At 42.9% G+C, this 57,671-nt stretch carries 56 protein-coding genes and 1 other RNA gene (1 of these 57 running past the window's edge); 22 read left to right on the forward strand and 35 right to left on the reverse strand.

The window, feature by feature from the left end; translation table 11 throughout:
- Positions 1–48: 48 nt before the first annotated feature.
- Entirely contained in the window at positions 49–939 is an 891-nt protein-coding gene (locus CVP04_RS07505; RefSeq protein ID WP_100296903.1) for a Dyp-type peroxidase, read from the reverse strand.
- 288 nt (positions 940–1,227) lie between these two features.
- Here CVP04_RS07505 and CVP04_RS07510 point away from each other — a divergent pair, with 288 nt between their 5' ends.
- The 8 genes from CVP04_RS07510 (at position 1,228) to CVP04_RS07545 (ending at position 9,125) form a co-directional block, all read left to right on the forward strand.
- Positions 1,228–3,114, forward strand: a complete 1,887-nt coding sequence (locus CVP04_RS07510) for an FTR1 family iron permease (protein ID WP_243385190.1) — start codon at positions 1,228–1,230, stop codon at positions 3,112–3,114.
- Positions 3,115–3,153: 39 nt separating this feature from the next.
- Positions 3,154–3,675: an iron transporter gene (locus tag CVP04_RS07515; RefSeq protein WP_100296905.1), complete on the forward strand. Its 522-nt coding sequence runs from the start codon at positions 3,154–3,156 to the stop codon at positions 3,673–3,675.
- A gap of 120 nt (positions 3,676–3,795) precedes the next feature.
- Positions 3,796–5,196 carry a Fe-S-containing protein gene (locus tag CVP04_RS07520; protein ID WP_100296906.1) on the forward strand — a complete coding sequence of 467 codons (1,401 nt, stop codon included), beginning with the start codon at positions 3,796–3,798 and terminating at the stop codon, positions 5,194–5,196.
- On the forward strand, positions 5,196–6,518 hold the full coding sequence (locus tag CVP04_RS07525; protein ID WP_100296907.1) for an ABC transporter permease: 1,323 nt from the start codon (positions 5,196–5,198) through the stop codon (positions 6,516–6,518). The genes CVP04_RS07520 and CVP04_RS07525 overlap by 1 nt, the downstream gene beginning before the upstream one ends.
- Complete coding sequence (locus CVP04_RS07530) at positions 6,505–7,656, forward strand: ABC transporter permease (protein ID WP_207761625.1); 1,152 nt, start codon at positions 6,505–6,507, stop codon at positions 7,654–7,656. The genes CVP04_RS07525 and CVP04_RS07530 overlap by 14 nt, the downstream gene beginning before the upstream one ends.
- 1 nt (position 7,657) lies before the next feature.
- Positions 7,658–8,332: an ABC transporter ATP-binding protein gene (locus tag CVP04_RS07535; RefSeq protein ID WP_100296908.1), complete on the forward strand. Its 675-nt coding sequence runs from the start codon at positions 7,658–7,660 to the stop codon at positions 8,330–8,332.
- On the forward strand, positions 8,329–8,817 hold the full coding sequence (locus tag CVP04_RS07540) for a TlpA family protein disulfide reductase (RefSeq protein ID WP_100296909.1): 489 nt from the start codon (positions 8,329–8,331) through the stop codon (positions 8,815–8,817). Before CVP04_RS07535 ends, CVP04_RS07540 begins: the two co-directional genes overlap by 4 nt.
- Positions 8,817–9,125 carry a c-type cytochrome gene (locus CVP04_RS07545; RefSeq protein WP_100296910.1) on the forward strand — a complete coding sequence of 103 codons (309 nt, stop codon included), beginning with the start codon at positions 8,817–8,819 and terminating at the stop codon, positions 9,123–9,125. Before CVP04_RS07540 ends, CVP04_RS07545 begins: the two co-directional genes overlap by 1 nt.
- A gap of 97 nt (positions 9,126–9,222) precedes the next feature.
- Here CVP04_RS07545 and grxD read toward each other — a convergent pair whose 3' ends face one another.
- The 5 genes from grxD to ompA all read right to left on the reverse strand — a co-directional run bounded on the left by grxD (position 9,223) and on the right by ompA (position 12,599).
- On the reverse strand, positions 9,223–9,552 hold the full coding sequence (grxD, locus tag CVP04_RS07550; protein ID WP_100296911.1) for a Grx4 family monothiol glutaredoxin: 330 nt from the start codon (positions 9,550–9,552) through the stop codon (positions 9,223–9,225).
- Between the two features lie 84 nt (positions 9,553–9,636).
- On the reverse strand, positions 9,637–10,422 hold the full coding sequence (locus CVP04_RS07555; RefSeq protein ID WP_100296912.1) for a TPM domain-containing protein: 786 nt from the start codon (positions 10,420–10,422) through the stop codon (positions 9,637–9,639).
- Positions 10,415–10,864: a TPM domain-containing protein gene (locus CVP04_RS07560; protein ID WP_100296913.1), complete on the reverse strand. Its 450-nt coding sequence runs from the start codon at positions 10,862–10,864 to the stop codon at positions 10,415–10,417. The genes CVP04_RS07555 and CVP04_RS07560 overlap by 8 nt, the downstream gene beginning before the upstream one ends.
- Before the next feature lie 9 nt (positions 10,865–10,873).
- Entirely contained in the window at positions 10,874–11,455 is a 582-nt protein-coding gene (locus tag CVP04_RS07565; RefSeq protein ID WP_100296914.1) for a LemA family protein, read from the reverse strand.
- A 100-nt stretch (positions 11,456–11,555) separates the two neighbouring features.
- Positions 11,556–12,599: a porin OmpA gene (ompA, locus tag CVP04_RS07570; RefSeq protein WP_100296915.1), complete on the reverse strand. Its 1,044-nt coding sequence runs from the start codon at positions 12,597–12,599 to the stop codon at positions 11,556–11,558.
- Between the two features lie 542 nt (positions 12,600–13,141).
- Between ompA and ydiJ the strand changes: the two genes are divergently transcribed.
- The 3 genes from ydiJ to hemH are packed head-to-tail and all read left to right on the forward strand — an operon-like array spanning position 13,142 to position 17,640.
- The gene (gene ydiJ, locus CVP04_RS07575) at positions 13,142–16,231 is read left to right on the forward strand and encodes a D-2-hydroxyglutarate dehydrogenase YdiJ (protein WP_100296916.1); all 3,090 of its coding nucleotides are present in this window, start codon (positions 13,142–13,144) and stop codon (positions 16,229–16,231) included.
- Positions 16,232–16,252: 21 nt separating this feature from the next.
- A complete protein-coding gene (locus CVP04_RS07580) occupies positions 16,253–16,672 on the forward strand; it encodes a hotdog fold thioesterase (RefSeq protein ID WP_100296917.1) in 420 nt (139 codons plus the stop codon).
- A complete protein-coding gene (gene hemH / locus CVP04_RS07585) occupies positions 16,669–17,640 on the forward strand; it encodes a ferrochelatase (RefSeq protein WP_100296918.1) in 972 nt (323 codons plus the stop codon). The genes CVP04_RS07580 and hemH overlap by 4 nt, the downstream gene beginning before the upstream one ends.
- A gap of 186 nt (positions 17,641–17,826) precedes the next feature.
- Here the strand turns inward: hemH and selD are convergent, their stop codons facing one another.
- Positions 17,827–18,918, reverse strand: coding sequence for a selenide, water dikinase SelD (selD, locus tag CVP04_RS07590; protein ID WP_100296919.1), 1,092 nt, complete (start codon positions 18,916–18,918; stop codon positions 17,827–17,829).
- Between the two features lie 135 nt (positions 18,919–19,053).
- Here selD and gntR point away from each other — a divergent pair, with 135 nt between their 5' ends.
- Positions 19,054–20,052 (forward strand): gluconate operon transcriptional repressor GntR, encoded by a 999-nt coding sequence (gene gntR, locus CVP04_RS07595; RefSeq protein WP_100296920.1) that lies wholly within the window; start codon positions 19,054–19,056, stop codon positions 20,050–20,052.
- 41 nt (positions 20,053–20,093) lie between these two features.
- Here gntR and nhaA read toward each other — a convergent pair whose 3' ends face one another.
- From nhaA to CVP04_RS07620, 4 genes are all read right to left on the reverse strand, one after another.
- Positions 20,094–21,269: a Na+/H+ antiporter NhaA gene (gene nhaA / locus CVP04_RS07600; protein WP_100296921.1), complete on the reverse strand. Its 1,176-nt coding sequence runs from the start codon at positions 21,267–21,269 to the stop codon at positions 20,094–20,096.
- Positions 21,270–21,430: 161 nt separating this feature from the next.
- On the reverse strand, positions 21,431–22,783 hold the full coding sequence (locus CVP04_RS07610) for an anti-phage deoxyguanosine triphosphatase (protein ID WP_100296923.1): 1,353 nt from the start codon (positions 22,781–22,783) through the stop codon (positions 21,431–21,433).
- Between the two features lies 1 nt (position 22,784).
- A complete protein-coding gene (locus tag CVP04_RS07615) occupies positions 22,785–23,468 on the reverse strand; it encodes a CidB/LrgB family autolysis modulator (RefSeq protein WP_100296924.1) in 684 nt (227 codons plus the stop codon).
- Positions 23,465–23,878, reverse strand: a complete 414-nt coding sequence (locus CVP04_RS07620; protein WP_100296925.1) for a CidA/LrgA family protein — start codon at positions 23,876–23,878, stop codon at positions 23,465–23,467. Before CVP04_RS07620 ends, CVP04_RS07615 begins: the two co-directional genes overlap by 4 nt.
- Positions 23,879–23,996: 118 nt before the next feature.
- Here CVP04_RS07620 and CVP04_RS07625 point away from each other — a divergent pair, with 118 nt between their 5' ends.
- From CVP04_RS07625 to CVP04_RS07635, 3 genes are read left to right on the forward strand one after another with little or no spacing between them, the layout of a single operon-like run.
- Positions 23,997–24,497, forward strand: a complete 501-nt coding sequence (locus CVP04_RS07625) for a thermonuclease family protein (RefSeq protein ID WP_100296926.1) — start codon at positions 23,997–23,999, stop codon at positions 24,495–24,497.
- Positions 24,498–25,703 carry a cysteine desulfurase gene (locus CVP04_RS07630; protein WP_100296927.1) on the forward strand — a complete coding sequence of 402 codons (1,206 nt, stop codon included), beginning with the start codon at positions 24,498–24,500 and terminating at the stop codon, positions 25,701–25,703.
- Complete coding sequence (locus tag CVP04_RS07635; protein ID WP_100296928.1) at positions 25,700–26,074, forward strand: SufE family protein; 375 nt, start codon at positions 25,700–25,702, stop codon at positions 26,072–26,074. Before CVP04_RS07630 ends, CVP04_RS07635 begins: the two co-directional genes overlap by 4 nt.
- A 46-nt stretch (positions 26,075–26,120) precedes the next feature.
- On the opposite strand, the gene CVP04_RS07640 is transcribed toward CVP04_RS07635, so the two are convergent.
- The 3 genes from CVP04_RS07640 to CVP04_RS07650 form a co-directional block, all read right to left on the reverse strand.
- Positions 26,121–27,794 carry a solute:sodium symporter family transporter gene (locus CVP04_RS07640; protein ID WP_100296929.1) on the reverse strand — a complete coding sequence of 558 codons (1,674 nt, stop codon included), beginning with the start codon at positions 27,792–27,794 and terminating at the stop codon, positions 26,121–26,123.
- Between the two features lie 291 nt (positions 27,795–28,085).
- Positions 28,086–28,295 carry a cold shock domain-containing protein CspD gene (gene cspD / locus CVP04_RS07645; RefSeq protein WP_100296930.1) on the reverse strand — a complete coding sequence of 70 codons (210 nt, stop codon included), beginning with the start codon at positions 28,293–28,295 and terminating at the stop codon, positions 28,086–28,088.
- Between the two features lie 195 nt (positions 28,296–28,490).
- Complete coding sequence (locus CVP04_RS07650; RefSeq protein ID WP_100296931.1) at positions 28,491–28,658, reverse strand: YoaH family protein; 168 nt, start codon at positions 28,656–28,658, stop codon at positions 28,491–28,493.
- 80 nt (positions 28,659–28,738) lie between these two features.
- On the opposite strand from CVP04_RS07650, the gene CVP04_RS07655 reads away from it, so the two are divergent.
- The gene (locus CVP04_RS07655; RefSeq protein ID WP_100296932.1) at positions 28,739–29,743 is read left to right on the forward strand and encodes an ornithine carbamoyltransferase; all 1,005 of its coding nucleotides are present in this window, start codon (positions 28,739–28,741) and stop codon (positions 29,741–29,743) included.
- A 48-nt stretch (positions 29,744–29,791) separates the two neighbouring features.
- Here the strand turns inward: CVP04_RS07655 and truC are convergent, their stop codons facing one another.
- Positions 29,792–30,511 carry a tRNA pseudouridine(65) synthase TruC gene (gene truC / locus CVP04_RS07660; protein WP_100296933.1) on the reverse strand — a complete coding sequence of 240 codons (720 nt, stop codon included), beginning with the start codon at positions 30,509–30,511 and terminating at the stop codon, positions 29,792–29,794.
- A 1-nt stretch (position 30,512) separates the two neighbouring features.
- On the reverse strand, positions 30,513–30,827 hold the full coding sequence (locus tag CVP04_RS07665) for a YqcC family protein (RefSeq protein ID WP_100296934.1): 315 nt from the start codon (positions 30,825–30,827) through the stop codon (positions 30,513–30,515).
- Positions 30,828–30,932: 105 nt separating this feature from the next.
- On the opposite strand from CVP04_RS07665, the gene CVP04_RS07670 reads away from it, so the two are divergent.
- The 3 genes from CVP04_RS07670 to ppnN are packed head-to-tail and all read left to right on the forward strand — an operon-like array spanning position 30,933 to position 33,951.
- A complete protein-coding gene (locus tag CVP04_RS07670; RefSeq protein WP_100296935.1) occupies positions 30,933–31,718 on the forward strand; it encodes a Zn-ribbon-containing protein in 786 nt (261 codons plus the stop codon).
- Between the two features lie 12 nt (positions 31,719–31,730).
- Positions 31,731–32,570 carry an NADPH-dependent 7-cyano-7-deazaguanine reductase QueF gene (queF, locus tag CVP04_RS07675; protein WP_100296936.1) on the forward strand — a complete coding sequence of 280 codons (840 nt, stop codon included), beginning with the start codon at positions 31,731–31,733 and terminating at the stop codon, positions 32,568–32,570.
- Positions 32,571–32,586: 16 nt separating this feature from the next.
- Positions 32,587–33,951, forward strand: coding sequence for a nucleotide 5'-monophosphate nucleosidase PpnN (gene ppnN, locus CVP04_RS07680; RefSeq protein WP_100296937.1), 1,365 nt, complete (start codon positions 32,587–32,589; stop codon positions 33,949–33,951).
- Positions 33,952–34,001: 50 nt separating this feature from the next.
- On the opposite strand, the gene CVP04_RS07685 is transcribed toward ppnN, so the two are convergent.
- The 6 genes from CVP04_RS07685 to CVP04_RS07710 all read right to left on the reverse strand — a co-directional run bounded on the left by CVP04_RS07685 (position 34,002) and on the right by CVP04_RS07710 (position 40,092).
- A complete protein-coding gene (locus tag CVP04_RS07685; RefSeq protein WP_100296938.1) occupies positions 34,002–34,769 on the reverse strand; it encodes an ABC transporter permease in 768 nt (255 codons plus the stop codon).
- Positions 34,766–35,701, reverse strand: coding sequence for an ABC transporter ATP-binding protein (locus CVP04_RS07690; RefSeq protein WP_100296939.1), 936 nt, complete (start codon positions 35,699–35,701; stop codon positions 34,766–34,768). The genes CVP04_RS07685 and CVP04_RS07690 overlap by 4 nt, the downstream gene beginning before the upstream one ends.
- 12 nt (positions 35,702–35,713) lie before the next feature.
- Complete coding sequence (locus tag CVP04_RS07695; RefSeq protein ID WP_100296940.1) at positions 35,714–36,250, reverse strand: elongation factor P hydroxylase; 537 nt, start codon at positions 36,248–36,250, stop codon at positions 35,714–35,716.
- Between the two features lie 157 nt (positions 36,251–36,407).
- Complete coding sequence (gene htpX, locus CVP04_RS07700; protein WP_100296941.1) at positions 36,408–37,268, reverse strand: protease HtpX; 861 nt, start codon at positions 37,266–37,268, stop codon at positions 36,408–36,410.
- A 115-nt stretch (positions 37,269–37,383) separates the two neighbouring features.
- Complete coding sequence (gene dinB, locus CVP04_RS07705) at positions 37,384–38,460, reverse strand: DNA polymerase IV (RefSeq protein ID WP_100296942.1); 1,077 nt, start codon at positions 38,458–38,460, stop codon at positions 37,384–37,386.
- A gap of 69 nt (positions 38,461–38,529) precedes the next feature.
- Positions 38,530–40,092, reverse strand: coding sequence for a DUF2813 domain-containing protein (locus CVP04_RS07710; protein WP_100296943.1), 1,563 nt, complete (start codon positions 40,090–40,092; stop codon positions 38,530–38,532).
- A 79-nt stretch (positions 40,093–40,171) separates the two neighbouring features.
- Between CVP04_RS07710 and CVP04_RS07715 the strand changes: the two genes are divergently transcribed.
- Together CVP04_RS07715 and CVP04_RS07720 are read left to right on the forward strand one after the other, a co-directional pair.
- The gene (locus tag CVP04_RS07715; RefSeq protein ID WP_100296944.1) at positions 40,172–41,080 is read left to right on the forward strand and encodes a LysO family transporter; all 909 of its coding nucleotides are present in this window, start codon (positions 40,172–40,174) and stop codon (positions 41,078–41,080) included.
- A 131-nt stretch (positions 41,081–41,211) separates the two neighbouring features.
- Positions 41,212–41,517 (forward strand): HigA family addiction module antitoxin, encoded by a 306-nt coding sequence (locus tag CVP04_RS07720; RefSeq protein WP_207761626.1) that lies wholly within the window; start codon positions 41,212–41,214, stop codon positions 41,515–41,517.
- Positions 41,518–41,847: 330 nt separating this feature from the next.
- Here CVP04_RS07720 and CVP04_RS07725 read toward each other — a convergent pair whose 3' ends face one another.
- The 6 genes from CVP04_RS07725 to CVP04_RS07750 form a co-directional block, all read right to left on the reverse strand.
- Positions 41,848–42,279: a hypothetical protein gene (locus tag CVP04_RS07725; RefSeq protein WP_100296945.1), complete on the reverse strand. Its 432-nt coding sequence runs from the start codon at positions 42,277–42,279 to the stop codon at positions 41,848–41,850.
- Entirely contained in the window at positions 42,263–42,967 is a 705-nt protein-coding gene (locus CVP04_RS07730; RefSeq protein ID WP_100296946.1) for an adenine nucleotide alpha hydrolase family protein, read from the reverse strand. The genes CVP04_RS07725 and CVP04_RS07730 overlap by 17 nt, the downstream gene beginning before the upstream one ends.
- A gap of 208 nt (positions 42,968–43,175) precedes the next feature.
- Positions 43,176–43,541: a transfer-messenger RNA gene (gene ssrA / locus CVP04_RS07735) on the reverse strand.
- Positions 43,542–43,654: 113 nt separating this feature from the next.
- A complete protein-coding gene (locus CVP04_RS07740) occupies positions 43,655–44,245 on the reverse strand; it encodes a prolipoprotein diacylglyceryl transferase (protein WP_100296947.1) in 591 nt (196 codons plus the stop codon).
- A 320-nt stretch (positions 44,246–44,565) separates the two neighbouring features.
- A complete protein-coding gene (bioD, locus tag CVP04_RS07745; RefSeq protein ID WP_100296948.1) occupies positions 44,566–45,294 on the reverse strand; it encodes a dethiobiotin synthase in 729 nt (242 codons plus the stop codon).
- A gap of 82 nt (positions 45,295–45,376) precedes the next feature.
- Positions 45,377–46,606 (reverse strand): ROK family protein, encoded by a 1,230-nt coding sequence (locus tag CVP04_RS07750; RefSeq protein ID WP_100296949.1) that lies wholly within the window; start codon positions 46,604–46,606, stop codon positions 45,377–45,379.
- 193 nt (positions 46,607–46,799) lie between these two features.
- Between CVP04_RS07750 and asnS the strand changes: the two genes are divergently transcribed.
- Entirely contained in the window at positions 46,800–48,203 is a 1,404-nt protein-coding gene (gene asnS / locus CVP04_RS07755) for an asparagine--tRNA ligase (RefSeq protein ID WP_100297014.1), read from the forward strand.
- Between the two features lie 159 nt (positions 48,204–48,362).
- Here asnS and CVP04_RS07760 read toward each other — a convergent pair whose 3' ends face one another.
- From CVP04_RS07760 to recB, 7 genes are all read right to left on the reverse strand, one after another.
- Complete coding sequence (locus tag CVP04_RS07760; protein ID WP_100296950.1) at positions 48,363–48,836, reverse strand: ClpXP protease specificity-enhancing factor; 474 nt, start codon at positions 48,834–48,836, stop codon at positions 48,363–48,365.
- Between the two features lie 14 nt (positions 48,837–48,850).
- The gene (gene sspA / locus CVP04_RS07765) at positions 48,851–49,489 is read right to left on the reverse strand and encodes a stringent starvation protein SspA (protein ID WP_100296951.1); all 639 of its coding nucleotides are present in this window, start codon (positions 49,487–49,489) and stop codon (positions 48,851–48,853) included.
- Between the two features lie 246 nt (positions 49,490–49,735).
- Positions 49,736–51,475: a group II intron reverse transcriptase/maturase gene (gene ltrA / locus CVP04_RS07770; protein ID WP_100296952.1), complete on the reverse strand. Its 1,740-nt coding sequence runs from the start codon at positions 51,473–51,475 to the stop codon at positions 49,736–49,738.
- 1,743 nt (positions 51,476–53,218) lie between these two features.
- A complete protein-coding gene (rpsI, locus tag CVP04_RS07775) occupies positions 53,219–53,611 on the reverse strand; it encodes a 30S ribosomal protein S9 (RefSeq protein WP_017806615.1) in 393 nt (130 codons plus the stop codon).
- A 16-nt stretch (positions 53,612–53,627) separates the two neighbouring features.
- On the reverse strand, positions 53,628–54,056 hold the full coding sequence (gene rplM, locus CVP04_RS07780; RefSeq protein ID WP_100296953.1) for a 50S ribosomal protein L13: 429 nt from the start codon (positions 54,054–54,056) through the stop codon (positions 53,628–53,630).
- Between the two features lie 209 nt (positions 54,057–54,265).
- Positions 54,266–56,266, reverse strand: a complete 2,001-nt coding sequence (gene recD / locus CVP04_RS07785; RefSeq protein ID WP_100296954.1) for an exodeoxyribonuclease V subunit alpha — start codon at positions 56,264–56,266, stop codon at positions 54,266–54,268.
- On the reverse strand, positions 56,266–57,671 hold the 3' portion of the coding sequence (recB, locus tag CVP04_RS07790) for an exodeoxyribonuclease V subunit beta (protein WP_100296955.1). The gene runs 2,233 nt beyond the window's last position; the window shows 1,406 of its 3,639 coding nt (coding positions 2,234–3,639); its start codon lies off the right edge, out of view — the gene reads right to left on this strand; the stop codon is at positions 56,266–56,268. Before recB ends, recD begins: the two co-directional genes overlap by 1 nt.

Raw genomic sequence — 57,671 nt, forward strand, 5'->3', positions numbered from 1 at the left:
CATCGGTCCGCCCCTACAATATACCCCTTTGTCAATAAACTGAGGATTTTATAAATTTTTCAATTTTTCCAACGACGGCGCAAAGTAATAACTGCCGGTCACGGCTTTGGTAAAACCTAACAGACGATCGGTTTTGCCGTCGCGTTCGCCGAACATACTGAGTAATTGTTGTTCGATATTATACAAGGTTGCACAATATGCGATAAAAAACAGTCCGTTCGTGCCACTTGCCAAGCCGTAAGGCAAGCTTTGACGTAAAATTTTCAAGCCTTTGCCGTTTTCTTTTACATCTACCCGACCGACGTGCGAAGTTTCCGGTACGTCTTCCAATTCAACGCTATCCGGTTTGGTGCGACCGATAACGTTTTCTTGTTTTTCATCACTGAGTTTCGCCCATTTCGGCAAATTATGTTCATAACGTTGCGTGAAAACATAGCTGCCGCCCGCATCTTCGCCTTCGGCAATCGTACCGACCGTAGCGCGCGCGTCGCCTTGCGGATTTTCCGTACCGTCGATAAAACCGGTTAAATCCCGATCTTCAATCCAACGGAAACCGTGAATTTCCTGTTTTACTTCAATCGCGGCGCCGAATGCTGCAAGCGCGGCCTGCGCGACGGAAAAATTTACATCCGGACGTAAAGATTGAATATGAATTAACAAATCGTTTTGTGTTGCCGGTGCAGATAAATCGCCTTTACCTAGCGTAGAAAAAGGTTTTAATTCCACCGCACTTTGCGCGCCAGCTAATTGCTTCCATACACGATCACCGAATGCCACCACGGCACCTAAATTCGCCTCGGCATATTGCGCCTGAAACGCCGCCAATTTTTCGCAAAAAGTTTTACAAGCTTGCGCAATCGCAGATAAATCCGTAATGTCGGCTTCCAAATAAATCGCCGCTTTGGTATGTTCCAATAAAACACCGCTTTGAATTGTCATTGTTAACTCCTATCCAGTTCAAATTTCTGCGTTTATCATAAACGCTTTACCCTTGCGTTTCAAGGCAACAGCTTGATTATCCAATTAAATTTCCCTTGCCCTAAATTACAAAAACATAACAAAACAAATGCAGGAAAATAACAAAAACCTGTTTTTGATCAAAAACTGATAACAATTCTCATATTCTTCTTGAAAAATAAAATAATAAGCGGATAATTCCGTTGCAGATAAGAATGACTTTTATTTAGATATTGAGGTGATATGTTTTTATTCCGTTGTTATCGCGCAATGTTATATTGTGCCGCTGCTTTTTTCTGTGTTGTCGCCAATGCGGAAAATAATTTTCAACAATGGGTCGCGGATATTGAAAATCGGTTGGATAAAACCGCATCATTATACGAACAACGTCAAATCGACGACGCCCGCACCGAAGTGCAAATGGCTTATTTCGAAGTGTTCGAAAACCTAGAAGGCCCGATTCGCATTAATTTCTCCGCACAGAAAAGTTATCAAATGGAAGCGACTTTCGGTGAAATTCGTAAAATGATCGGTGAAGAAAAACCGCTTGCCGAGGTAAAAGCAAAAATCGACGGACTCAAAGCCGAATTGCAAGAAGTGTTACCTTCTTTAGCGGACGGTCATCAATTAAACGCTTCCGGACAACACGACGTTTATGAACATCCGGAAATCGCCTTACATTGGCAGAAAAGTTTCAAACAAATCGACGATTTATTAGCGCAATCCATTAGCGCCTATGAAAAAGGCGATTTTGCCGGCGCTAAAAAATTGGTACAACAAGCGCAATACGACGGCTATAAAAATTCCGAAATGGAAATGTCCATTCGCCAAAATCGTTCCGCTGCCATTTCTTCCGGTATCAATCAACAATTCTACGATCTGATTAAACTGAGCGAACAACCGGATCAACTGAATAATTTAGGCTATCAAACCACCGTTTTATTGCAAGATATCGAAGAACAATTACCGAACTTACCGACCACGCGGGAAAGCCAAGCGGTCAGCGAACAAAGTGCGGTGGAAAATTCAACGGATAATGCGACGGAACAAGATTGGGCAAGCGTAAGCGCCGAAGTTAATCAACGTATTCAGCAAGCTATTGCGATTTTTGAAAAAGGTGACAATAAAAAAGCAATGCTTGCGGTGCAAGACGCTTACTTCGACGTCTTCGAAAACAGCGGAATGGAAAATAAAGTCGGCTCGCGCGACAGTAATTTCAAAACCCAACTTGAAGGCTATTTCACTCGTTTAGTCAGCTTGATGAAAGCCGGCGCAGAAACTGAAAAGTTACAACAACAAGCCAGCGGATTAAGCCAAGATTTAGCGAAAGCGGTCGAAATGTTACAGGGTGGAAAACAAAGCGATTGGGCAATGTTTTTATACAGCTTGTTAATCATTTTACGCGAAGGCTTGGAAGCGTTATTAATCGTCGCGGCGATTGTGGCTTATTTGGTGAAAAATAATCATCAGGATAAATTGCCGGTGATTCGCCAATCCGTTTATGTGGCACTGGTTGCCAGCGTGATTACCGCCGCAATTTTCCAATTAGTGTTCTCCAATTCCGGCGCTAGCCGAGAATTATTGGAAGGCTTTACGATGATGATCGCCGTGGTAATGCTATTTATGATGAGCTATTGGCTGTTATCCAAAGTCGAAGCGCAAAACTGGAAACGTTATTTGGAAGGCAAACTTTCCGCCGCATTGACCACCGGTTCGTTGATCGGCTTATGGCTCACCAGTTTCTTAGCGGTCTATCGCGAAGGCGCGGAAACCGTTTTATTCTATTACGCCCTCGCCGGCGACGCCTCAAGTGCGGTCAGTTATTTTTATCTTTTCGCCGGATTTATCGTCGGTGCGCTGATTTTAGCAGTTTGCTATTTCGTTATGCGCTATACCGTGGTGAAACTCCCGCTTAAACCGTTTTTTATGTTTACCGGTTCCTTTATGTATTTAATGGCGTTCGTATTTGCCGGTAAATCGGTGTTGGAATTGATCGAAGGGAAGTTATTCGAGCCGACAATCGTTTCCAACGTACCGGAAATTTCCTGGTTAGGAATCTACCCTTATGCGGAAACCTTAATTCCGCAAGCGATTTTACTCGTTGCCGCTGTTTTTGCCCTTTTCTATATGAAATATCAAAGCAAAAAATCAGCTTAATTATTGACTATCATATCCCTAAAGAGGAGACATTCGACAATGAAAAAAACATTATTAGCCGCTACCCTATTGGCAAGTATTTTAGCCGCGCCTTCGGCTTTGGCATTTAAAGAATATCCGATCGGCGAAGCCGTGACGATGAACGAAATGGAAATCGCCGCCGTTTATTTACAACCGGTAGATATGGAACCGCGTGGTATGGGATTATCGGCGAAAGATTCCGATATTCACTTAGAAGCCGACATTCACGCCACGAAAGGCAATAAAAACGGTTTCGGCGAAGGCGAATGGATGCCGTATTTGACTATTTCTTATACTTTAGTCAACACCGATACCGGTGAAAAACAAGAAGGTACTTTTATGCCGATGGTTGCCGGCGACGGCCCGCACTATGGTGCAAACATCAAAATGATGGGCGTGGGTAACTATAAAGTGACTTACCATATCGATCCGCCGCCGAAAGCCGGTATGCACCGTCATACTGATGAAGAAACCGGTGTCGGTCGCTGGTGGAAACCTTTTGATGTCAGCTATGAATTTAAATTCACCGGCTTAAATTAAATCTTATTTTGCTTGGCACGGAAATTTTCCGTGCCTTTGTGCTATATTCGACACCTGTTTTATAAGGTGTTTTGTCGTTTTAACACTACAACGAAAAATGCGTTTTTGCCCTAACAAATTATGAATTACTACTTTGTCTTTCTCTTACAATCTATTTTGCCGCTTGCCTTGCTGCTCGGTTGCTATCGGGTGAATTATCCCGAAACAAGCATTAAAAAACTGTTTTGGCTAACCTTTTTCGGTTTGGCTTTCGGTATTGTTATCAGTCTCAATTATCCTACCGGGCAAAAAGCCGCATTAGTCCAAAATGCCGGCTTATTATTTACATTCGTTTTGTTTTATGTCTGCCAATTCTTTTCTTCGCGTTTTTTGGCAAATGCGTGGCAATTTATTTTAAGCCTCATCGCCGGTCTGCTTTGGGCAAAAGATCCGAATATTGCCGCCATTACTAACACCGACGTCATCAATACAGAATTTATTTTGCACCTAAGTGCGGTGATTTTAGGGCTATTTTTCTGCATTTTTATCGCGGTTTATTTGGTATTATTGTTCGGTCAAAGCAAAAAATTACAAAAACTGACCGCACTTCGCCTGATAATCATCACCGTGATTACCGCACTTTTAATTATTCCGACAGCGGGCGAATTACTATTAAATTTAATGAAATTACAAGTATTGGATTTAACCAAAGCCCGTTTAAGTTTTGTTGCAAAAGCCGGCAATATCACGACATATTTTAACTATATCAATGCAGGATTGCTGCTTTTCATTATTGCGGCTTTTGCCTTAAAGGTTTATTCGCCTTATAAAACGCAGGCTCAAAATGAAACCCAACCGATTGAAAAACGCAAAAAAACCGCGTTAATGCGCAACGCTTATAAAACCCTATTGTGGGGCGTTTTCGCCGTGTTCACCTTAATCGGCAGCCAGCTTTATTGGGATCTCGTTGCCTCCCAACCGCCGCGACTTTCCGAAGCCTTGCCGGTGAATTTAGATCAAAATAACAATGTGCGTATTCCGATTGAACAAGTCAAAGACGGCAAATTGCACCGTTTTGTCTGGATTGCGGGCGACGGCAAAGCGGTTCGTTTTTTCATCATCAACCGCTCAAGCAAAAATCTCAGTCTTGCTGCAGTATTTGATGCCTGTATTCTATGCGGCGATCAAGGCTATGTAATGGAAGGCGATCAAGTGGTTTGCGTCGGTTGCGGCGTGCGAATGTTCATCCCGTCCATCGGCAAACCGGGCGGGTGTAATCCTGTACCTATCGAAAATTGGCAACAAGAAAACGGTGAAGTGGTCATCAGCCGGAAAAGCTTGGAAGACGGGCTGAATTATTTCTCGACCATTGTGGAATTGGATGTGCAAGATCCCGTTGACGGCACGAAATTAAAAAATACAACCGCCGAACATAAATACAATTACGACGGAATCACCTACTTTTTTGCGAACGAACAAAATTTAAACGCGTTCCGCGATGATCCCGTTCGTTACATTGAAAAAACGGGAGGCGCACGGTAATGCTGGCAAGAATGTTATTTCAATCTTGGCGACACGGCTTAAAACGTAAGCTGTTAGCCATTATTACGATTTTTCTGGCGGCGGGATTGGTTTCCGCCCTACTTGCGGTTTCCATTGATATCGGCGACAAAATGGCGCGCGAATTAAAATCTTACGGTGCGAATATTCTTGTCGAACCCGCGGGTAGCGCCGTGTTGCCACAAGATATTAGCGGAAACAGCGCGCTTTCCACCCAAGATTTTTTAGACGAAAAAGAACTGCCGAATGTTAAAGACATTTTCTGGCGCAATAATATCGTCGGTTTTGCACCGCTCTTATCCGCCGAAGTGGACGCCGTTTCCGCGCGCGATAATCAGCCGCAACGCGTCAGTGTTTTAGGCACGTTTTTCGATCGCCCGATTGCCGTACCCGACGAGGACGATTATCACACCGGACAACGCATTATCAGCCCTTATTGGAAAGTTGAAGGCGATTGGGTGGATGACAGTGCCGAGCAAATCAATACGCCGATTCCGTCGCTTATCGGCGAGCAACTTGCCAAAACAACCGGCTGGAAAAAAGGCGATCACTTAACTTTAACCTATCAAGAGGATGAGTTTACCGGCTCGATTCAAGTTGAAATTAAAGGCGTTTTATCCACCGGCGGCACGGAAGAACAACAGCTGGTAATTCCCTTAAGTGCGGTGCAAAATTTGCTTGATTTAGACGGTAAAATTCAGGCGATTAAAGTTTCCGCGCTTACCGTTCCTGAAAACGAATTATCGCGCAAAGCCCGTGCCAATGCGGATGCACTGGCGGCGGAAGAATACGATCGTTGGTATTGCACGGCTTATGTTTCTTCGATTTCTCACCAGCTGGAAGAAGCTATCTCCGGCGCGATTGTTCGTCCGATTTGGCAAGTTGCGGCATCCGAAGGCGTCGTGATTGAAAAAATTCAACTCTTACTGGCAGTTGTGACGATTGCCGCGTTAATTGCGGCGGCAATGGGAATCGCCTCTTTAATGACCACCGGCATTATCGAACGCAGCAAAGAAATCGGTTTGATGAAAGCCTTAGGAGCTTATCAATGGCAAATCGTGTTGTTATTTTATTGCGAAGCCGTAATCAGTGCCTTAATCGGCGGCGCGCTCGGCTGTATCGCCGGTTGGGGCTTAGCAAAATTTATCGGCACAGCCCTATTCGGATCGCCGTTAAGTTTTGCTTGGATCGTGATTCCTTGCGTGCTGGTGCTATCCGTTTTGATCGCATTAATCGGCACTTGGTTCCCGGCGCACCGTATTGCGCGTTTATATCCTGTCGAGGTGTTGTATGGACGTCAATAAACCGTTAAAAACCTCAAATGAAATGTTTTGGCGCTTAATATTTCGCTCTCTGCGCTTACGCTTGCAACGAGTCGCCATTATTTTTGCCGCCCTTACCGTCGGTGCGAGCATTGTCACCGCAATGGCGGCGGTTTATTTTGATATAAACACCAAAATGAGCCAAGAATTGCGTACTTTCGGCGCCAATTTTTATATCGGTCCGAGCCACGGTACGCTTTTAAAAGAAAGCGAACTTAAGCGCATTTTACATCATTCGCCGCCGGGCTTGATTACCGCAGCCAGCCCGTATCTTTACGGCATTGCACGTTCCGATTTAGAAAAAATCGTCATAATGGGCGTGTGGTTTGAAGATATGCCGACTCTTGCCCCTTATTGGCAAATTACCGGCAGCGCTATCGGCGTGAATTTTGACGATCGTAATGCGATGATCGGCAAAACCCTTGCCGAACGCTTACATTTAAAAGTCGGCGATCAGATAAAATTAAGTAAAAATGCCGTGGAAAAACATAGCTTTAAAATCAAAGCCATTGTAGAAAGCGGCGATGCAACGGACAATATGTTAATCGTCAATTTGGAATTCGCCCAAGATTGGTTGGAAAAAGACGGTTTGGCGACAAATGCATTTCTAAACGTCAAAAACGATCAAGGTCAAGTAGAACAATTCGCTGCGGATTTACAACAGCGCTATCCCGATTTGGAAATTCGTCCGATTCGAAAAGTATCCGCCTCCGAAGGACAAATTTTAGATAAAATCAAAGGGTTAATGGGATTGATTTCTTTAGTAATTTTGATCCTCGCCACCCTTTGCGTAAATACAACTTTAATCGCGATTGTCGGCGAACGCGCCAAAGAATTTGCTTTACAAAAAGCCTTGGGCGCTAAACGAAGCGACATTGTGAAACAAATCGCAACGGAGATTTTGATCATTGCCGTCTGCGCAATTATTTCGGGCTTAATTATCGGCTATTTCCTTGCCCAAGTGCTCGGCTTAACCGTTTTCAAAGCCTATATCGATATGCGCTTGCCGGTGATTCCGATTACCATTCTACTTTCGTTAATCGTGGCGTTTATCGCCGTTATTGTGCCAACCCGCCGCGCGTTGGACATTCAAACTGCCAACGTGTTAAAAGGGGAATAAAATGAAAAATTACGTTATTGAAACACAACATTTATATAAAAGATTCGATCAAGTGACCGCACTTGAAGATATTAATATTCAAATTGCTACGGGCGAATTCGTGGCGATTATGGGCGCATCGGGTTCCGGCAAAACCACATTAATGAATATTTTAACCGGCTTGGACACCGCAACGGAAGGTAAAGTGATTTTAGACGGCGTGGATGCTGCTCAGCTTGACGAAACCGGACGCCAGCGTTTTCGCGCAGAAAAAATCGGTTTGGTCTTCCAACAATTTCACCTTATTCCCTATTTAACCGCGTTGGAAAACGTGATGCTTGCGCAACATTATCACAGCATTATTGACGAACAAGCGGCAAAAGAGGTATTAGAACAAGTGGGTTTGGGTCATCGAATTGATCACCGCCCGAGCCAACTTTCCGGCGGCGAACAGCAACGCGTGTGTATCGCACGCGCGTTGGTCAATCAACCTCCGGTGATTTTCGCCGACGAACCGACCGGTAACTTAGACGAAAAAAATGAAAAATTGGTGTTGGATTTGCTGCAAGATCTCAATAAACAAGGACGCACCATCGTGATGGTGACGCACAATCCGGAATTAGGTAAATTAACCGATCGCACGATATTTTTACAACACGGTAAATTTTTACGAGAAGAAAAGAATATTCGTCTATGAAATTCAATAATTTAATAAAATGGTTACTGATAAGTGCGGTCGGTTTTTGCTTAATTTCCTGTAAGGAGGAAACGGCAACCGTCGGCGGACAAGCACCGGAAATAGCCGTATTCGATTTACAAGGTCAGCCGGTTAATTTACAAGATTACCAAGGAAAAACCACGCTACTGAATTTTTGGTCGGAAACTTGCGGAATCTGTATCGCCGAACTCAAAGAACTGGCACAACTTGAGCAAGAAAATCCGAATAAGATTCATATCTTAGCCATTAATATCGACGGTGCGAACGCCGACACGCAGAAAACGGTGGAAAAACGTCAAATTCATTTACCTGTGGTAAAAGATCAAATGAAAATTAGTGCGGAGCGCTATCAATTAATCGGTACGCCGACCTCATTTATTATTGACCCGCAAGGCAAAATACTTTATAAATTCGAGGGCTTGATTCCCCAAGATATACTGACAAATTTATTTAAAGGTAACTAATGAAAACATCCTACTCTACACTGGCGATCGCCGCATTAACCTTATGTACCGCCACTGCCGGCTATGCGGATCTTGAGCGCGGGAAACGTTTATTTAACCAATCTTGCGCAATGTGTCACGGTAAACAAGGCGAAAAATCGGCACTCGACCAATCCGCGTTGTTAAATACATTAAAAACCGATGAAATTATCACCGCACTTCAAGCGCGCAAAGCGGGTGAAATCGTCGGTGCCGGCAATGCGGCGAAAAACCGCCTTAGCGAAGAAGATATGAAAAGTCTTGCCGAATATATCGAAACCTTGAAATAACTAGGTTTTACATTGGAAAAGACGAAAGGGATACCGCTTGGTATCCCTTTTCTTTGACATAAATTCAATACAGATTTTATCCTGGCAGTGTCGATAGTTAGGCTTGCGGGTGTCTTTCCGCAACTTCTTTCAACAAGGTTTGTAACTCGCCTTGTTGAAACATTTCCAACACAATATCACAGCCACCGATCAGCTCGCCTTCCACCCATAATTGTGGGAAAGTCGGCCAATTTGCATAAGCGGGCAATTCTGCGCGAATATCCGGATGTTGTAAAATATCCACATAGCCGAAAGGCACTTGGCAATTAATCAATGCTTCTACCGCTCGTGCGGAAAATCCGCAAGACGGAAATTTCGGCGAGCCTTTCATATAAATAAGGATCGGGTTTTCGCTAATTTGTTTTTTAATTTTTTCTAAGGTTTCCATAATTTTCCTCAACTGGCATAAAGTGGCTAGATTGTAGCATAGGCGCAATCAGATACCAATAAGCCGAGAGAAATAATCAACTATTTACCAACTTCCGCCGGCGCCACCGCCACCAAAGCCGCCTCCGCCGAATCCACCGCCGGAGCCGCCTCCGAAGCCACCGCTACCAAATCCGCCGCCAAAACCACCGCCGTTTCCGCGACGACGTGAAAGCGTGGATTGCCGGCGTAAAATTTCGCTAGGATGATTATTGGTCGGGCTGATATAAGGTGTTCGGCGCCAATTCAATTCGCCAAAAAGCACGAACAGCACAAAAATAGTGATCATTATGAAAGGAATATATTGTTCCCAACTGTCATCTTCCTCTTGTTGTGCATCAAATTCGCCTTTGCTGGCGGCAATGATATAATCCAAGCCGTTGCGAATACCTTTGGCGTAAAATCCTTGTTTAAATTGCGGCGTAATCGCATTTCGAATCACTTGTGACAAAAAGGCGTCCGGTAACACACCTTCCAAGCCCTGCCCCGTTGCAATAAAGATCTTTCGATCATCTACGGCAATCAACATCAACACGCCGTTATTCAACTGTTTACGACCTATGCCCCATTTATCGCCCAAAGCAAAGGTATATTGCGCGATTTCGTATTCTCCGGTCGTCGGAACCAACACCACGGCAATTTGCGAACTGGTTTCCTTTGAATAATCGATAAGCTTTTGTTCAAGCTGCGCTTTTTCGCCTGTCGTGAGCGTGTTTGTATAATCATTGACATAACGAAACGGATTCGGACTTGCAGGAAAATTAACCGCCCACAAGCTCGAACAACAAAAAACAAACAGAAAAACCACCGCACTTTCCATTAATTTAATCATTAATGATCACCTCGTTATCCAGTTCGTTTTTATCATCCGGTTGAACGGGAAAATGCTCGGCAAGTTTTTTTCCGCTTTGTTCAATCGCGGCAATAACACCTTGCGTATATTGATTTTGTTTGAAATGATCGATCATCAGTTCGCATTGGCTACGCCAAAATTCATCGCCGACATATTGGTGAATGCCTTGATCGCCGATAATCGCACATTGATGATCTTTATAAGCAATGTAAATCAACACGCCGTTACGCGCTTGCGTCACCGTCATTTCTAATTCGTCGAACACTTGCAATGCACGCTCTACCGCCGAATAAGTGCGGTCGGTTTTCGGCATATTTCGCTCGATATAAACGCGCAATTCCGCCGAACTCAACAATTCAAGGCGGTATATTGCCGCCTCGATTTGTTGTTTATCAAAAGGTATTCCGGAAAATAGCCCCATAGCAATACTCTAATTAAAGTTTACGACAGGTGCGTTTTCCGAACCGGCTGTCGATTTAAAATAAGGTTTTTCTTTAAACCCTAAAATCATCGCCGCTAATTTTGTCGGGAATTGGCGAACTTTTTGGTTATATTCACGCGCCGCTTCATTAAAGGTATTACGCGCCACATTAATTCTGTTTTCCGTACCTTCAAGCTGCGCTTGTAAATTCATAAAGCCTTCGTGTGCTTTTAATTCCGGATATTTTTCGACCGTAACAAGTAAACGTGATAACGCGGAACCCACATTATTTTGTTCTTGTTGGAACTGCGCTAATTGTTCCTCGCTCATATTTGCCGGATCGATTTTCGTTTGGCTGGCTTTTGCACGCGCTTCAATCACTTGCGTTAAGGTTTCTTGTTCGAAATTCGCTTGACCTTTTACCGTATTGACTAAATTCGGAATTAAATCGGCACGACGTTGATATTGCGATTCTACATTTGCCCAAACCGAATCGATTTTTTCTTCTGCTTGAACCAAACCGTTGTAGCTACTCATTAGCGTAAAACCCGCAATAATCGCAACAATAATTACTAAAAGCCATTTTTTCATAGGTGTGTCCTTATAAGGATAATTTTTTCTAAATATAACAAAAGACCTAAACATAGGTTTAGGTCTTTTTTAGGAAATTCATTAAAGAATTAACAAATAATTATTTGTTACCTTTAACAGAAATTTCTACGCGACGGTCGTCAGCTAAACAAGCGATTAATGCTTTACGCGCTTTAACTGAGTCACATTTGTTACCTGTTACAGGGTTAGTTTTACCATAACCTGTTGCAGAGATAGCTTCTTGAGCAACACCTTTAGATACTAAGTAGTTAGCTACTGTATCAGCACGACGTTGAGATAATTTTAAGTTAGAAGCTTCTGAACCGATACGGTCAGTATAACCGGCAACTGCAACTTGTGGACCGCTTAATTGAGCGATTTCACCGTAGATACCGTCTAATACGCCTTGCGCTTCAGGTTTTAAGTTTGCTTTACCGAATGCGAAAGTAACGTCAGAGCTTAATGCGAAAGTTTTGCTTACAACTTCAGGAGCAACAACCGGAGCACCTTGACCGAAACGGTAAGATAAACCTGCAGTTACAGAACCGATGCTTGGAGTGTAGTCAGCACGTGTACCGTCAGCATTTTTCAATTTACCAACTTTGTTGATCCATTGATATTCTAAGCGTAATGCCAATTCAGGTAATGAAGGTAAGTTGTATTCAACACCAGCTGCGAATACCGGAGACACTTTTAAGCTGTGTTCACGTTCCCAAACGCCTTCGGAACCTTTTTTGTTTTTGTAGTCAGAACGGATTAAAGCTGCACCAACACGGCCGTAAACATCTAAACCGTCTAATACTTGGTAGCTACCTTTTAAGCTTAAGTGCGCACCGTGGTTAGTGTGTTTAGAAATAGTCACACCTTCTTCACGGATTTTAGCACGACCGAAATCGTCATAACCTAATTCAACGGCTAAACCTAAGTTATCTTGGTTAAGAACTTGGTAACCACCGAATACACCGTAAGTAAGGGAGTTACGTAAATAACCGTAACCTTCTTCTTCAAATTGTGTGTAACCATCGTGGAAAGATGCCCAACCAGCTTTTGCACCAGCATAGAAAGTATTTGCTTGTGGAGCTGCTTGTGCTACTGAAGCTGCTGCTAAACCAGCGATTGCTAATGCGATTGCAGTTTTTTTCATTTGGATGATCCTCTATTTAGTCATCAATAAAATTAAAAATTAAAGTTCCATCTAACTCTAGCTGAAACCTAAACACGATTTAGTGTTATAGTGATCTTAAACTTTTTTTATAAAAAAACAAACTTTTTTTTATAAAAACGAACTTTTTCTTCGCTCGATAGTTTAAAATGCGTATCCGTTAGGGTATCGAATTTGCCCTATCTCTCCTTTTGACAAATTCATTTTCTTCAGTTTCCTAAAGAATTGTTCAAAAGTATGCATATTATCATCTTGAAAAAATAGAAAATCAAACACTTTTTGCATATTTAGCTCAAAAAACAAACAGTCAACATCCTAAATCTGCTATTTTTTGAACTTTTTTTGAAGCCAATAACACTCCATAAGAAGTAATGCCTTATTCGGTTAATTTCATTGAGAAGATTTATCCCTATATATAAAGCAGAAAATTTTTCTAACTAAACACGGCAGATATGCTAGAATTTCCGACTAAATTCGCTGTTTTAAACTTATTTACTTAACCGATGTCAATGAGAGTAATATAAATGCTGCCACGTTTAAATGATATTCCCCAATTAAATGAACTTGTTTCCGATTATTTACAAGAACTCGCTCGTCAACATTTTGACGGCGATATTGCCTCTGGTTACGGCGAACGGCTCAGTCTGGCAACGGATAACAGCGTTTATCAACAAATTCCGCAAGCAATTTTGTTTCCGAAGAATACGGCGGATGTGGTACGAATCACTAAGCTCGCCCAACAAGAAAAATATCTTTCTTTAACTTTTACACCGCGCGGCGGCGGCACGGGCACCAACGGGCAAGCCGTGAATAACAATATTATCGTCGATTTATCCCGCTATATGACGCAGATTTTAGAATTTAACGCGGAAGAACGTTGGGTGCGCGTCCAAGCGGGCGTGGTGAAAGACCAATTAAATCAATTTCTCAAACCTTACGGCTTATTTTTTTCACCGGAATTATCCACCAGCAACCGCGCGACCTTAGGCGGAATGATCAATACCGACGCCTCCGGACAAGGTTCGCTAAAATACGGCAAAACTTCCAACCACGTTTTAGGCTTACGCGCCGTTTTAATTAACGGCGAAATATTAGATACAAGTGCGGTCAAAACCGAAGGTTTTTTGGAAAATTTGGCGCAACAAAAATTACCTGCATTGAGTAAAACGCTACATCAAGAAATTTTTCAACGTTGTCGAGATAAACGACAAACCATTTTGTGCGATTTACCGCAGCTCAATCGTTTTTTAACCGGCTATGATTTAAAAAACGTCTTTAACGACGACGAAAGCGAATTTAATTTAACCCGTATATTAACCGGCTCGGAAGGATCATTGGCATTTATTTGCGAAGCGACCTTAAATCTAACGCCGATTCCGCAATATCGCACCTTGATCAATATTAAATACCGTTCTTTTGATGCGGCGTTGCGCAATGCACCTTTTATGGTCAAAGCCGAAGCGCTTTCGGTGGAAACCATCGATTCAAAAGTACTGAATTTGGCGAAACAAGATATTATTTGGCATTCCGTTAATGAATTATTGACCGAAGATCCGAATAATCCGATTTTAGGGTTAAATATTGTCGAATATGCCGGCAATAATCAAACCTTGATCGAAAAACAAGTCCGTCACCTATGTGAACAGCTTGATGAAAAAATTCAACGTAAACAAGATGATATTATCGGCTATCAAATTTGCTCCGATTTAACTTCGATCGAACGGATTTATGCAATGCGCAAAAAAGCGGTGGGCTTATTAGGCAATGCCAAAGGCAACGCGAAACCGATTCCTTTTGTGGAAGATACTTGCGTACCACCCGAACATCTTGCCGATTATATCGGTGAATTCCGCGCCTTATTGGATAAACATCAGTTGCAATACGGAATGTTCGGTCACGTTGATGCCGGCGTTTTACACGTTCGTCCCGCCTTAGATTTATGTGATAAACAACAGGTTCTGCTTTTTAAAGAAATATCCGATCGCGTGGTTGAATTAACCCATAAATATGGCGGCTTAATTTGGGGTGAACACGGTAAAGGAATGCGCTCCCATTACGGCGAAACCTTCTTCACGCCGGAACTGTGGCAAGAATTGCGTTATATAAAATCTTTGTTCGATCCGCATAATCGCTTGAATCCGGGGAAAATTTGCACGCCGTTAAATAATGACGCGTCACTCTACTCCATTCTTTCGCCGATGCGTGCCGATCAAGATCGCCAAATTCCGATTCAAATGCGCGAAGAATTTTCCGGCGCAATGAATTGTAACGGGAACGGCTTGTGCTTTAATTTTGACGTTAACAGCACAATGTGCCCGTCAATGAAAGTCAGCAAAAATCGCCTTTATTCGCCGAAAGGGCGCGCAGCGATGATTCGAGAATGGCTGCGTTTAATGGCGAACGAACAGGTTCAGCCGGCGCAGTTGGACTTCCGCCAAACGGAAATTAAGCTCACCGATTTGCTTGCACGCATTGGTAATACTATCAAAAAACGTCGCGGCGAATACGATTTTTCGCACGAAGTGAAAGCGGCGATGGATACTTGTTTAGCCTGTAAAGCTTGCGCCAGCCAGTGCCCGATTAAAATCGACGTGGCAAGTTTCCGCTCGAAATTCGTTTATTTTTATCACAGTCGCTATTTGCGCCCGTTAAAAGATTATGTCGTCTCCAATGTGGAAACCGTCGCGCCGTTAATGGCGAAAGCGCCGACATTCTTTAATTTCTTTACTGCGGCGAAATTAACCAAACCGCTTGCGGAAAAAATATTGGGAATGACGGATTTGCCGTTGCTCAGCGTGCCTTCGTTGCAACAACAATTAGTGGAAATCGGCTATCAAGGTTATTCGCTCGAACAATTAGAAACACTGAATGCACAAGAAAAACAGGATATGCTGCTCATCGTGCAAGATCCGTTTACCTCTTATTATGATGCCAAAGTGGTTGCCGATTTCGTTCGTTTAACCCAAAAACTCGGTTATAAACCGGTGGTTTTACCTTTTAATCCGAACGGCAAAGCACAGCATATTAAAGGCTTTTTGAACCGCTTTGCCAAAACCGCAAAAAACCAAGCGGAATTTTTAAATCGAATGACGAAGTTATCCCTGCCGTTGGTTGGCGTTGATCCGGCGATTGTGTTGTCTTATCGCGATGAATATAAAGAAGTGCTTGGGCAAAATCGCGGTGATTTCCAAGTGATTACCGCGCACGAATGGTTAAAAGTTCAACTTCAATCGGAAGCACGCCAAAGTGCGGTGAAAAATTTGCTTAAAAATGACCGCACTTCTGACGAAATATGGCATTTATATCCGCATTGCACCGAATCCACCGCGATGCCGAACAGCCCGAAAGAATGGCAAGGCATTTTTGCCGCATTCGGTCAACAACTAGCCGTTGAAAACGTCGGTTGCTGCGGAATGGCGGGCACGTTCGGACACGAAACTCAACATATTGCGATGTCAAAAGAAATTTATGCGTCTTCTTGGGCGAAAAAATTAGCCGGAAAAAATCCGGAATATTGCTTGGCAACCGGCTATTCTTGCCGTAGTCAGGTAAAACGTTTGGAGCATTGGCAGCCGAAACATCCGGTTCAAGCCTTATTAACCTTGCTTAAATAAATCCTTGGTTGAGATCACAAGATGAACATTTGGAAAAAACAATTCAGCCTTAAACAACTCAATCGTCTTAATGAAGGCTGCGCGGTCGATCATTTAGGCATTGAATTCACCGCACAAGGCGATGATTGGCTGGAAGCTACGATGACGGTAAACCATAAAACCACGCAACCGATGGGCTTGTTACACGGCGGCATTTCCGCCGCCCTTGCCGAAACGGTCGGTTCCCTCGCCGGTTTTTGTTGCGTCGAACAACATCAGGCGGTGGTCGGCATTGAATTAAACGCCAGCCATTTGCGCCCTGTCAGCGGCGGAAATATGATCGCCAAAGCTTCTCCCGTACGTTTGGGAAAAACCTTGCACGTTTGGCAAATCGATATCCGCGATCAACAAGATAAACTCTGTTGTAGTGCACGTTTAACGCTTTCGGTAATCAATCAATGAAAAAGATCGGTATTATTCTCTCCAATTTAGGCACGCCGGACAGCCCAACGCCGCAAGCCGTCGCCCGTTATTTATGGCAATTTTTAACGGATCCGCGCGTGGTGGATTTGCCTCGTTGGCGCTGGCTACCCTTATTGAAATGGATTATTCTGCCGCGTCGCGCCAAACGAATCGCCAAAACTTATCAATCGGTTTGGCAAGCCGAAGGATCACCGTTGCTGGCGATTACCCGTCGGCAGCAAGCCGCGCTGCAACAATATCTGGAAAACCAAGGGTTGGATTGTATCGTGGAAATCGGAATGACTTACGGCAATCCTTCGATGGCAAGTGCGGTGCAAAATTTAATTGAAAAACAAACGGATGAAATTATCGTACTGCCGCTTTATCCGCAATACAGCAGCACCACGACCGGCGCCGCATTGGATAGTTTTACCGCCGTCTTAAAAAATCACCGCGCCATTCCGCCGTTTAAATTCATTCATTCTTATCATTTGGATGAAAATTATATTCAAGCTTTGGCGGAATCGATCAAAGTGCGGTTTAAATCCGATGAGTTTTTACTTTTTTCTTTTCACGGTATTCCGTTGCGTTATGAAGAAAACGGCGATTATTACCGCGAACACTGCAAACAAACGGTGTTAGCCGTGGTGGATCAGCTAGGTTTAAGCGAGAATCAATGGGGTTTATCCTTCCAATCTCGTTTCGGGCGAGAAGAATGGTTGCAACCTTATACGGATCAAGAAATGAAAAACATTACCGCTCGCCAAGGCGTGCAAAAAATCGCCCTGATTTGTCCGGGATTTGCCGCCGATTGCCTGGAAACCCTTGAAGAAATCGAGCAGGAAAATCGCGCGCTTTTCCTACAACACGGCGGCACGGAGTTTCAATATATTCCGGCGCTGAATGCCGATAAATCGCACATTGAAATGTTAGCAAAACTCATTTTAAACGAAGTGCGAGAACGATAAAAAAGCGGGCAATGCAATCCCAAAGTCGGGCTAACCGTTCAGCTAATTAAAATACCCTCTTAATCCAAGCGCGGTCAGACAGATTTAGTTACATCCACTGACCTCTAAATTAACCTGACCGCGCTGTGAGAGTGGCAAAGCCACTCAACTATGCGTAACCGATTGCGACCGCAGGTCGCTGTCGGACTATATCACCGTGACAATCGGTTTATCCTTACGTTCCAGCAAGCGTCCTATTTCGATTAATTCGATACCCTGTTCGCGCGCCACGTTTTTCACTTGTTCTTCGCTTTCCGCTTTCACCGCGATCAATAAACCGCCGGAGGTTTGCGGATCACATAATACGGATTTTTGCAGATCGGTCATCGGACCGACTTTGTGGCCGTAACTTTCGAAATTGCGTCCGGTTCCGCCCGGAATACAGCCTTTTTCAATATAGCGAATGACACCGTCTAAAGTTTTGATTTTGTCGAAAAAAACCTCCGTACTTAACTCGGATCCTTCGCAAATTTCGATAAGATGCCCTAATAATCCGAATCCTGTGACATCGGTCATTGCGGTAATGTCGTCAATTTCGGCAAATAAACTGCCGATATCGTTCATTTTACACATTGTTTCCGTCGCCAATCCTTTGTGTTCGGCTTTCAGCTTGCCTTTTTTCTCCGCCGTGGTTAACACGCCGATACCGAGCGGTTTGGTTAAATAAAGGTTACAACCTGCTTGCGCCGAGGCGTTTTTCTTCACTTTTTCGGTGTTGATGATACCGGTGACCGCCAACCCGAAAATCGGTTCCGGCGCGTCGATAGAATGTCCGCCGGCAAGGGCGATACCCGCTTGTCGGCAGGCAAAACGTCCGCCGTCCACAATTTTTTGCGCCACGGACGCCGGCAATAATTTAATCGGAAAACCTAAAATCGCAATCGCCATAATCGGTTTACCGCCCATTGCAAAAATATCGCTGATAGCATTGGTAGCGGCGATTCGCCCGAAATCAAAAGGATCATCGACAATCGGCATAAAAAAATCCGTGGTGCTGATAATCCCGATACCATTGCCAATATCATACACCGCCGCGTCGTCTTTCGTTTCGTTGCCCACCAATAAATGCGGGTCAACGAATTTTTCCATTTCCGAATGTAAAATACTTTCCAGCACTTTCGGTGAAATCTTACAACCGCAACCCGCACCGTGACTATATTGGGTTAATCTGACGGTTTGCGTAACGGTTTCGTTTAATTCGTGCTGAATATCGTTCAATTTTGTGTTTTCCGCTTGCATTTTCAACTCCTTTGAAGGTCGATTTTGTTGAATTATACCGCCGTTTGCACGAAAGTGTCTAAAAGTGCGGTGAAATTTTTGTGATTTTCTCAGGTTCTTTATACAATAAGCGCAAGAAAATAAAAAAGGAAGATTATGACAAAAAATAAACGCCCAACATTGCAAGATATTGCCAATCATCTCGGCGTAACAAAAATGACGGTCAGTCGTTATTTGCGCAATCCTGATTCCGTCGCCCAAGATACAAGAATAAAAATCGCCGCGGCGGTGGAGGAATTCGGCTATATTCCCAATCGTGCGCCGGATATTTTATCCAATGCGAAAAGTCGCGCTATCGGTGTGTTGCTCCCCTCACTCACCAACCAAGTGTTTGCCGATGTGTTGAAAGGCATTGAACAAATTACCGATCAAGCGGGTTATCAAACGATGCTCGCCCACTACGGCTATAGCGAACAAAAAGAAGAACAACGAATCGAAAGTTTGCTTTCCTATCACGTTGACGGTTTGATTTTATCGGAAAATCATCACACGCCGCGCACGCTTAAAATGCTGGAAGTCGCCAATGTACCGGTGATTGAAATTATGGACAGTGGCGAGGTCGGTATTCAACAAGTGGTCGGGTTCGATAATATCGCGTCGGCGCAGTTAATGGTGGAAACGATGATCAATCGCGGCTATAAAAATATCGTTTATTTCACCGCGCGAATGGATAAACGTACAAAACTGAAAATGATCGGCTATGAACAGGCAATGCGAAAACACGGCTTGGAACCGCATAGTTTGATTACCGAAGAACCTTCTTCTTTCACTTTGGGCGCGGATTTATTACAAAAAGCCTTAAGCCAATATCCGGATATGGACGGTATTTTTTGTACTAACGACGACTTAGCGATCGGCGCGCTGTTCGAATGCCAACGTTTAGGCATTAAAATTCCGCAACAAATCGCCGTCGCCGGATTTCACGGTCACGATGTCGGACAATCAATGACGCCGCAACTCGCCACGGTAATTACACCGCGTTTGGAGATCGGCAGAGTCGCCGCACAAGAACTGTTAAACCGTTTAAACGGCATACCGGCGCAAAGTAATATCATCAACTTAGGTTATCAAATTAATTTGGGCGAAAGTATTTAAACGAAAGGCGATGAAATTCATCGCCTTTGTATTGTTCGTTTTTAAACGCTGTTTGACTTGGTGAATTGACGTAATAATCCGTATCCGACCACGGCAGAAACACCGGATCCCAGCAAAATCCCCAAACGGGCAAAAGCGGTTAATTCACTCGCGCCTTCACCGCCGAACGCCAATCCGGAGAGGAACATCGACATCGTAAACCCGATACCGCACAACACGGCGACGGCAAAAATCTGCTTAAAATTAATCCCTTCCGGTAGTTGCGCAAGGCGTAATTTCACCGCCAAAAAGCTAAACAAGAAAACGCCGATCGGTTTGCCCAGCAATAACCCTAAACTCACGCCTAAGGTTAGCGGCGAAAGTAGCGCCTCCGCGCCGATTCCCGATAAAGATACGCCGGCATTGGAAAAAGCAAATAGCGGTAAGATCATAAAAGAACACCAAGGTGCTAAGGCGTGTTCCATTTCATATAACGGTTTTTTGCCGTGTTTTCCTTTCAACGGCACGCAGAAACCGATAATCACACCGGCTAAGGTGGCGTGTACTCCGGATTTTAACACCGAAACCCATAAGACCAATCCGACAATAACGTAAGCGACTAAATTCGATACTTTCAAGCGATTTAATAAAATTAAGCCGATAATGGCGATACTCGCTAAAATTAACGCGCGCGTACTTAACTCGTGCGAGAAAAATAACGCAATGACAATAATCGCACCTAGGTCGTCAATAATCGCCAGCGCCAATAAAAAGATCTTTAAGGCGAAAGGTACGCGGCTGCCCAATAAGCCTAATACGCCTAAGGCGAAGGCAATATCCGTCGCCATAGGAATCGCCCAGCCGTCTTGATATTGCGGAATATCTTTATTAATCCACCAATAAACCAACGCCGGCACAATCATTCCGCCTAATGCGCCGACGGCGGGAAAAACCGCCCGTTGATAACTGGAGATCGCGCCCACCAGCATTTCCCGCTTCACTTCCAAACCGACCAAAACAAAAAACACCGCCATAAATCCGTCGTTCACCCACATCAATAAGGGCTTATTAATTTCTACAATCGAACCGAATTGAATAATGACGGGCGCATCCAGAAAACTAAAATAATAATCGCGCAAAGGTGTGTTTGCCAATAACACGGCAAAGGCGGCGGCAAATAATAAAATCATTCCGCCCGCAGCTTCTAATTTCATAAAATAGCGAATATACCTAACCATTTACTCTCCTTAACTTAACAATAAAAAACCATAACGTCGTTTTTTGTAACATAAAAGTTAAATTCGGATCAAGGCGAATCGGCAACATTTTGTTTTTTATGAAAAAAATGCGGACAATTTCACAAAAATCGACCGCACTTTTTATTATTTCGGATTGAATGTTAAAGCTGATGATATACTTTAAGCGCATAGGCATCGGACATTCCGGCGATATAATCGCAAATCACTCGCCGTTTTTTATCGTCCGGCGCATTCGCCCAACGATTTGCCGTATTGCGCGGCAATAGGCGCTCCGGATCGCTGTCAAAAATGCGGAACATTTCGGTTAAAATACGCTGCCCTTTATATTCGATACGCTGCGTTTCCACATCACGAATCACATATTTCCACACGAAACGTTTAAAAATATTCAACACGGCAATTACTTCTTCCGGCAATTCCGCGTTATAGCGCAATAAAGGTTCGTTAAAATCGCCGGTTAATTTCCAGCGAACGCCGGTAATAAAATAATTTACCAAGGCGCCAATGGCATTTTTACGTTCGTAATGTTGGTCGGAAAATAATTTCGCACTAATCGTTGCTATATTTTTTCGAATCCATTCTGATTCACAACGGCTTAATTCCTCCAAGGCTTCTTGCCATTGCTGCAAATGTACCACACCGACCACAATAGCATCTTCCAAATCGTGTACGCCGTATGCAATGTCATCCGCCAGTTCCATAATACTGCAATCTAATGATTTATAACGAGTTTTTAAGGTTTCTTGCGGTGTAGTGCGGGTTTGTTTAAATTGTCCGAATAATAGCCGGTCATCCGCGCATAGCGGTTCAAGCAGCCAATCGAACATTGCCGAATCATCTCGAAACAAACCTTTACCGGGACGCCAATCGGCAAGTTTAACGTAGTCGGAATGTACTGCGCTCAATTCCGACAAGCTTGCGTATTGCGGTGAAGATTCGTCTAAAATCGCTGGATATTTCACGATACCTAACAGCGTTCGACGGGTTAAATTCATTCCGGCGTTCGGCGTGTAAGGTTCCAGCTTGGTTAACAAACGAAAAGTTTGCGCATTGCCTTCAAAGCCGCTGTGATGACGCATCATATAATTTAGTGCGACTTCACCGCCGTGTCCGAAAGGCGGATGACCGATATCGTGCGCAAAACACAGGCTTTCGATTAAATCGTTCGGCGGTAATAAGGATTTCAGTTGTTTTTGCAATTCCGTTTTATCAACGCCGCATTGCGCAGATAAATAAACAAAAGCGTCGGTAAATTTAAGTTGCGCGGTTAAACTGCTGCCGATTTGCGCCACTTCCAAGGAATGCGTCAAACGCGTGCGATAAAAATCATTTTCGCCCACGGCGTGAATTTGGGTTTTCGCCTGCAAACAACGAAAGGCGGCGCTATGCAAAATACGTCCGCGATCGCGACGAAACGGCGGTCGGTGATCTCGTTCGCGCGGTTTATCCGACAGAAATCGGGCTTGCCAAGCCATATCAATGTGATTTTTCATATTAAACGATCAAATAGATGATTTTAAACACCAAAGGAGCCAAAATTGAACTGATTATGCCGCATAATACTAAAGAAATCGAACTATAACCACCCGCTTTCGGATCAATATCCATACAACTGACCGTGCCCAGCGCGTGCGACACCGAACCGACGGATAATCCGATAGCTTGCGAATGGATTAATTTTAATTTTTTTAACACTAAATATCCGAACATTGAACCTTGCAAACCGGCAACCACTACACCGACAGCGGCAACGGAAGGAATGCCGCCGATATTATCGGCAATCGCCATCGCGATCGGCGTGGTAACGGATTTCGGCAGAACCGTCGCGACAATTTCCGCATTCGCCCCTAAAAGCCACGCTAAAATCGCACCGCTTACCATTGATAACACCGACGCTACGGTGGTAATAAATAAAATAATCTTCCAGCGCTGGCTAATTTGACGCAGTTGTTCATATAACGGCAATGCCAATGCAACGACGCTCAGCCCGAGCAAATTATTTAAAGGCGCATTGCCTTGCATATATTGATCATAAGGAATGTGACAGAGTAACAACACGGCAATCAAGATAATTACGGTTAAGACGAAAGTGTTCAAAATCACGGATTTTAACCGTTTACTGATTTGAAGTGCGGTAAAAAAAGCCGCAATCGTTAATAACGAATATAAATAAATCATTCTTGCTCCTTCGCGCGTTTTTTCAAGACTTTACGACGCAAGCCGGTAAACGAACTTTGCGCAAATAAATAATCGCCTAATACCCCGACGACAACTAAGGTTACGAACGTGCTGACGATATTCGGGATTAGCAAAGCTTTTGCTTGAGAAACCAATAAATCGGCATATTTGATCACGCCAACGCTCACCGGCACAAATAACACCGCCATATAACGAATTAATAAACTCGCACCGAAAAAAATCCAATGTAATTTAATTAATTGCGTGGTTAAGCCTAAAAAAAGCAACAGTAGCCCCCAAATGCTGCCGGGCACACCGACCGGAATAAAATGAGAAATCAACTCACCAAGATATAACATCAAATAAAGAATGGCGAAAGAACGCACTAACTGAAAAATTTTTTGACCCATATTTCTACCACTCAACTTTTTTAATAAAAAATACAAAATAATTTTACTCTTATTTTATTCGTTTTGTTATGCATTTTCGGTAAAATACTCTTGTGTTAGATCAAGTTTTATTGGAATTATGTACAAAAAAGTCTCTTTCGCCTTGTTTGTCTACCTGCTCGGTAGCCTTCCCGCATACGGGCAAAACGACATAACTTGCTATGTGGTCGCCATTTCCGACGGCGATACCTTCACCTGTTTATCGGCGGAAAAGACACAACTCAAAATTCGCTTAGAAGAAATCGACGCCCCGGAAAAAAACCAACCGTTCGGCACGCAATCACGTCGTTATTTGGGCAAATTGATTCATAATAAACAAATTCATTTAACAACTTCCGGCTATGACCGTTATCATCGCATTTTGGCGACGGCATATAATTCCGAAGGATTAAACATTAATTTACAAATGGTTCGCGCCGGAATGGCGTGGGCTTATACACCTTATGTGCGCAATCCGGTCTATTTTACCGCGCAAAAAAACGCACAACGCCGACAAGCCGGATTATGGCAATCCCCTAACCCGATTCCGCCTTCACAATGGCGACATAAAAAACCAAGCTTTAACGGGAGAGAAAAATAAATGGCATTTGATCACCAACTATTTCGTCAACAATTTCCGTATTTTCAACACAATGAAAATGCCGTTTACTTCGACAATGCAGCAACCACGCTCAAACCGCAAGTTTTAATCGACAGCACCGTGGCGTTTTATCAATCGGCGGGATCTGTTCATCGTAGTCAATATGATGAAAATCAGACCGCACTTTACGAACAAGCCAGAGCGCGAGTAAAAGCCTTGATTAATGCGGAAAGCGAGGATGCGGTGATCTGGACTTCCGGCACGACACAAGCGGTGAATATTGTGGCAAACGGCTTGCTTGCCCAACTTTCTGCGGACGATGAAATCATTATCAGCGAAGCGGATCATCACGCCAATTTCGTCACCTGGCAACAAATTGCCAAAAAGTGCGGTGCAAAAATTATCGTTTTACCCATTACCGATCAATGGTTAATCGACGAACAAGCGTTACAACAAGCCCTAAACGAACGCACCAAATTGGTGGCGCTCAATTTTGTGTCCAATGTAACCGGCACGGAACAACCCGTTGAAAAATTAATAAAATTGATTCGCAAAAAAACGCGCGCCTTTGTTCTTGTGGATGCAGCCCAAGCCATTAGTCATTTAAACATAGATATTCAACGACTGGACGCCGATTTTATCGCTTTCTCTGCGCATAAAATTTACGGCCCGAATGGCTTAGGTGTATTAAGCGGCAAATTATCCGCATTGGAACAATTACAACCGCTAATCTTCGGTGGGAAAATGGTTGATCGGGTATCAAAATCACACATCAGCTTCGCGCCGCTGCCTTATCGTTTAGAAGCCGGCACACCGAATATCGCCGCCGTCATCGGATTTAGCGCCGTGCTACATTGGCTGGAAAATTGGGATATCGAACAAGCGGAAAGTTATGTCCGACAATTAACCGAACAAATCAAAGTGCGGTTAAAAAATTACCCGAATTGTCAATTATTCGAATCACCGCAACCTAGTTCCGTCATAAGCTTTGTGTTTAAGCATATCGCTTCATCGGATTTAGCCACGCTTTTAACCGAACAAGGCATCGCCCTACGAACCGGCGAACATTGCGCTCAACCTTATTTAGCGCGCTTAGGCGAAAGCTCGACACTTCGCCTCTCGCTCGCACCTTACAATAACACCGAAGAAATCGACGCATTTTTTAACGCATTGAATAACGCACTTAATTTACTAGAGATAGAATGAAAACAGCATTACAACAAGCAAGATCTTGGGAAGAACGTTACCGTATCATTATTCAAGCGGGAAAAAACATTTCCCGCCCGACAGATCAACAACTCAGTGAAATGCAACTGATTCCCGGCTGCGAAGCCAAACTCTGGTTTCAATTCACCCGAAAAAACGACCGCACTTTCACCTTCCAAGCCTACAGTGAAGCCAGAATTATCAACGGCTTACTGTGGTTTCTATTACAAGAAATCAACGGCAAAACCGCCGAAGAATTACACAATTTCAATATCATCGACTATTTCACCCAGCTCAACATCGCCCAACGCCTCAGCACCACAAGATTAAACGGATTGCGACAGATTGGGGGGATTTTGGAGAGCTTATAACGTAAAAACGGCAGGTTTTCCTGCCGTTTTTGTTTTAATTACTCAATTATTTAAATTGTTGCATACGTTGTTTAGCAAATACATAGATAAAGTAAAGAACAGTCGCTGCGCCGAAGCAGTAATAACCGATCCACACAATATCCAACACATTTTTCGCCATAAAGATATACATTGAGATAGAGGCAAAAGTCACCACTAAAGAAACCGCTTTGGCATAAGCCCAAGGTTGGATATCCACTTGTTTGGTGTATTCTTCGTTGTATGGATTTGCCATTGGTGCCATTTTACCGATAATTAACATTACTACCACGTTAATCACGAATAAGATAGCGATTAAGTGGAAGAAGTGAATTTCTACTTCAATGATAAATTTACATACAATGTAAGCAACCATACCGAAGATTAAACCGAATTTTGCTGCAATCGCCGGAACACGTTTAGTTAATAAACCCACCACAACCACACTTAAAATCGGTGCGTTGAAGATACCTTGTAATTCTTGAATTAAGAAATATAAGCCATCCGGTGCATTTGCAACTAAAGGCGCAACAATCATAGAAACTAAAGCTAAGATGGTTCCCACCCATTTACCCACGCTCACCAATTTCATATCAGAAGCATTCGGGTTAATTTGTGCTTTATAAACGTTGCGGGAAAATAAAGTCACTGATGAATTTAACGCACTGTTGAAAGTAGATAATACTGCTCCTACAACAACAGCCGCAAAGAAGCCCACAAAGGCATCAGGTAACACTAAATGCACTAAGTTTGGATAAGCTTGGTCAGGAATATCTAATTTACCTTGGTAAATATGATAAGCGATGATACCCGGTAAAATAATCAATAATGGACCTAAAAGTTTTAAGAATGCGCAAAGCAACACGCCTTTTTGACCTTCTTTCAGGCTTTTTGCACCTAATGCACGTTGAATAATGGATTGATTTGTACACCAGAAAAATAAGTTAGAAATAATCATACCGGTGAAAAGTGTTGAGAAAGGTACAACAGAATCATCGCTACCGATAGAATTAAAATGATCTGGGTTAGAACGGTAAACTTCAGTTAAGCCAGCCCAAGCATCACCGTTACCCACATAAGCCAAGCCTAAAACCGTGACTAAAATACCTCCCACTAATAAACCCACACCGTTAATGGTATCAGACACCGCAACCGCTTTTAAGCCGCCGAAGATCGCATAAATGGAACCTAAAATCCCGGTTCCCCAAACCATAATCCAAATTGCCGTAGTTTTGTCGATACCGAATACCGCAGACACATCAAATAAACTTTCAAGAGCAAGTGCACCGGTATAAAGTACGATTGGCAATAAGGAGATGACGTAACAACCTAAGAATAATAAGGATGTAATAAGTAATGTGCCTTTATCAAAGCGTTTTTCCAAAAATTCAGGAATAGTGGCAATACCGAGTTTTAAATATTTCGGTAAGAAGTATAAGGCGAACATCGCAATGGTAATTGCCGCAATTACTTCCCAAGCCATTACGATAAAACCTTGACGATAAGCAAGACCGTTAAGACCCACTAAATGTTCGGTGGAAAGGTTGGTTAATAACATTGAACCGGCGATAAAAGTTGCAGTAAGTGATCGACCGGCAAGATAATACCCTTCCGAATTGCTTAAATCGTCTTTTCTGGTGTACCACCAAGCCAGCACCGCCACAAGTGCGGTAAATCCTACGAATGATATGAAAGCTAGCATAATAATTCCTTCTATATGGATTAATCTTCTCGTCATCGAAACAACGCGTCAGTAAGATCTATTTTGACCTAATTTGAAATATATATTTCAAAATTTATTAATTCAAATATTTTTATTTCATTTTGCTACATAGATCAAACTTTTCATTTCGGAATACACAGAAAACAATCAATCTGATACAACTGGTAGGAAGTTTTTAATGTTTTAATACGCTTCTTCCAAAGCAAAAAAAAGACAAGGCATAACCCTTGTCTTAAAAAAATCTTTGACTAAATAAAGGAAGTGAAATTATTATTCTGCGACGGGGACGATTTTGGTGGCGTGGGAGCCTTTTTCGCCGTGGACGGCTTCAAAATTGACTTTTTGTCCGGCTTTTAGTGAACGGTATCCGTCCATTTCAATTACCGAGTAATGCGCGAAAATATCTGCATCGTTGCCTTCTGCAGAAATAAACCCAAATCCTTTTGCATTGTTAAACCATTTTACAACACCAACTTCCATAACATTGACCTCTAATATGGATTGAAAAGTCCTTATAGACATTTTAACTTCAATAAGACGACCGTCCTATCACCTAAATTTATTCGGGATATTCAATGAATTTGGACTTTTTGGCAATAAAAAATGTTTTAAAATCAAACAGAGATCACAAAAAATCTTTATATATTCGTTGCTTACACAATTCAGCAGGAAAATTTATTTTTGTTCTTGCGCTTGAGATTTTGTATATTTTTCGCGCAATTCTTGTGCAACTAAAGCGATGGCTTCGCCGCTGCCCATTCCCTGTTCCATTAAAAGACGAATTTTTTCCGCTGCGGCTTGCTGTTGTTCGTGTGTCAAATGAAGTAATCCGTTATCCGACATATTTTTACCTTTATCAAAATAAGAGAAACCAGTAATATACCAATAAAATAACGAAACACAATATCAACAGGAGTAACACTATGCCGTTTAATTTAAAAAATCGCCATTTATTAAGTTTGGTAAATCATACGTCGCGAGAAATTCGTTTTTTGTTGGATTTAGCGCGTGATTTGAAACGGGCAAAATATGCCGGTACGGAGCAACAACGTTTAAAAGGCAAAAATATCGCGTTGATTTTTGAAAAAACCTCCACGCGAACCCGTTGCGCTTTCGAGGTCGCCGCTTATGATCAAGGCGCGAACGTGACTTATATCGATCCGACTTCTTCGCAAATCGGTCACAAAGAAAGTATGAAGGATACTGCGCGCGTGTTGGGCAGAATGTATGACGCCATCGAATATCGCGGTTTTAAACAAAGTATCGTTAATGAATTGGCGCAATATTCCGGCGTACCGGTATTTAACGGGTTAACTGATGAATTTCATCCGACGCAAATGCTTGCCGATGTGTTGACAATGATTGAACATTCTTCCAAACCTTTAAATGAAATCAGTTATGTATATATCGGCGATGCGCGTAATAATATGGGCAATTCATTGTTGCTCATCGGTGCAAAATTAGGGATGGACGTTAGAATTTGCGCGCCGCAAGCGCTGTTGCCGGAGAATGAATTAGTGGAAATGTGCCGTCAAATTGCACAACAAACCGGCGCGCGAATCACAGTGACCGATGATATTGATTCCGCCGTGCGTGGTGTGGATTTCGTTCACACGGACGTTTGGGTATCAATGGGCGAACCTTTGGAAACTTGGGGCGAGCGTATTAATTTATTGATGCCGTATCAAGTAACAACCGAGTTAATGCAACGCTCAGGCAATCCGGCGGTGAAATTTATGCATTGTTTACCGGCGTTTCATAACTGTGAAACCGAAGTTGGACGGGAAATCGCGGCAAAATATCCGGCATTGGCGAACGGGATCGAAGTGACGGAAGATGTGTTTGAATCGCCGATGAATATCGCTTTTGAACAAGCGGAAAACCGTATGCATACCATTAAAGCGGTAATGGTTGCATCTTTAGGCTAACCTATTCATTCATAACGAAAAAGTGCGGTAAAAAAGACCGCACTTTTTTCACAACGACCAACCGAATTCTTCAAAAAGCCGTTGCCATTGTTCATCTAAAGGCGCAAAAATTTGTATTCGCGCATTTGTGACAGGGTGATGAAACGCTAATTTTTCCGAATGTAACATTAATCGCTCTACGCCGATATTTGCCGTTAATGCGCGATTTTGATGCAAATCGCCGTACTGCGTATCGCCCAAAATCGGATGAAAAATATGTTTCATATGCCGCCGAAGTTGATGTTTGCGTCCGGTATGCGGGGTTAATCGCACCAAAGAATAGCGCGCAGTTTGATAACGCCCAACCGCATAAGGCAATTCTGCCGTTTGTAAGCCGGAATAATCCGTAATCGCCTCTTGCGCGGCTTTATCTTCTTGTGCAAATTTATCGGCGATTTTATCCAAATGCGGTTTAAGCGGATAATCGATCCGCCCTTCTCCGTTCAAATAACCGCGCACTACCGCTAAATAGCTTTTCTCAACTTGTTTCTGTTCAAATTGAATACAAAGCTGATTCGCCGTTTCCGGATTCAAGGCAAACAGCAGCACGCCGGAGGTCGGGCGATCCAAGCGATGAATCGGATACACATAACGATCGATTTGATCACGCAAGGTTTGCATTACGAATTGCGTTTCGTGACGATCAAGCCAACTTCGGTGCACCAACATTCCCGCCGGTTTATTCACTGCAATCACTTCATCGTCTTGATAAAGAATCTCCAAATCCATTTTAGCCCGCTTTGCACAAGCGCTCGATTTCGCTGATCGGGTCTAATAATTCTTGCAATCCGTCCAGTTCTTTCAACGCTTCTTCAATATAAGGCACGACGGCGATTTCATTGGGCAAAGGCAAATCGCCTTCCAATAAAGCATACATTCTCGGAATAAAAATCCACTGCAGCCATTCGTCCGCTTCCATCGTATCCAGCGCAAAAGGCTGAGTGCTTAAAAATGCCGTTTCATCAGGCGGAAAACTTTGCCATAAATCGAGTTTTTCCATTACTTGTTGCAAGCGGCGTAATTGCTCGCGCGTTTGATCACGCATTGTTTTTTCCTTTATTATTAATAAGATTCACAAACCGTTTGTGTATTTTATGAAATTTGAGTATGTTTATCCACTCCGACACAATATTCTACGAATCGAGAAATTATGTATCTGATCGAAGCTTTCTTTAAACATCAGGCAAACGCCACCAATCATTTCGCCGATTTAACTTATTTGGTCAATCAAGTCATCGAACAATGGCGCTATAACGGGCAAATTATCGGACGCGAAATTCCGTTGTTTTTTGCCGAACAAGCGGGCGAACAATGTTTAGCGGTCAAAGTCATTTGTCCGGAACAATACAGTTTATTACCGGAATTTAATAACTCGGAAGTAGAAAATGCCTTGGAACAGGCGGAAAGTGCGGGTATTTTTTTCGACGGTTTTCAAGTGGTCGCCGATGATCTTAATTCCGACACCACAAACAACCAAGATTCGCCTTCGTGGCAAATTCTTTATACGACTTATTTGCAATCTTGTTCGCCGTTGCACAGCGGCGATGATTTTCTGCCGATTCCGTTGTATAAACAATTAAAAAACGTCCCGCACTTAAGCCAAGATGTGATCAAATGGCAAGAAAATTGGCAAGCCTGCGATCAATTACAAATGAACAGCACGGTTTTAGAACAACAAGCGCTCGCCGAAATTTCCGACATTAACGGCAATTTATTTAAACACGGTTATTATTTAGCACAAGACATCGAACGCAATACGGGCATTCCGACCTATTATTATCTGTATCGCGTCGGCGGCGAAATGGAAGAAGAAAAACACCGCCGCTGCCCGCTTTGTCGGCAAAAATGGGCGCTAAACAAGCCCTTATTCGACCTGTTTTATTTTAAATGTGATCATTGTCGCCTCGTATCCAATTTATCGTGGCATTGGCAATAAGGAGAAAAATCAATGGATTATAACGATAGCAGCTTACAGGCACTTAAACTCGGACAACAAACGAAATATCTTTCAAATTATGACCGCACTTTGTTACAACCGGTTCCGCGCCGCTTAAACCGCGACGGTTTGGGCATCAGCGAAAAACAGCCTTTTACCTTCGGCGCGGATATTTGGACGGCATATGAAATTTCTTGGTTAAACGCCAAAGGCGTGCCGCAAGTAGCGATTGCCGAGGTGGAAATCGATTATCGCAGCGAGAATTTGATCGAGTCGAAAAGTTTCAAACTCTACCTCAACAGCTTTAACCAAACTAAATTTTCCTCGTTTCAACAAGTTCAAACGGTTTTACAACAAGATTTAAGCGATTGCGCCAAAGGCGAGGTAAAAGTGCGGTTAAATTCTTTGTCGTTTTATGACCAAATGCCGATCGCAACCTTGACGGGCGAATGTTTGGATGAACAAGATATTGAAATCGACAACTATGATTTTAACCCGCAATTATTGGAAAATTGCACGCAAGATCAGGTGGCGGACGAAACGCTAGTCAGTCATTTGCTGAAATCAAACTGCCTGATCACTCAACAGCCGGACTGGGGCAGCATTCAAATTCACTATGCGGGAAAACGGATCGATCGCGAAAAACTCTTGCGTTATTTGGTGTCTTTTCGTCAACATAACGAATTTCACGAACAATGTGTCGAGCGAATTTTCTGCGATTTAATGCGTTTCGCCCGACCGGAAAAACTCACGGTTTACGCCCGTTATACGCGACGCGGCGGGTTGGATATAAATCCGTTTCGCTCTAATTTTGAACAAGTGCCGTCGAATCATCGTTTAGCGCGTCAATAAATAACAAGGAGGAAGAATGAGCCACATTCATTACGTCAACCCGAAAGGCAGTATGGATCAACTGTCTCATTTGGAAGTGGAATTACTCGCGAAAAAAGCCCATAGCGAGCTTTACGCGTTATATCGAAATTGTTCGCTCGCGGTATTAAATTCCGGCGCCGTGACCGACGATAGTCGCGCCCTACTCAGCCGCTATCCCGATTTCGATATTAATCTTATCGCCAAAGAACGCGGTATTTCTTTGGAATTGCACAATCCGCCGCCAAGCGCCTTTGTGGACGAACGTATTATTCGTAACATTCAATATCACCTTTTTGCCGTGTTGCGCGATATTGTGTTCGTCAACGAATTAAACCGCCGAATCAACCCGTGCAATATTCAAGACAGCGCCCACATTACCAATCAAGTGTTTTCCGTTCTGCGTAACGCAAAAGCGCTGATTGTGGGCGAACCGCCTAATTTGGTGGTGTGCTGGGGCGGACATTCGATTAATCAAACGGAATATCAATATTGCCGCGCCGTCGGGTTAGAACTCGGACATCGCGAATTAAATATCGTCACCGGTTGCGGGCCGGGCGTAATGGAAGCGCCGATGAAAGGCGCGGCAATCGGACATTCGAATCAACGCTATAAAAACAGCCGCTTTATTGGTATTACCGAGCCGTCGATTATCGCCTCCGAGCCGCCGAATCCGATCGTTAACGAGCTGATCATTATGCCGGATATTGAAAAACGCTTGGAAGCCTTTGTGCGCATCGGGCACGGCATCGTGATCTTCCCCGGCGGGCCGGGCACCTTTGAAGAATTATTATATATTTTAGGTGTAAAACTGAATCCGGAAAATCAGACACAAAAACTTCCGCTGATTTTAACCGGCCCGAAAGAAAGCCGCGCTTATTTCGAAACCATCGACCGCTTTATCGGCGAAACTCTCGGACAAGAAGCGCAACAACTTTACGAAATTATTATTGACGATCCGGTGAAAGTAGCGCGTCGTATGCGCGCGGCAATGCAAGAAATTAAAGAATTTCGCTATCAACACGGCGATTCTTACGCCTTCAACTGGTCGCTAAAAATTTCGCCGGAATTCCAAACGCCGTTTATCCCGACCCACGACAATATGGCGAATTTGGATCTGCATTTGAATCAAGCCAAAATGGATTTAGCGGCAAATTTACGCTGCGTTTTCTCCGGTATTGTGGCGGGCAATATTAAACCGGATACGCAAGATAAAATTGCCGAATTCGGTAAATTTAAGTTGCAAGGCGATCCGGTATTAATGGAAAAAGTTGACCGCGTGCTACAAGATTTTATTCAACAACATCGAATGAAATTACCGGGCGGCGAGGCATACGAGCCTTGTTATGAAATTGTCAAATAAGCCGAAAACGAAACGAAAAGTGCGGTTATTTCACCGCACTTTTTTCAGATTTAACTTCTCAGTCCCACGCCACGGCTAATTAAATAATACGCCACAGCGTAAAGTGCGGTGATAAATACACCTAAAACCGAAAAAGTATAAACCAAGCCCACATCGCTCACGCCTAAAAAACCATAGCGAAAGCCGTTGATCATATACACGATCGGATTTAATTTCGATATCGCTTGCCAAAAATCCGGTAATAAGGAAATGGAATAAAATACGCCGCCCAGATAAGTTAACGGCGTTAAGACGAAAGTCGGGATAATGCTGATGTCATCGAACGATCGCGCGAACACGGCATTAATTAATCCGCCTAAAGAAAAGGCGGCGGTTGTCATTAACAAGGTTAATGCGATGACTGTCCAAGAATGAATGTCGAAGGACACGAATAATAACGATACGATCGTCACTAACACGCCGACGCACAATCCGCGCGCCATTCCGCCTGCCATATAACCTAAAATAATGATATGCGGCGATGTGGGCGAAATTAGCAATTCTTCGACGTTTCTGGCAAATTTAGTGCTGTAAAAAGAGGACGCGACATTGGCGAACGAATTGGTCAATGCCGACATCATAATCAAACCGGGCACAATAAATTGCATATAACTGAATCCGCCCATTTCGCCGATTCGCCCGCCGATAAGTTGTCCGAAAATCACGAAATATAAAGTCATCGTAATCACCGGCGGCACGAGGGTTTGCACCCAAATACGCATAAAACGGCGGATTTCTTTGGTTAAAATCGTTTTAAAAGCAATCCAAGACAAACTCATTCTTTACTCTCCTGTTGCGCCGCCGGTTTATTCAATGCCATTGAGACGAACAATTCTTCCAAGCGATTCGCCTTATTGCGCATACTTAATACATTAATGCCTTGTTCGGTTAATTGGCTGAACAGGCGATTCAATCCTTGCTCGCGTTTCACTTCCACTTCAATGGTATTGCCGTCAATATAAGTGACATTGTAATGCTCGATTTTCGCCAGCGGGCTTTTTAACGCCAGATCCAGAATAAAGGTTTCCGTTTCCAGTTTCATCAGCAATTCTTTCATCGGCATATTCACCACTAATCGCCCTTGTTGGATGATCCCGATATGGCGGCACAACATTTCCGCTTCTTCTAAATAATGGGTGGTTAAAATAATCGTCGTGCCGCGTAAATTCAGTTCTTGCAAAAATGCCCACATCGTGCGGCGCAATTCAATATCCACGCCGGCGGTCGGTTCGTCTAAAATCAATAATTTCGGATGATGCATTAACGCGCGCGCGATCATCAATCGGCGTTTCATCCCGCCGGATAATCGACGGGATTGTTGGTTGCGTTTATCCCACAAATCCAATTTTGTTAACCACACTTCCGCGCGTTTTAAGGCTTCTTTCCGCTCGATGCCGTAATATCCGGCTTGATTGACCAAAATATCAATCACATTCTCAAAGTGATTGAAATTGAATTCCTGCGGTACCAAACCGATATGTTGTTTTAATCGGCTTAAATTGGCATCCAAGTCCTCACCGAACACTTTCACGCTACCCGCCGTTTTATTCACCAAGGAACAAATAATGCCGATGGTGGTGGATTTCCCCGCGCCATTATGTCCGAGCAAGGCGTAAAAATCACCTTCTTGCACGGCTAAATCAATGCCGTGTAAGGCTTTTACGCCGTTTTTATATTCTTTGGTCAGTCCTTTTATTTCTAATGCTAACATCGTTTTTTCCAATTAAATTTTTGTCACGTCAAAATTTGCCAAGTTAATGCGATTTTCCGTCCCATAAAAAATCGCTAAGGCATTGCGTAAGGTTTCGGCGCGTTTCGGTAAACCTTTTTCCGCATAAATTTTAACTTGTTCATAAACCGCTTGTTTAAACGGCTGCGTATCGCCTGGATTGCCATTCAAATTATCGCTGCTGGCAAAATAGCGAAATCCGGCAGCAGTGGCTAAAATCCATTCGATCGCTTGCGGTTTGACTTCGACTTTTTCAAACTCGCGCTGGCGTTCCGCCGAACGTCCGTCCGGTTCGTACCAATAGCCGAAATCTTCCAATTTTCGCCGTTCTTTACCGGCAACCAGCCAATGCGAAATTTCGTGCAACGCGCTGCTGTAAAATCCGCGCGCAAAATAAATGGCGTGATAAGGGCAATTTTCGTTTGCCGGTACATAAAGAGGTTCCTCGCCGCCTTTAACTAATTTCGTGTTGTATTCTTGTTCAAAACATTGATTAAAGATCGCAATAATATCGTCTAATTGATGTTCCATTGATGACTCCAAAAAAGCTAAAAAAATCACCGCACTTTCGGTGAAAAAACGCTTTATTATAACAGCTCGCGATCGACATTCCTTTTTTTATTTGCTTATTTAACTCATTGCACAAGTAAAAAAATAACCCCGCTCAAGGCAGGGTTATCGATATTGATTATTTAAAGCTGTCTGCGTTTTTTAACGCTTCGATACGTTTTTCCAACGGCGGGTGACTTAAGAATAATGAGGCTAATCCGCCGCGTTTTCCGTTAATCGCAAATGCCGCCAGCTGACCTTCCATTTCTTGCGGTTCGTGGATTTGTTGCAAACGTTGCAACGCTGCGATCATTTTTTGTTTACCGACTAACGAAGCCGAACCGGCGTCTGCGCGGAACTCGCGATAACGTGAGAACCACATTGCGATCATACTGGCGAGGAAACCGAACACGATTTCAAGCACCATAGAAATCAAGAAATACATTCCCTGACTGGTTTCGCCGTCACGATTACTCGCCGCCACTTTGGCGATCATCCGCGAAATAAAAATCACAAAGGTGTTTAACACGCCTTGCAACAAAGTCATCGTTACCATATCGCCGTTTTTGATGTGGCTGACTTCGTGCGCTAAAACCGCTTCCGCTTCGTCTCTGGTCATCATATTCAATAGCCCCGTACTCACGGCGACTAAGGAATTATTTTTACTCGCACCGGTGGCAAAGGCATTGACATCGGAAGAATGATAAATCGCCACATCGGGCATCGGCAAATCCGCTGCTCTTGCTTGCGCGCGAACGGTTTCCACCAACCAGCGCTCTTGTTCGTTGCGCGGTTGTTCGATAATTTGTCCGTTGACGGAACGTAACGCCATTGATTTGGATAAAAATAAAGAAATCAATGATCCGCTGAAACCGAATAACGCCGCCATAATCAGCAAGCCCATTGCATCTTGCGATTGAATGCCGGTTAAACTTAAAATAATATTAAAAACGATTAATACCGCCATATTTGTTGCTAAAAACAACAGAATTCTCATCATAAAACGTTCCTCTCCCCGAAGGATAAATACTTTCGACACGACTTATAATACCGCTATAAATCCTTGCTACTATATCGTTACTAAATTGTTAATTTCAAGGTATTTTACAAAAATTTTACCATAAGCTCATTTGCCGTTCCGCACGCGGATCCGGAATATGCGCAAATAAACCGATGAGGCGAATTTGACGCCCTTGCGCTCGTTGCCAAATTTGCCGTAACAAATCGGTAAAATTTTCTTGATTAAATTGCACCGCACTTTTTTCCAATGTCGTCGAATGAAAATCGTCAAATTTCAATTTCACCCCGATTCGTTGAAAATGCGTAAGCGGAATGTCCGCGCAACTTGCTTGAATTCGACGTAATAACTGCGGATAAAGCGTATTTAACACGTCGATACCTTGGGCAACCGTCCGAATATTTTCCGCTAAGGTGCGTTCCACGGCGATGGATTTACGCTCGCGGTTCGGTTCGACTTGACGTTCATCAATACCGTGGCTGAATTGCCAAATCCGCTGCCCCATTTTGCCGAAACGATTGATTAATTCGTTCAAAGAAAATCGTTGTACGTCCGCGCAAGTTTGTAGCCCGATTTCCGTTAGTCGTTGCGTTGTCACTTTTCCAACACCGGGAATTTTGCGCAAAGGTAATTGTCGGACAAAATCCGCCACTTCGTGCGGATTGATTACGAATTGTCCGTTCGGTTTATTATGATCGGACGCGATTTTAGCAAGAAATTTCAACGGCGCGATACCGGCGGAGGCAGTTAATTGCAATTCTTGCCAAATCGCGCGTCGAATATCTGCCGCAATCCACGTCGCCGAACCGCGAAACAGCGAGCTTTCTGTCACGTCTAAATAGGCTTCATCCAAAGAAATCGGTTCGATTAAATCCGTATAACGGGAAAAAATCTGATGAATTTGGGCGGAAGTTTGTTTATAGCGCACCATATCCACCGGTAATAACACCAAATCGGGACATAATTTCACCGCCTGCGCCGTCGGCATTGCGCTGTGTAAACCGTAACGACGCGCAATATAATTGCAAGTGCTTAACACGCCGCGCTGACGCGACGATCCGCCCACCGCCACAGGCTTATCCTGTAAAGCGGGATTATCGCGAATTTCGATCGAAGCATAAAAACAATCCATATCAATATGGATAATTTTGCGCGGTTTTGTTTTATCGCTCATAAAAAGTGCGGTGAAAAATTCATTTATTTTTGACCGCACTTTAACACAAATAACTGTATAAATAAACAGTTAATCTCTTGCTAAGGTTAACACGCGTGAAAACAAGCGTTTAAACAATAACGGAATAGATTGAACGCCGCGTTTTTCGATTTCCGTAGATAAACTGATAGCAAGATCTGGTTTTGAAGTGCGTTGAATGGCTTTTTGAATAATTTTACTGACGGGATAAACGTTGGATTGAACTTGCCAGCGCGCCAAGCGAATAAACACGGATTCAAACCCAGCGTGATAGAAGAAATGTTCGATATCCCGTTTCGGTAATATCGTAATGCGATTGCCTGCCGGATCATCAGGATGCTGCAGATTTTTCACTACTTCGGCATATTTTCGTCCTGCTTCGTCACCGTCGGTCAACACATACCATTCAATGCCCATTGCTTTGACATATTTAATCAACGGGCGCAATCCGCACTGCGCGAATTCTACGATACGAATGCCTTCCATTGCTAAATCGATATGCAATAGTTTCGCCAATTCGTTTAAAATCCACACTTCCGTTTCGCCCTCCACCAGCAACCACACCCGCGAAAACAATGCCAAACTGCGATTATGATGAATATGAAAAGTGAGCCGGCGCAGATCTTCTTTGCCTAAATCTTTGCGCGTTAATTGAAAACTTTTAGTTCTATCCACCGCGCGCACCAAACGACAAATGGACAGCAAACCCACTTGGGAAATCAATTCCACGGAATTGGTCGTGGTAATGCGTTGCATTGGAAAATAATTAGACAATTCCCACGCAATCGCCACCATTCGAGGATGTAACCGCGCCTCCGGATCTTCAAGCAAAATAATCGGTCGCGTATATTTATTCAGCAATAATTGTTCGCTACTGAGAAATAATGCGCTTAAGTCGCGGAAAAGCCGTTTTTGTAAAAGATGATTTTCATCCTGCCGTAATTTCAAGCATAAAGATTTCGCGCGGTGCCACAATAACGTCGTATCTTCCGTTAATTCGACCGCACTTTGTCGGTTTAAAAAATAATATTGCAGTAATTGCCGCACCGCTTGAATTTCTTTCTGCAAATCGTCTTGTGACTCGCCGTTTGGGCGCGACGTGCCGATTTCAAGCACTTTGCGCGGATTTAAACGCGCATCGCGAAAACGATAAACCGGATGACGACCGATTAAAGACAGCGCCGTTTCGTCGTTATTTTCCAGCGGAATAATTTTGCCGTCTTTATCCAAAAACGCATAATCCGTGACGATCCGTTCGCCTTTTACGCTGCCCGTCACTTGAAAATAAACGCGCGAATAACCGTCTTCATTCGGTACGAATAAATGCCGATAAGGATGATTGTGCTGCGCGGAATGTTCGGTGGCATCTTGTTCGCAAAAGGTGAACAACATTCTAATTTCATTGGGTTGCGGATCATTTTCGGTGGCAAGATAAAAATCTTCGGCGGTAAATTGATAGAGCTTTTTCTCAGCGTTCAAAATTAAACTTAATGCCGCTAATAGACTGGATTTACCCCACGCATTTTCACCAATCAGTACCATATTCGGACGCAAGGTTAAAGACAGGCGATTAATGCCTCTGAATCCCATAATGTCTAATTGGCGTAAATACATAATATCCTCTTTGAGTTTCCGCTGTGCGTAACGTAAAATAACATATAACTCTTTTAACTTTAAGCAAAACTCAACAAATATGTACGAAGGACTTTTTATCGTTTTAGGCCCGATGTTTTTGGGTTATTTAATTAAAACAAAAAACACCGCACTTTTGCACAGAATCAATCAAATCGTGATGATTTTACTTTACATTATTCTGTTTTTAATGGGATATGCCTTAGGGCAACTGGATGATCTCGCCACGCAATTACCGATTATCGGTTTCTCCGCCCTCACCTTTGCCGTGATCATCCAAAGCTGCAATATTGCCGGTTTAATCGCTTACGATAAATTATTTCCCGAACCGCTAAAACGCCTCGGCAACGATATGCCGCCGCGCTGGAAATTATTGCTCGACAGCGGAAAATTATGTTCAATGGTATTCATCGGATTTTGGGTCGGTTTATTTGCCAAAGATTGGCTTGCCTTGCCTTTCGGCGCCAGCACTTATGCACTGATAGCATTGATTTTCTTCGTCGGTATCCAACTTCGAAATAACGGTATTTCCTTGCGCGAAGTGCTTTTTAACAAACGCGGCATTTACACCGGCGTAATCTTTATTATCACTTCCCTACTCGGCGGAATCCTCGCCGCTTACGCGCTGGATCTACCCGTCAGTCAAGGTCTTGCCATTGCCTCCGGATTCGGCTGGTATTCGCTTTCCAGTGTCATTATCAATGACGCTTGGGGTGCTGTTTTCGGCAGTATCGCCTTTTTTAACGATCTCTCGCGCGAAATCGTCAGCTTATTTATTATCCCGTTTTTTATGTTCAACCACCGCTCCACCGCCGTCGGCATTGCCGGCGCCACCGCGTTAGATTGCACCTTACCGATTATCCAACGCTCCGGCGGCATTGAAGTGGTTCCATTGGCAATCAGTTTCGGATTTATCACCAACATCGTCCCACCGATTTTATTGGTTTTTTTCTCCTCGATTCCGATTTGATTTAAAATTATGGAAGGATGTATTGAGCTAAAATTTTTTATTTGCGTAGGAAACAAGCCATATCACCACAAAAGCTTGTACAAATTCGAGCAACCAATGTTTCTGAGAAGAATATTTAATAGGAACAATAAATGAAAATGTTCAATCCCGCTCACCCGGGCAAAGTCTTAAAAGACGTAATTTCCGAATTCCAAGTCAACGATGTAGCGGAAAAACTAGGCATTACACGAGTAACACTTTCCCGTATTCTTAACGGGGAAACCAACATCACGCCGGAAATGGCATTGCGTTTAAGTAAGCTTCTACCTAATACAACGCCTAACTTCTGGCTCGGTATGCAAGTCAATTACGATTTGTGGCATTTGGAACAATCCGTCACCTTTGATATTGAACCGCTTTATCAAGCGAGATCCCGTGAAGAACTTAATAATCTTTGATTTATATTTAACTAGGAAAAATAACCAATGAAAGTACAACCGATAAGTTATAAAGTCCTCAAAGACATATTGTTTAAGAATGAAGAAACTCACACGCTTTATCTACAAGAAAAACGCGTTGAGGCACTTCAATTAATTCGGTTCATTAAATTTTTCAAACGATCTAAAAATATTAAATAGAACAAAAAGCCTTGCTATTTAGGCTTGGTTCGGATTAAAAAATAGATAAAAAAACCTAGCAATCAAGCTAGGTTTTTATAGCCAGACAAAGTCTGGCTATAATAAAAAAAGCCTTGCTGTTACACAAGGCTTTTAATCCATTTCATTTAATTAATCGACAAACTCTAAATAGGCTTTATCGATTTTCCCTTCTGTGCGATAAGGCACATCCGCTTTTGGCAATTTGATTCCGAGCTTTTCCGCAACGACTTGTCCGTCAAGGTATTTGTCACCTTCTTCAAACAATTCTAACGCTTTCAATAAAAATTCTTTCTGTTCGCGCGTCTGGAAACAAACACAGAACCAATATTCAGAATCTGTTGCTAACTCAAAACGCTTATCTTCGCGCTTGATTGCGTCCCGAAATCCTTTTTGTAAGGCATTTAAATCCGCCTCGCAATCAATTTCCGGATCGCCTGTCGGCTCAGGCGCCTCAAAATAGGATTTATTTTGCTGTCTTTTTGCAATCGCTGCTTTTTCTTTCGCTTGCTTTTGCTTAATTCTTGCCTCAGCTTTAATCTTTTCTTTATCCACGCTTGCCATTTGCACACTCCCACCGAAATATTTCCAAATCCGCCATTGGATATAACTCTAAAATCTTTTGATAATCTTTCGGAAAATGCTGCTTAATTAAATACAAAAAGCGCAAATCGATTCCGTCAAAAGATCGCCCGAATATTTTATAATCCTGTGCCAATTTAACCTTGTGCTTTCTAAAGCACTCAATTAAATCAGCCTTTTTCCAATCCCAAACAGGATGATATTTTAACTGATTAAATGAGATACTGCCGTGCTTGTTAATGGCGATTCTTCGCATTGGCGAATCTGCCGCTCTTACACCGTCCGCAACCAATGTATTGCTTGGTAAATCGAATTTATCGCACATCACTTTCTGGACATCGAGATAATCAAATTCCGGAAATGCGGCATCCTCAATCACCTTGCAATTTTGCGGCGGCTGGACAACAAAATTATTCAATAATCTCGGCACGGAGGTGTGTGGGAGCTGTGTTATTTTCACACCGAAAAAGCGCTCATAATAATCAATGCTTTCATCCACAAACTCCAAATGCGGAACGAGATAAAGATAATAAGGGATAACCTCCTCAAATTTATCTCTAATTGCCAACCACGCCGCTACGGCATCTTTACCGCAGCTAAACGCTAGCAATGTCTTTTTCTGCCGGCTTGCGACAAAATCGATTGTCTCAACACCTGATAATGCAGCCATTTATTGCTCCTTTTTTGTTATTGGATGAAACTACTTTAACAAGTTCCGTTAGCAAAGACAATAAACAGCTAAAATATCGGTTAGATACCTAATTAGGTACTTAAATCATCGGATTTAATAGGCAAGACTACATAGGAATTAAAAAAGCCTTGAATCATTGATATTCAAGGCTTTTTCGTATTTGATAGAACTTTATCAGACTAAGATTTGGTGGAGCTGGGGGGAGTTGAACCCCCGTCCGAAATTACTCTACCTTCAGCACTACACGTTTAGTCTAGTCTTTAATTTCATTTACCCTCTGCGGACAGACACGCGAAGAATAAACTAGCTTGATTTAATTTAACGTTTCGATCCTCAAGCGGAGGCTTCAGCGCGATCTCGTTTTGGTTTGACTCCTCTTGATCCCCGTCTTACGAGCGGAAGCTAGGGAGAGAAGGCTAAATGCAGGTTATTAAGCTGCTAAAGCGTATTGTTCGTCGTTTGCGACTATTTTTTGCGGTTTATTTACGAGGCCTACCGCACCTCGACGTGCACCTTGGGCTTTGTCAATCCCGTCGAATCCAGAATCAGCCCCAAAACTCGGTTAAGTTTACCAAAAACTCGATAAAATGCAAAAAGAATAATTTTTTATAAAAACAAAAGACCGGAAAATAAACATTCCGGTCTTTATTATTCAAGATAACGATCTTATTTTGCCGCTTCTTTTACTTGTTCAATCGCGTTTTTAACATCTTCCGCTTTGTTTGATACCGCGTCAGCCGCTTGGTTTACTTTTTCTGTAACCACGTCTTTCACTTCGGTAACTTTATCGGTTGCCGCATCTTTTGCTTCGGCAACTTTATCCGCCGCTGCATCTTTAACTTCAGTCGCTTTATCCGCCGCAGCATCTTTAACTTCAGCTGCTTTATCCGCCGCCGCTTCTTTGACTTCAGTCGCTTTATCCGCTACGGCATCTTTTGCTTCGGTTACTTTATCAGCAACCGCGTCTTTCACTTCCGCTGCTTTTTCCACTACGGCATCTTTTACTTCATTCGCTTTAGCAACTGCGGTATCTTTAACTTCGTTGGCTTTTTCAACGACGGTATCTTTTACATCTTTCGCCGCTTCTACCGCCGCATCTTTTACATCGGCTGCCGCTTGTGCGACGGAATCTTTCGCTTCGGATACGCTTGCTTTTGCATTTTCAACTTGTTGAGACACTTTATTTTCTTTGTCAAAACAACCTGTAACGCTTAATGTTGCACCTAATACTAATACCGCTAATAGTGATTTTTTCATCATTGCTCCTACACAATTAATTTAAAAGAATAACGTACAAATCGACACGCTGTTCGTTTGTCGTGCATAGTGTCTAACAAAATTCGTTGAAAATAAATATATCTTTACATTTTTTTACTTATCAAACGGAGGAACGGATAATTCGAAAGAAAATCGATGAAATAACTGCTTGATTCGATTAGTGATTGTTATATAAAGAGAAATAATGTGATTTTATGTAAATTTTCGAACTTTTTTATTTGTTTAAATTTAATCCGTTCGGTGTATTTTGTAGATAAATTTAAACCGCCCGAAAAGGCGGTTTTCAGCAAAGACATATTCTATTTTACCCATTGGGTTTTCATATAAGTCAGTCTTTCTACATTCGTAATATATTGTCCCAGTTCTTGTTCTTCCGGCTTGTACACATAAGGAATACGTCCTAAAAGCGGCGCATCGATTTTTTCAGTCAAAATATCAATAATTTCGGCATAATGCCCCAAACAAGGATTGATTCGATTTGCGATCCAGCCCAACAACGGCAAGCCGGATTGTTGAATGGATTGAACGGTCAATAACGCGTGATTGATACAACCTTCTTTAATACCGACGACCAGAACAATCGGCATATTATGGCTTTTCGCCCAATCGGCAAAACTGTATTCTTTATTAATCGGCGTCAACCAACCGAATGCCCCTTCCACTAAAACGGATTGATAACGACCGGACAAGCGCTCCAAATCCGCATTAATTTTTTTAATGTCGATTTGACCGCTCTTTGAGGTTAACATCGGCATTGTATGCTCGAAACTGTAGCTGTTAACGTCTTGATAAGAAACTTTTTCATTTGTCGATCTCATCAAGGTTAATACGTCCGGATTATCTTCCGCGCCGTAATCGCTTTCCGATTTCGTTTGCATATCGTTATAAACGGGATCATCTTGTCCGCACGCAACGGGCTTATATCCGACAATCTGAACCCCTTTATTTTGCAACGCCTGAATAATTGCCCGGCTCGATACCGTTTTGCCCACATTGGTATCCGTACCGGTTACAAAAAAACTACTCATTAATTTCCCCTTTTATTCCATTTGTAGGGATTCTAAAGTAATTTTTCTCGGCGGATATTGAGCTAACACAATTTTTTCTGCATTATTGGACATCTTTAATCAAATGCCCCAGCAAACTGCCGTCATAAATACCTTGTTTAATCGCCGCCATCACCACAACCGGACTATTCCACTCATATTGACTGGTAATCACATCCGCCGTTTGCCCGTTCGGTGCCAAATAGTTATTTAACGTTTCGTTTATTCTCGGCAAAAACACGTCCTTCACTTCCTCCGGCAAACCGGAACTTAGCATAATTTTTTTGGAACAGAATACATTCACCAAGTTCATCAAAATATACGCCGTGACATCCGCCAAATGATTCAAAATTTCAACTGCTTGCGCCTCACCTTCTTTCACTTTTCGGCATAAGAAATAAATTTTTTCCGCATTATCCGCCAAATTATTCTGCGGATAAAAATGATCGATTAACCGGTAAACGGCTTTATGGGTAATTTGATTCATTACTTGATAGCGCTCGATTTCCGGCAAATCGGGATTAATCGCCTCCTGCACCGGCGAAAGTTTCGGCACGATCATCTTGTCAATGGTAATACGGCTATGCCCGTTACGGCATAAAATTTCGCCTTGCGATACCGCACTCAAATTAATTACATCGCCTAATTGCACAAACAGCACGTTATCACAGCCGATTACGCTACCCAGCGTATTTTCCGCCAGTAGCCAAGTTTGGAAATATTCCGTGACGATAATCGGAATATTAAAGTGCGGTGCAAATAACGCCTGAAGATCCAAATTCATTTCGGTTTTACCCAAGCGACACAAACGGTTATCAGTTTTATCCAACTCACCGGTTACTGCAATCGAAAAGGTAATAGGATGATTAAGCTGCCGCTGCACTTGATTTAAAAAATGCAATAAATGACAAATCAACACCGATTCCAAATCCGTCAAATCCGTCGGTGTTAACGGATAAGTCTGCTGCGAAATCGGTGTGCCGTCCAATTCGCACAACAAAATATCAAAGTGATCTTCTGCCAAAATGGCACACAACGCTTGCCAATAAAAAGGTGAAACACATAATCCCACTGCCGGACGTCCGCGACTTTCCGTATTTTGCACCGCTCTTTCAATAATTAATCGTTCTTCAATTAACTCGCGGGTTAATGCCGTGATCGTTGCCGGTGCTAATTGCGATAATTTTGATAAATCAATCCGTGAAATTTCCTCAAATTGTTCAACTAAACGATAAATTTTACCTAGTTGTTTTAATCTTAAGGGTAATTTGTCTTCCTTTCTTACCTTAGCCATACATTTCTCAATTTAATTTAATTAAAAAAATTTTTTGCAATTTATACCAGTTACACTCTGAAAAACAAGATAATTCCCTTAATTCTGTGGCATAAGTCACAAAAACAAAAAATTTAATACATTTTGGCAAATTCTCTAACTTGCGGTAAACTAAGAAAGTTTTATGCAAAATTTTTTAAAAATTGAGGTTGATATGACGAAAATTGCACCTATTGCCGAAGTATTACAAGGGAAAGTCGCCCTTGGTGATCAAGTGACCGTGCGCGGTTGGGTTCGTACCCGTCGCGATTCTAAAGCTGGACTTTCTTTTCTCGCAGTTTACGACGGTTCTTGCTTTGATCCGATTCAAGTTATCGTAAATAACGATATTGCAAACTATGAAAGCGAAGTTTTACGTTTAACTACCGGTTGCTCGGTGATTGTCAGCGGTACGGTGGTCGAATCGCCGGCAGAAGGACAAGCGGTCGAATTACAGGCACAAACCGTTGAAGTTGCCGGCTGGGTGGAAGATCCGGAAACCTATCCGATGGCGGCGAAACGCCACAGTATCGAATATTTACGCGAAGTGGCGCATTTACGTCCGCGTACTAATATTATCGGCGCGGTGGCGCGTGTGCGTCATTGCTTGGCGCAAGCCATTCACCGTTTCTTCCACGAACAAGGTTTCTATTGGGTGGCAACGCCGTTAATCACTGCCTCCGATACGGAAGGCGCCGGCGAAATGTTCCGCGTTTCCACCTTAGATCTGGAAAATTTACCGCGTACCGATAAAGGTGCGGTGGATTTTTCACAAGATTTTTTCGGTAAAGAATCGTTCTTAACCGTTTCCGGACAATTAAACGGCGAAACCTATGCTTGTGCATTAAGCAAAATTTATACCTTCGGTCCGACTTTCCGTGCGGAAAATTCCAACACTACTCGCCACTTGGCAGAATTCTGGATGGTCGAACCGGAAATCGCTTTCGCCGATTTAGCCGATAACGCCAAACTTGCCGAAGATATGTTGAAATATGTATTCCGCGCAGTGTTAAACGAGCGTAAAGACGACTTAAAATTCTTTGAAAAACACGTTGATAAAGATGTTATCACGCGTTTGGAAAACTTTATTCAATCCGATTTCGCTCAAATCGATTACACCGATGCGATCGAAGTATTATTGAAATCAGGCAAAACATTCGAATTTCCGGTTTCTTGGGGGATCGATCTTTCTTCCGAACACGAACGCTATCTTGCCGAAGAACATTTCAAATCACCGGTTGTGGTGAAAAACTACCCGAAAGACATTAAAGCGTTCTATATGCGTTTAAACGACGACGGCAAAACCGTTGCGGCAATGGACGTTCTTGCGCCGGGAATCGGTGAAATCATCGGCGGTTCTCAACGTGAGGAACGTTTGGACGTGTTGGATAAACGTATGGTCGAAATGGGATTAAATCCGGAAGATTATTGGTGGTACCGCGATTTGCGTCGTTATGGCACCGTGCCGCATTCCGGCTTCGGTTTGGGCTTTGAGCGTTTAATCGTGTATGTCACCGGCGTGCAAAATATTCGCGACGTTATCCCGTTCCCACGCTCACCGCGTAACGCAAACTTCTAAGATAAATAGAACAAACAAAAAAACTCCCGATAAAAGGGAGTTTTTTTATTACTGTGTAAAAAAGAAATTATCTTGCTGCAATAAACGGGAAAATCTCATACAAAAACGACCGCACTTTTCAGCATAAAGTGCGGCTGTTTTTTCTTTTGTTTTTGGGATTTATTTCACAATACGTAAATGCGAGGCGGATTTTTGTCCGTTATTTTTATTCTTTTCTTTTTCGACTTTCGGTTTATCCGCCGGTTTATCTACGGCTTCGGCAAAACTGAGCGGCTGTTCAACTTCCGCCTTATCTTGTGCCTCATCATAGAACGACTCAGGTTCAAACATTACGCCGTCACCGTTTTCGCGCGCATAAATCGCCAACGCTGCGCCCATAGGAATAAAAATCTCTTGCGGCACACCGCGAAAACGCGCATTAAATTGAATAAAATCATTAGTTAATTGTAGGTTTCCCGTGGCATTGGCAGAAAGATTTAACACGATTTGCCCGTCTTTGACATATTCAACCGGTACTTTCACGCCCCAATAGGTCGCATCTACAACCAAATAAGGCGTAAAATCGTTATCCACTAACCAATCATAATATGCTCTTAATAAATAAGGGCGTTTCGGAGAAGATTGATATTCCATTACACGTCCCCGATTTATTTATCGTCCATTAAATTTTTCGGCGCAACTTCACCGACCGATTGTAAGAAAGAATCACGTTGTACGACACGATCCATATAAGCTTTCACCGCTTTACTGCCGACACCGGTAAACTCAACGCCTAATTGCTGCATACGCCATAGTAATGGTGCAATATAACAATCGACCAAACTAAATTCTTCACTCATAAAATATGGCAACTGATTAAAAATCGGTGCAATCGCTAAAATTTCTTCTTTTAGTTGTTTTAATGCAATCGCGCGTTCTTCATCATTTCCCTTTTCCGCTTTTGCCAACACAGGATACCAATCCTGTTCGATACGCATCATTAATAAGCGACTTTTCCCGCGCGCAATCGGATAAACCGGCATTAATGGCGGATGCGGAAAACGTTCGTCAAGATATTCCATAATAATGCGAGAGTTATATAACACAAGATCGCGATCAACCAAGGTCGGCAACGTACCGTAAGGGTTCAACTCCATCAAATCTTCCGATAGGGTTTGCGGTTCTACAATTTCCGTATCATAAGCAACACCTTTTTCCGCCAATACGATTCGAACTTGGTGGCAATAAATATCCGTTTTATTCGAAAAAAGTGTCATTATTGAACGTTTATTTGCAGCGCTTGTCATCTTTTCCTCCGACGACTTAAAATAAAATTGATAAAAGGTCGCTTATTTTAGCACATTTCATAGGGTAATACATAAACCCTTCCGAAAAATACACAAAAAAAATTGCAAGCCTTTCGACTTGCAATTTCTTCGATAAAACGAAAATAAAAATGTCGGGTAGCGAAAATGCATTACTACATTTCCGCCCCCTAAGAACTGTACAAGCAAATTTCTCTGCATACAGCTCAAGCCTTTCTATTATCTGTGTTAGACAGCTCCTTTACTGATTGTTAGGTTTAATGCGTGTATCTGTGTATGACAAGTTGGGTGCACCAAACAACGATTTTTCAAGCTATCACTTCCTCCATTCATTTTGTAAATAATATGGTGGTCGTGCCAGCCTGTTTGTTTCGTGATTGGTTGATGGCAATAAGCACACTTTCCTTGCTGTTCCTTAAATAACCAACTCCAAATTCGTCTATGCTTTTCTTGGTTGTATAACCTGCGTTGACGAAGAAGTTCGCTTTCTAATTCCCATTCAGGTAGAAACGGATTATATTCCGATTTTATCTTTATGTGCCGTTCTATTTTTACCCCACTACAATAGACTAAGTCTATCGGGTGTAAATCGCCTTTCTTATCAGTGTAAACTGTTCCGAACACCCAACTTCGGGTTGCTGTGGTACAAAAGTATTTCTCTTTTATCCACTTTATCCCTTTATTGTGATGTCTCCGTTTACACCATTTCCATAAGGCTCGCCATACTAATGCGTCCATTCGTCCAAAGGCTTTGCTTGCCACTTGATGTTTGTGGTAGATTGCCCAACCTCGTAGCATTGGATTAAGTACCCTAATTAAATCAGATTGTTTTGCCATTTTCATTTTAGAAATAGTTTCTTTGACTTTACGATAAAATGTTTGCACATTCTTTTTGTTCGGTCTAATCAACACTTTTCCTTTGAAACGTCTGACATTCCAACCTAAAAAGTCAAAACCCTCTTCAATATGTACCACTTTTGTTTTACTCTCTGAAAGTGTAAGACCTCGTTCAGCTAGAAAACCTTTAACAAGTGGGATAACCTTTTCTTCCAGTAATTCTTTAGAAATCCCCGAAATAATAAAGTCATCAGCATATCGAACAAGATAGGTTTTGTGTCTTCGGATTTTTGAGCCTGTTTTCTTGCCAAAATGTTCAGCAAGTAAGCTCTCTAATCCATCCAATGCCATATTTGCTAACGTTGGAGAGATAATACCGCCCTGCGGTGTGCCCTCCTCTGTTCGCTTGAGCTGTCCAAACTCCACTACGCCAGATTGAAGCCATTTTCGCAATATCCGCTTGTTCATCGGTATATGCTTTAATAGCCAATCGTGGCTGATGTGGTCAAAACACCCTTGTATGTCCGCATCTAATACCCATTCCACTGGCTGATTGGTTTTCTTCCCTTTATGAGAGAATATCTGATGAATATGTGTTATCGCGTCCGCTGTGGAACGTTCTAACCGAAATCCATAAGAGCCTGTATCCGCCAATGTTTCTGCTACGGGTTGTAGCCCCAACAAATATAACGCTTGCATTGCTCTATCTTTCATTGTCGGAATACCCAATGGGCGTTGTTTTCCGTTTGCTTTAGGGATAAATACTCGCCTTAATGGGAGTGGTTTATACCCTTTAGCTGAAAGTGAGAAAATCGCTTGGTATTTTTGTTCGGGGCTATTCCATAGCACCTTATCTACGCCAAATGTGCGTTTACCTTGATTTTCAGTCACTCGCCTTACTGCAATCGCTTTTGCATAAAACGAGTGGACAAGTAATCGTTGTAGGTTTTTAACCCTACGCCAATCCTTTGCCAAAGTTGCCTTCGCAATCCGTATCTGCACACCTTTAACAAATTGGTAAGCCTTTTGCCATTCAATAAAATGCCATTGGCTTAACTTTTTCGATTTGTTCGAGGTCGTTGGAGTTGGATTGCTTTCTACTTTTTTAGTATAATGCTTTCGCTCTTTCATACTTACCTCTGATATAACAAGAGTTTGGTATAAAAGTATTGGTTTTAGGATAACACCTTATCTTGCAACAACTTTCCCAAGCCCGTAAATATCCTATTTACGTTCAAATCGTTACAAGAGTGTATTATCATAAATACCGATAATTTTAACCGCTCTTGTAACCGATTAGGGCAAAGAGTGGAGCGTTAGGTTTTATTTAACAAGCCTAACGCTCGTTTTCTTTGTATTGTTTACATCGTCATCATTTTCACTTCCTTGATGTCCATAATGGGAACTTTTGTAAAACCATTATTTCTTTCTGTAAAATGAATTTGATTACCTTTAAGATGTTGCATTCATCTTGCGATGAAAGACCAGTTGGAAGTCTGCACCCTTTCGAGTTAGGCTATGTTTCACACCCTATCTGCACCATTACAGCACAGCATTTGCTTTTTCCAACCTCCCTTACCTGCATTTTCAACAGTATCGCTTACGCTTTACCTGCCCTATCCTTTTCCCCAGTTTGTACATAAGTATGTATCAGTATTGAGTATTGTGGACGTGGCGAAAATACAGGCTTACCAAGTTCCGTAATTATCACACGAGTAGGGAAGATACAGTCTGTTCTCCGGCAGCATTATGATGACGTATTCCCAACGCTAAAGAGAATATCCTGCTGCATACCTTTTGGTCTAAGCCAATAGCAACCGTAGGCTCTTCCTCGTAACGAAGTTTATCAACTGTTCACTTACGTTTATCTTTCTACCCAGTCTAGCCTCTCTCAATGTGTGTTGCTCACATTTTCCTTACATTACCTCACGGCAATATAAGCCCTTTCGGGGAGTACATTGTCAGGAAGCTCCGCACAAAACCGTTGCCAGTTATGCACTATCCCTAGACTACTGTTAGCCATATAACAGGTTGTACTATGAATTTCATTGCAAAGTTATATCTCAACAAAATTCATCACAACAATGATAATTACAGCTTTCGCATACTTACTAAGTTTTAATAAATAAGCCCTTGCTGTTGCTTTAAAACTTACCTTTTGTAATTTATTGCTAAATTACTTTGTAAATTAACCGCTTAATATCAGATAGATCGAACCTATAGCTATGCAAATAGATAGATGATCAGTCTATTTATAGGATAGATAAGTAAGATCACTGGATATAAGTTTAGGTAAATTTGAGCCGATAAATAGCCGTGCTGTTACCGCAAGCCATTTACGGGTAGCTATCAATTTCAAGCTACAATGGGTGCTTCCTTGTAGGAACGTCCCTAAGTAAAGATAAGTAGTAAAGTATACATTCGATCATAAGAAATTCCACTTCCTTATTTTCGGCTTCTCTCAGAATGCTGTAAGCCTTTCGGACTTTATTTATAGTAGGTTGCACAATTATTCTTTATGGACGATATTACGTTTAGGATTTGACCCCAGCCACTCTACTTAAAGCAGGCGACTAACGGTAGTAATATCTTTCGATAACGGATCTTGCTTTCTTACTCTCCTCAAACTCCCTCGTACAACGTAGTTGAGTACCTCAGAGTGAAGATCATACCTTATTACCGCATAAAGTTGGAAATTGTCTTCCCCAACTTAGCACCAAGTCTTGAGCAACGCTCCGTTCTTGGCCTGGCTTCCCAAGTACCCCCGAGGGGTACTTGAAAAGTGGAATAGAAAGACATATAATGCCTTTCCATTCCTGCAATAACTCCTTGATATATAAGGAGAAATTGCCATAAGCACGACAACTTGTCGCACTAACGTTTTGAGTATTGCGGACGACGACGTGCTTTGTGTAAACCCACTTTTTTACGTTCGACGCGACGCGCATCACGGGTAACAAAGCCCGCTGCACGTAATGCAGGACGTAAAGTTTCATCGTACTCAATTAACGCACGAGTGATACCGTGACGGATTGCACCCGCTTGACCTGAAATACCGCCGCCTTTTACAGTGATATAAAGGTCTAACTTATCTGTCAATTCAACCAATTCTAACGGTTGACGCACGATCATACGAGAAGTTTCGCGACCGAAATATACGTCTAATTCACGTTGGTTGATAGTGATTTTACCACTGCCCGGTTTGATAAATACACGAGCTGAAGAGCTTTTGCGGCGACCTGTGCCGTAGTTTTGATTCTCTGCCATTTTCCTAACCCCGTGATTAAATATCTAAAACTTGTGGTTGTTGTGCTGCGTGTTCGTGTTGAGCGCCCGCATACACTTTTAATTTACGGAACATTGCACGACCTAAAGGTCCTTTCGGCAACATACCTTTAACCGCAATCTCAATCACAGCTTCCGGACGGCGTTGGATCATTTCTGCGAAAGTCGCTTGTTTGATACCGCCTACATAGCCGGTGTGCCAGTAGTAAATTTTATCGCTTTCTTTTTTACCTGTTACGGCTACTTTGTCCGCGTTAATAACGATGATGTAATCACCGGTGTCAACGTGCGGAGTGTATTCTGCTTTATGTTTACCACGAAGGCGACGAGCTAATTCGGTAGCTAAACGACCTAGGGTTTTACCTGTCGCATCTACTACATACCAGTCGCGTTTAACCGTTTCCGGTTTTGCTACAAAAGTTTTCATTAATTTAATTACCAATAAAATAATATTAATACCCAGTGTCTAAAATTCAGACACAACCAGTCATCTTAATCTTCACCCCTTCGAGTGCGATCTCGATAAAATAATGCGCGGTGGGAATCCGTCGCATTTACAGGGTCGCAAGATTATACAAGAGATTTTCCGTAAAAGCTAATTTTTTCTTCCGATTTCGGTTAAATTCGGTATAAAAATTATTCGTTATTTTCCAACAAATAACTTAACCCGCTTTGTCTTTCCGTGCGTTTATTCACCGCACTTTGCCAAATTCGACGACGAGTGAAAACGGTGATATGCTTTTTCGCCCGCGTAACGCCGGTATAAATCAATTCTTTGCAGAGAATCGGATTCGGTTCCGTCGGTAAAATCAATAACGTATGATCAAATTCCGAGCCTTGCGATTTATGCACGGTCATCGCAAATGCCGGTTCGTAGGCGGGCATTCGGCTTGCCAGTTCGTTTTGCCCGTTTTCAAACCAAAAACGCTCGCTGATTTCACCGTTTTTATCCTGCGTGCGTAAATAAATACCGATCTCGCCGTTTAATAAACCGGTGTTACTATCGTTTTGCGTCACCATTATCGGCTTACCCGCATACCAATCGCGCGGATGATTAAAATTCACCAATCCTAAGGAACGCAACTGTTCGGCAATACGGTGATTTAAATTTTCGCTGCCCAGCTCGCCGACGCGAAGTGCGGTCAAAAATCGAACGCGATTAAACGCGGCAAAAATCCGTGCCAAATCCGCCGGTTCGAAAAGATCTTGTTGTTGCGCAATTTCTGCAACGATCTGTAGATATTCGCGATAATTTTCCACCGCACTTTGCACCACCGCCGCCACACAATCACGCAAAATCTCCGCCCTTGTTTTTTCTGTTTCCGGCGCAGCAAAATAAGGATCGAAATCCACCAAGGTAATTTCAGGTTGTGTTTTCACAACATCGTCCAGCCGGTTTTCCAACACCCGCCAGCTTTGTTCGCCTTGCGCTTGGTTAATCGCCTCCGCCAAGCGTTTAATGTCGGATTGATCATCGAAACGGCGACTTACTACTAAATTACACAAACAATCGCGAATTGGCTGTCCTTGTTCGGATGAGGCTAATTGCGCACCAGTGGTTCGGCGCAGATAATCCGTTAACATCGGGCTATATCCTTGCGACAAAAATTTGCCCAATTCGCTTAAAATCGCGCCCGCTTCAACGGAGGAAAGCTGATCTTTATCCCCCAACAAAATCAATTTGGTTTGCGGTTTCAAAGCGCGCAATAATTTCGCCATTAAGGACAAATCGATCATTGAGGCTTCATCCACCACCAACACATCCAGAGGCAACGGATTTTTTTGATCATAATGGGTTTTATCTTCAAAAAAACGCACGCCTAATAAGCGATGAATGGTTTGCGCTTCGCTCGGTACGGCGGCTTTTAAATCCGCGCTAATCGCAATTTTTTCGTGCGTTTGCAAACGAATAAACGAGGCTTCGATGCTTTTATTTAAGCGATCGGCAGCTTTTCCCGTCGGCGCCACCAATTTTATCCGCAACTGATTTTGATGCATTTCTTGCAATGCCAACAACAGACGGAAAACCGTTGTGGTTTTCCCTGTTCCCGGCCCGCCGGTAATCAAACAAAAAGATTTATTTAAAGCAATAGCAACGGCGATTTTCTGCCAATCGGGCTGATCGCTCGCAACGGATTCGGGAAAATAACGTTGTAACACCTCGGCAATGCGCGCGTGATCTTGTCCGATCGCCGAGGATTGTTGCGACATTCGGATGAAATATTGTGCAATTTGATATTCATCTTGCCAAACGCGATAAAAATACAGCGCGCCGTCCCGTAACACAAAAGGCGCGGCGTAACGTAGCGGCTGCTCGGTAAACGCAATATGCTCGCGCAATACGGATTGCCATTGGGTCGGTTCGAGGGAATGTAATTTCTCTTGAATTTCGGTTAAAAAATGACGTTCGCTCCAAGGTAAGGCAAAGCCTTGTCCATATGCTTCGCTAAGTATCAAGCGAGAATGCCCTTGTCGATACTGATAATGGCAAAGTGCGGCTAAAAAAATCGCTAAATCTTGAACGGCTTGCGGATAATTAAAGGCGCGACGTTGCTTGGTGTGAATAAATTCGGCGAAATAATAATCCGCCGCGCTAATCAAACCTTGTTGTTTTAAGCGAGATAAAATATTTAACATTAAAAGAGCGCCTCCAATTCCTCGATTAAACGCCGATCCGGTTTATCGAAATACACTCCGTTCGAATCTCGCCCGTTCATTCCGCGCAAGAAAGTGTAAATCACGCCGCCGAAATCGCGATCATAGTCATATTGCTTATCCTGCCGACATAAATAACGGTGTAACGCTACGCAATACAGCAAATATTGCCAGTCATAATGCCCGTTTAATATCGCCTGCCGCAGATTTTCGCCGGCGTAATCTTGCATTTGATCGCCCAATAAATTGGATTTGTAATCCAACAAATAATATTTCCCGTTATGACGAAAAACCAAGTCGATAAACCCGCGCACCATTCCTTGAAAACGATTTAAAATCAACGGCTCGGAAGGCAAATGATGATATTTTTTCAAAAGCCGATTAAACGCCGCCACGTCAAAATGCGCCGTCAATTTTAGATAAAACTGCATTTCTTTTAACATATCTCGGCGGGCAATTCGATTCAGTGCAAAAGACTCGCCGTCTGCAGTCAATGGCGTACGCAAGATTGCCTCCAACCATTGTTTTAACGGCGCAACCCACTCCTCGCTAAGCTCCAAATGATGACATAATTTACGCACGGATTCTTCTTCCGTCGGTCGGGTAAAATCCGTTTTCTCGAAATAACGGTGCAATTCCGTTCCGACCCGCGTGCCGTGCGGAAAATCGAACGGCGAATAACCTTGCGGATAATCTTCAAGCGGCTGTGCTTGGTGCGACGTTTTTTCCGCATTTAGCGGTGCGGATAGATTCAGATCGTAATCCTTCGCTTCATCAAAAAGGACGACATTTTTCACCGCACTTTCCGCAACATTTTGCTCCGCCTTCGCTTTGCGCTGCTCCGCTTGATTATAATTATGCTTATTGAGCATATCGGTGAAACCGGTGATCGTCCAATCATATTGAATTCGACCGGAAAATTCAGCGGCGGAAAGTTTTTCTTGCGGAAGTTTGGAATCCAGCGGTAAAAGATTTTTTGACAATTCGATCGTTTGTCGCACGATTTTATCCGCACCGACTTTTTCAATAAGTTTATCGAGCAAAGCGTCTGCCTTATAAATCGGCGTTTTAAAGGAAAGCTGTTCGCGAATTTCACCTTGGCTCAACGCGTACAACAGCGCGTTCCATTTTCCTTTAAAGGTTTGCGGCAAGCCGATGACGACCTGATATTTGGCACGGGTAAGCGCCACATAAAGCAAGCGCATTTCTTCGGCGAGGCTTTCTTTTGTCGTATCGCTTCGATGACTATGATCAAGATCCCACAAAACGCTTTTGTGCTGCGCCGAATAATAAGTGTTAATTTTGTAGCCTCTCTCGCGTTTCGTGCTTTCTCTCGACGGCAAACCGATAAACGGCAACCAAACCAAATCGTAAGCCAAACCTTTTG

Source organism: Caviibacterium pharyngocola (assembly GCF_002795405.1).
GTDB lineage: Bacteria > Pseudomonadota > Gammaproteobacteria > Enterobacterales > Pasteurellaceae > Caviibacterium > Caviibacterium pharyngocola.

Coding starts and splice junctions, on each gene's coding strand:
- CVP04_RS07535 (WP_100296908.1), top strand. CDS start 7,658: ATGAAAAATTACGTTATTGAAACACAACATTTATATAAAAGATTCGAT.
- htpX (WP_100296941.1), bottom strand. CDS start 37,268: ATGATGAGAATTCTGTTGTTTTTAGCAACAAATATGGCGGTATTAATC.
- CVP04_RS07695 (WP_100296940.1), bottom strand. CDS start 36,250: ATGGAACATCAATTAGACGATATTATTGCGATCTTTAATCAATGTTTT.
- ppnN (WP_100296937.1), top strand. CDS start 32,587: ATGAGCCACATTCATTACGTCAACCCGAAAGGCAGTATGGATCAACTG.
- ltrA (WP_100296952.1), bottom strand. CDS start 51,475: ATGAAAGAGCGAAAGCATTATACTAAAAAAGTAGAAAGCAATCCAACT.
- CVP04_RS07715 (WP_100296944.1), top strand. CDS start 40,172: ATGTACGAAGGACTTTTTATCGTTTTAGGCCCGATGTTTTTGGGTTAT.
- hemH (WP_100296918.1), top strand. CDS start 16,669: ATGAAAAAGATCGGTATTATTCTCTCCAATTTAGGCACGCCGGACAGC.
- CVP04_RS07685 (WP_100296938.1), bottom strand. CDS start 34,769: ATGAGTTTGTCTTGGATTGCTTTTAAAACGATTTTAACCAAAGAAATC.
- selD (WP_100296919.1), bottom strand. CDS start 18,918: ATGCAAGCGGAAAACACAAAATTGAACGATATTCAGCACGAATTAAAC.
- CVP04_RS07615 (WP_100296924.1), bottom strand. CDS start 23,468: ATGATTTATTTATATTCGTTATTAACGATTGCGGCTTTTTTTACCGCA.
- gntR (WP_100296920.1), top strand. CDS start 19,054: ATGACAAAAAATAAACGCCCAACATTGCAAGATATTGCCAATCATCTC.
- ydiJ (WP_100296916.1), top strand. CDS start 13,142: ATGCTGCCACGTTTAAATGATATTCCCCAATTAAATGAACTTGTTTCC.
- recD (WP_100296954.1), bottom strand. CDS start 56,266: ATGTTAAATATTTTATCTCGCTTAAAACAACAAGGTTTGATTAGCGCG.
- CVP04_RS07720 (WP_207761626.1), top strand. CDS start 41,212: ATGAAAATGTTCAATCCCGCTCACCCGGGCAAAGTCTTAAAAGACGTA.
- rpsI (WP_017806615.1), bottom strand. CDS start 53,611: ATGGCAGAGAATCAAAACTACGGCACAGGTCGCCGCAAAAGCTCTTCA.
- CVP04_RS07710 (WP_100296943.1), bottom strand. CDS start 40,092: ATGTATTTACGCCAATTAGACATTATGGGATTCAGAGGCATTAATCGC.
- CVP04_RS07530 (WP_207761625.1), top strand. CDS start 6,505: ATGGACGTCAATAAACCGTTAAAAACCTCAAATGAAATGTTTTGGCGC.
- CVP04_RS07635 (WP_100296928.1), top strand. CDS start 25,700: ATGAAAACAGCATTACAACAAGCAAGATCTTGGGAAGAACGTTACCGT.
- CVP04_RS07515 (WP_100296905.1), top strand. CDS start 3,154: ATGAAAAAAACATTATTAGCCGCTACCCTATTGGCAAGTATTTTAGCC.
- CVP04_RS07760 (WP_100296950.1), bottom strand. CDS start 48,836: ATGGAATATCAATCTTCTCCGAAACGCCCTTATTTATTAAGAGCATAT.
- CVP04_RS07610 (WP_100296923.1), bottom strand. CDS start 22,783: ATGAAAAATCACATTGATATGGCTTGGCAAGCCCGATTTCTGTCGGAT.
- CVP04_RS07740 (WP_100296947.1), bottom strand. CDS start 44,245: ATGAAAAAATCACTATTAGCGGTATTAGTATTAGGTGCAACATTAAGC.
- CVP04_RS07690 (WP_100296939.1), bottom strand. CDS start 35,701: ATGTTAGCATTAGAAATAAAAGGACTGACCAAAGAATATAAAAACGGC.
- CVP04_RS07750 (WP_100296949.1), bottom strand. CDS start 46,606: ATGGCTAAGGTAAGAAAGGAAGACAAATTACCCTTAAGATTAAAACAA.
- dinB (WP_100296942.1), bottom strand. CDS start 38,460: ATGAGCGATAAAACAAAACCGCGCAAAATTATCCATATTGATATGGAT.
- CVP04_RS07670 (WP_100296935.1), top strand. CDS start 30,933: ATGTATCTGATCGAAGCTTTCTTTAAACATCAGGCAAACGCCACCAAT.
- CVP04_RS07505 (WP_100296903.1), bottom strand. CDS start 939: ATGACAATTCAAAGCGGTGTTTTATTGGAACATACCAAAGCGGCGATT.
- CVP04_RS07655 (WP_100296932.1), top strand. CDS start 28,739: ATGCCGTTTAATTTAAAAAATCGCCATTTATTAAGTTTGGTAAATCAT.
- CVP04_RS07525 (WP_100296907.1), top strand. CDS start 5,196: ATGCTGGCAAGAATGTTATTTCAATCTTGGCGACACGGCTTAAAACGT.
- CVP04_RS07520 (WP_100296906.1), top strand. CDS start 3,796: ATGAATTACTACTTTGTCTTTCTCTTACAATCTATTTTGCCGCTTGCC.
- CVP04_RS07545 (WP_100296910.1), top strand. CDS start 8,817: ATGAAAACATCCTACTCTACACTGGCGATCGCCGCATTAACCTTATGT.
- grxD (WP_100296911.1), bottom strand. CDS start 9,552: ATGGAAACCTTAGAAAAAATTAAAAAACAAATTAGCGAAAACCCGATC.
- truC (WP_100296933.1), bottom strand. CDS start 30,511: ATGGATTTGGAGATTCTTTATCAAGACGATGAAGTGATTGCAGTGAAT.
- CVP04_RS07650 (WP_100296931.1), bottom strand. CDS start 28,658: ATGTCGGATAACGGATTACTTCATTTGACACACGAACAACAGCAAGCC.
- rplM (WP_100296953.1), bottom strand. CDS start 54,056: ATGAAAACTTTTGTAGCAAAACCGGAAACGGTTAAACGCGACTGGTAT.
- asnS (WP_100297014.1), top strand. CDS start 46,800: ATGACGAAAATTGCACCTATTGCCGAAGTATTACAAGGGAAAGTCGCC.
- CVP04_RS07540 (WP_100296909.1), top strand. CDS start 8,329: ATGAAATTCAATAATTTAATAAAATGGTTACTGATAAGTGCGGTCGGT.
- ompA (WP_100296915.1), bottom strand. CDS start 12,599: ATGAAAAAAACTGCAATCGCATTAGCAATCGCTGGTTTAGCAGCAGCT.
- CVP04_RS07725 (WP_100296945.1), bottom strand. CDS start 42,279: ATGGCAAGCGTGGATAAAGAAAAGATTAAAGCTGAGGCAAGAATTAAG.
- bioD (WP_100296948.1), bottom strand. CDS start 45,294: ATGAGTAGTTTTTTTGTAACCGGTACGGATACCAATGTGGGCAAAACG.
- cspD (WP_100296930.1), bottom strand. CDS start 28,295: ATGGAAGTTGGTGTTGTAAAATGGTTTAACAATGCAAAAGGATTTGGG.
- queF (WP_100296936.1), top strand. CDS start 31,731: ATGGATTATAACGATAGCAGCTTACAGGCACTTAAACTCGGACAACAA.
- CVP04_RS07560 (WP_100296913.1), bottom strand. CDS start 10,864: ATGGGGCTATTTTCCGGAATACCTTTTGATAAACAACAAATCGAGGCG.
- CVP04_RS07620 (WP_100296925.1), bottom strand. CDS start 23,878: ATGGGTCAAAAAATTTTTCAGTTAGTGCGTTCTTTCGCCATTCTTTAT.
- nhaA (WP_100296921.1), bottom strand. CDS start 21,269: ATGGTTAGGTATATTCGCTATTTTATGAAATTAGAAGCTGCGGGCGGA.
- CVP04_RS07565 (WP_100296914.1), bottom strand. CDS start 11,455: ATGAAAAAATGGCTTTTAGTAATTATTGTTGCGATTATTGCGGGTTTT.
- CVP04_RS07555 (WP_100296912.1), bottom strand. CDS start 10,422: ATGATTAAATTAATGGAAAGTGCGGTGGTTTTTCTGTTTGTTTTTTGT.
- CVP04_RS07625 (WP_100296926.1), top strand. CDS start 23,997: ATGTACAAAAAAGTCTCTTTCGCCTTGTTTGTCTACCTGCTCGGTAGC.
- CVP04_RS07580 (WP_100296917.1), top strand. CDS start 16,253: ATGAACATTTGGAAAAAACAATTCAGCCTTAAACAACTCAATCGTCTT.
- sspA (WP_100296951.1), bottom strand. CDS start 49,489: ATGACAAGCGCTGCAAATAAACGTTCAATAATGACACTTTTTTCGAAT.
- CVP04_RS07730 (WP_100296946.1), bottom strand. CDS start 42,967: ATGGCTGCATTATCAGGTGTTGAGACAATCGATTTTGTCGCAAGCCGG.
- CVP04_RS07510 (WP_243385190.1), top strand. CDS start 1,228: ATGTTATATTGTGCCGCTGCTTTTTTCTGTGTTGTCGCCAATGCGGAA.
- CVP04_RS07630 (WP_100296927.1), top strand. CDS start 24,498: ATGGCATTTGATCACCAACTATTTCGTCAACAATTTCCGTATTTTCAA.
- CVP04_RS07665 (WP_100296934.1), bottom strand. CDS start 30,827: ATGCGTGATCAAACGCGCGAGCAATTACGCCGCTTGCAACAAGTAATG.
- CVP04_RS07640 (WP_100296929.1), bottom strand. CDS start 27,794: ATGCTAGCTTTCATATCATTCGTAGGATTTACCGCACTTGTGGCGGTG.